Consider the following 55,755-nt stretch of genomic DNA (forward strand, 5'->3'; position numbering starts at 1 on the left):
ACCCCCGTCGAGCCGGTGCCCGACGAGGGCTTCTTCACCCGGACGGTGCGGCGGGTGCAGCGCCGGGCGATTCCGGTGGTGCTGGCCTGCGTCGCGCTGCTGATGGCGGCCGGCGCCCCCTTCCTCGGATCCGACTGGCGCAGCTCCGGCGCCGCCGTGCTGCCGGCCTCCTCGGCCGGCCGGCAGGTGGCCGAGACCGTCGAGCAGCGCTTCCCGACGCTGGCCCCCGCCCCGGTGACGCTGGTGGTGGAGGCCGACCGCGCCGCCGCCCAGCACTACGCCGACCAGGTGGTCTCCAAGCTCCCCGACGTCGCCGGGGTCCGGGCCGTGACCGCTGTCTCGCCGGGGGTCAGCAGCGTGGAGGTGCTGGTCCACGGCGATCCGCAGGGCGCCGGGGCCAAGCGGGTGGTGGACGAACTGCGGGACAAGCGCGACGGGATGACCACCTACGTGACCGGTGACGCCGCCTCGGTGGTGGACTTCCAGCACGAGATCGTCAGCCGGGGACCGTGGGCGCTGGGCCTGGTCGCGGTCGGGACGCTGGTGCTGCTCTTCCTGATGACCGGTTCGGTGGTGATGCCGGTCAAGGCCCTGCTGATGAACGTCCTCTCGCTCGGGGCCTCGCTCGGCGCGCTGACCCTGGTCTTCCAGCACGGCTACTTCAGCGGCCTGCTCGGCTTCACGCCGACGGGCGGGCTGGAGACCTTCATACCCGTGCTGGTCTTCGCCTTCGCCTTCGGGCTCTCGATGGACTACGAGGTCTTCCTGCTGGCCCGGATCAAGGAGCTCCGGGACCAGGGCTTCAGCTGCTCGCGCGCCGTGGAGCTCGGACTCCAGCGCAGCGGGAAGATCATCACCTCGGCCGCGCTGCTGATGGTGATCGTCTTCGCGGGCTTCGCGGCCGGGCAGATGCTGATGGTCAAGGAGATGGGGATCGCGCTCGCGGTGGCCGTGGCGGTGGACGCCACGCTGGTGCGCTGTCTGCTGGTGCCGGCCGCGATGACGCTGTTCGGCGAGTTCAACTGGTGGGCGCCGGCGCCGCTGCGGCGGCTGCACCGGCGGTTCGGGCTGACCGAGCACGTGGCGCTGCCGCCGCTGCCGCAGCCGGTCCTGCCGGCCCAGGCGCCGCCGGTGGCGGAGAAGCTTCCCGCCCCGGTCGGCTGACGGCGGGTCAGCACCGGTCGGCGAGGGTCAGCGCAGGGTGCAGGAGTTGCCGAAGTCGCCGCTGAGGGCGGCCAGTCCGCCGAGCGCGTCGCAGGCGGCGGCCGGGCCGGCGGTGAGCAGCAGGCCGCCGACGGTGGTGGCGAGCAGGAGCGCGAGCCGGGTGCGGGTGAGCTTCATGAGGGTTCCTCGGGGTTCCTTGCTCGGTGGGTGTGACGTGGTGCGTGCGGAGCGCCCTGCACAACGCCGGTGCGGCGGCGAGGGAATGGCGGCTCACCCGGGCGGCGGAGCGTACGCCGGGAAGCGGTAGCCTGGCCCGCATGCTGAGGATCGGACTGACGGGCGGGATCGGGGCGGGCAAGAGCGAGGTGTCCCGGCAGTTCGCCGCACAGGGTGCGGTGATCGTGGACTCCGATCTGATCGCCCGTGAGGTGGTGGAGCCCGGGACGGACGGGCTGCGCGCGGTGGTGGCCGAGTTCGGGGACGGGGTGCTGCGGGCGGACGGCACGCTGGACCGGCCGGCGCTCGGCGCGCTGGTGTTCGGCGACCCGGAGCGGCTGGCCGCGCTGAACGCGATCGTGCACCCGCTGGTGCGGACCCGCTCCGCGGAGCTGGAGGCGGCCGCCGGGGACGCCGACGTGGTGGTGCACGACGTCCCGCTGCTGGCCGAGAACGGCCTGGCTCCGCTGTACGACCTGGTGGTCGTGGTGGACGCCGAGGACGAGGTGCGGCTGGACCGGCTGGTGCGGCTGCGCGGGATGGCGCCGGAGGAGGCCAGGGCCCGGATGGCGGCCCAGGCGACCCGGAGCGCGCGGCTGGCGGTGGCCGATCTGGTGATCGACAACAGCGGGCCGCTGGCCGAACTGGCGCCGCAGGTACGGAAGGTCTGGGAGGACCTGCGCGAACGCCGCTGAGCTGCGGATTATCGCGTGCGGGTGGCCGCGGGGTTCGGCTAGGGTCGCGGAGATCTTGTCGAACACCTGCTCGCGACGTGCGCGGGCGCCCAGGGGGAGTAGCACCGCCGTGACCGAGAACAAGCCGTTCCCCGAGGCTCCGCCCAACCCGTACGCGTGGGCCGCGCCGCCGGCGGCGGCGCCCGCCCGGGGGAACCGTAAGGGGTGGATGATCGGGCTGACGGTCGCGGCCGTGATCGCGGGCAAGCTGGTCGTGGGGCTGTTCTACGCGTCGCTGGGCGACCGGCCCGGCGGTGCGCCCGGCGGTGGGCGGGACGTCTCGGGGCCGGTGCTGACCACCGGGGACTGCTACGTCGAGGGCTCGCGGACCGACCGGAAGGACTCGGTCATGGTCACCGGCCTGCGGAAGGTCGACTGCGCGGTCCGGCACGACGGGGAGGTGGCCGGGAAGGCCCAACTCCGCGACTCGCTCGGGAAGGCGCCGACCGACGCCCAGCTCTCGCACGAGGCGACGCTGCTCTGCGCGCCGTCCTGGGACGCGTACGCACCGGACGGCTGGGCGCTGCCGCGGAACGTGGGCGAGAACCACTTCTTTCCGTCGAGCCCTCAGTGGGCGCTCGGGAAGCGGGAGGTGACCTGCGTCTTCGACGGGGGCAAGGGCGGGTCCAGCGGCTCGGTGCGGGTCCGGCCGGGTTCGTTGAGCGACGTGCAGCTGGCGTACCTGCGCGCGGTCAACCCGTACAACCGCGTCTACGCGGAGCAGCCGGACGGCGAGGGCAAGCAGGCCGAGCCCGAACTCCGGTCCTGGGCCGGGCAGATGGCCGAGGCCTCGGAGCAGGAGGCGGAGCGGCTGCGGGCGGTGAAGTGGCCGGAGCCGGTGAAGGAGCCGATGCGGGCGATGCTGGCCGCCAAGGACGAGGAGACCGCGGCCTGGCGGGCGGCGGCCGGGGGCGGTGAGCTGGAGGACGCCATGGAGCTGGTGGACGAGATCTCCTCCGAGACGATGGAGCACGCGGCGGCGGTGCGCAAGGCGCTCGGGCTGGCCGCCGGTTCGGCGGGCTCCCCGTCGGCGGGGGCGGCGCCGGTGGGCGGCCTCCAGGTCTGAGCGGGCGACGGCCCCGGCCGGGTCTCCGGCCGGGGCCGCTTCTGTTGTCAACTCGCCCTGTTCACTGGCTCCTTGCCGCTCGGTCAGGTGCCGTGGGACGGCGCGCGGGGCGCCCGGGCGGCGGCCGGTCAGGCGGTCCAGCGCGGTGGCGGTGGCCTCGTCGGCGGGTAGATGGACGACCGGCCGCTGCTCGTCGTCGGCCGGGAGGTCGAGCGCCTCAGATTGGTGCCGCGGCCCCCGCCGGGAGTGCGTCTCCTTCCTCCGGCTTCCACGAACTCCTCGCGGCCGACGGCACGCCGCGCGCCCCCGAGGGGCTGGAGGCGGCCGCCGAGGCGATGCCCGACGAGCTTGCCTGGTGGGGCTCCGTCCGCCACGACGCCCGCCGCGACCGGCCGTTCGCGGCCTGAGGGCCGGGCCGGCGTCAGAACCGGTTCGGCGCTGCCCAGTACCAGGCCGGGGGCGGCGGGGTGGGGTGGGTCAGCTTCCAGAGCCGGGCGGCGCCGACCGTCAGGGTCGCGAGGGCGGCCAGCACGACGGCGGCCGGTGCCAGGAAGTGCGCTCCGAGGAGGGCCTTCCAGGCGGTCCCCTGGAGCGCGGCGGCCAGCAGGAGGAGCAGGGCCCGCGCGGGGACGCGCAGCCCGCCGCGGAGGGTGATCACGAACGCGAGGGTCACGGCGGGGATCACGACCGCGGCGCATCCCGCGGCGACGAAGAAGATCAGGACGAAGATCACGCTGCACGCTCCGGTTTCGAAGGACGGAGCAAGTCTGGCAGATAATTTGAACATGTTCAATGTTGGGTCGAGGTGTGCCGAATGCCCGGTGTTGGGCGGGAATTGGGAGGAGGGAAACGTCCGGGTCCTTGTGTACGGGGGCGGGTTGCGGGGAGACTGCCGGGCAATCGTTCGAGGGGAGGGTGGGACGGATGGCCGTACGTCGGTACTGGTACGTGCTCGCGCTGTTCGGGGTGCTGATCGGCTGTTCGCTCCCGCTGTACCGGGTGCCGGTGGAGGGCTGCCGGCAGGTGGTGCCCGACGGGTTCTGCGCGGGGACCGCCTTCCGCTCGCCCGGGGGGCTGCTCGGGACGCACGAGCTGGCCCGGCCCGGGTGGCTGGCGGTGTACTGGGCGGTCGCCCTGCTGCTCGCCTGCTGGCTGGTGCTGCGCCGCTACCGGCGGGCCGGGCGGCCGGTGCGGGCGGTGCCGGCGGTGCTGGTGATGGTGCTGCTGGGCGGGGCGGCCGCGGTGCTCACCGTGATCGGGTGGAACGGGATCAGGCAGCCCTCGGCCTGGGCCGCCTCCGCACACCTGCTGGTCTTCAACGGGGCCACCCCGCTGGTGGTCGCGGCCGGGGCGCTGCTGCTGCTCGGGGCGGGGGAGCGCAGCTGGGTGCTGCTGCTGCTCGCGCTCGGCTTCGCGGCGGTGGCGTACGGCTGCGCCACCTACGACCCGCTCCACCTCGCGGAGCGGCTGGGCTGGGTGGTCGAACTGCCGGAGGGCCTGGTGGAGTACCGACCCGCCGTGCACCTGGCGATCCCGGCCGCGGTGCTGCTGGCCGCGGCCGTGGCGGCCGGGCTGACGGGCCGTTTCACCCGGGGCAGCGGCGGCCGCCACGCCCGCGACGAGGAGTAGCGGCCGGGGGTCAGTTCAGGATCGTGGTGGTGAGTTCGGCCACCGCCGTGGCGAGCGGGGCGATCGGGACGGCGATGGCGGTGAGGCGGTCCAGGGCGCGGCGCAGCACGCCGGGCTGCGGGTCGTCCTCGGCCAGTTCCTCGCGCAGGCGCCGGAGTTCGGCCTGCGAGGTCTCGGGGTCGGCGAGTTCGGCGGCGTGGGTGGTGAGCAACTGCTCGATGACGCCGAGGAGTTCCTCGACCCGGCGGGACGGGGCGGCGGACTGGAAGGCGATCTGGTGGGCGACGGCCCGGGCGCCCGGGCCGACGGCCTGGTTGCCGACCTGGCTGTGGCCACCGGACTGCTGGACGCCGTAGTTGGCGCCGGGCTCGGAGTGGGTCAACTCTTGCTCCTCTGCTGCTGGTCGGGTGCGGGGGAGGGGGCGAAGACGGGCGCGGGTACGGCCGCGGTGGACTGCGCGAGGGCGCCGGGGCCGACGGCCTGGTTGCCGACGTGGCTGGTCCCGCCCTGCTGGATGACGCCGAAGTTCACCAGGTTGTTCTGCTGGGTCGTCAGCGTGCTGGTGTCCACGCCGTGTTCCTCCAGGAAGTCCCGGACGGCGGTCAGCGCGTGCTGGTGGAGGGCGAAGCCGGTCCGGTGGCCGTCGGTCTGCTGGTAGTAGTTGAGGTAGACCGGGCTGGCGGCGGCCTCCCGGACGCTGAAGTGGGCGCCGTGGTCGAAGGCCGGGTCGTGCGCGAGGGCGAGTGTCCCGCGGCGCAGCCGCTGGTCGTGGCGGCGCTCGTAGCCGGCCTGGTCCAGGTAGGCGGAGGGCGAGCGGCGCAGCACCGCGGAGGCCAGGCCGAGCGCCCGCAGCCGGAGCGTGTCCCGGCGGGCCGCCGAGAGGTCGCGCGGCAGCAGGTCCACCTCGTGGTAGTCGGCCCGCAGCGGTGGCAGCAGCTGGAGCGCGGGGTGGATGTGCAGGGACCGTCCGGTGACGGAGAGCCGGAGGAAGAGGCTGGGCACCACCTCGTCGCCCCAGAGCGGGAGGTGGGCGACCAGGTGGTGGCGGGCCCGGCCGTCCGGGTCGAGCGCGATCTCCCGGACCTGGTCCTCGTCGAGCCGGGTGACGGGGTGCAGCTGGTCGGCGGGGAGCAGCCGGCGGTCGTCGGCGGCCACCGTGCCGTGCACGGTGACCCGGTGCTCCAAGCGGAGACCGGCCAGGTTGGTCTCACCGGTGGCCGGGGGCTCGGTGGCGTGCCGGTCGGCGGTGTCCCGCAGCCGCCGGTGCACCGCGGTGATCAGCTCCCAGGTGTCGAACTCCCGTACCGGCCGCTGCGGTTGGCCGGGCAGGCCGCGCTCCGGCAGCAGCGGGACGACCAGCGGGGCGAGCTGGGCCAGGACCCCGCCGTAGCCGAGGAACGGCAGGTAGCTGCTGTGCACGGTGACGTTGCCGCGCTGGGCCCGGGCCACCGCGAGCAGCCGCTCGCCGGTCCAGTCCGGGCCGAGCGGCTCGACCGGCGCGTCCGGCCGGAAGGTCTCCCGGTGGAGCTGGCCGCGCAGCCGGGCGTCCACGTCCAGGACATGACGCAGCGTCAGCAGGTACGTGACGGTCAGCCCGCCGATCAGGGCCAGCACCCCCGGGACGCCGGCCAGGTAGCTGCCGGTCAGCCAGGCCAGGACCCCGCTGGGCTCGGCCAGGGCCAGCAGCAGCAGGGTGCCCGCCGGCAGGGCCGCCGCCACCGGGGCGATGAGCAGCAGCACCAGCAGGGCACGGGGCGGGACGCCCTCGCGGCGGCCGCGCCCGGGCTGCTCGGCCCCGGCCTGCCGGGCCGAGGCGCCGATCAGGGCCAGCACCAGGCCGGTGAGCAGCAGCCAGAGCGGGCTGACCAGCAGCACGGCCAGCGCCGTCACCAGCAGGGCGCCGTCCCGGCGTTGGCGCAGGGCCTGGGCGGCCAGCGCGTGCCGGGCGACCGGCACCAGGTCCACCGCCGGGGAGGCGGCCACCGCCCCGAGTTCGTCCGCGACCAGGTCCTCGGTGACCCGGCGGGCGAAGGCCTGGTCCAGGTAGGGGGCGGCACTCAGGTACCGGGTGACGTCGCCGGGCTCGCTGCCCAGCGGCACGCCGGCGGAGTACGGCACGGACATCGTGGAGCTCCGATCGGAGGACGGGGCGGCCGGGCGGGCACCTCGGCGCGGGCGCCGGGTGGCGGAGGCGGCGGACGGGGGCGCGGCGAGGCCGAGCAGGGCCACGGTGAGGGCGGCCCCCAGCACCAGGCCGAAGCCGGTGGCGAGCGGGATCGTCCCGTCCATCCGGGAGGAGGAGAGTGCGGGGCGGGAGAGGGTCACCACGACGGCGGCCCAGTGGGCCAGGGCGGCGAGCAGGCTGCAGAGCGAGGCCGTGCCCAGGCAGCCGGCCAGCAGCCGCCCGCGGCCCTGGCCGAGCGGCACCAGCCGGGGCACCGTCCAGAACAGGGCCGCCAGCAGGACGACGGTGGTGACGGAGCTGACCACCCGGTTCTCGTTCTGGCTCAACAGCAGGTACGGGTCCGTGCCGTCGTACTCGGCCAGCCAGGCCGGGAACTCGAGCTGGTGCAGCAGCCAGCGCAGCAGGGTGTCCCCGGGCTCGATCCGGAGCAGCTCCTGCTGGGCCGGGGGCAGGCCGATGGCCAGGACCACCGCGAAGAGGGCGTAGAGCCTGCGCCGGACCGACCTGCGGACGGTGCGCCCGGTGTCCATCAGCTCTTTGCCTGCTTCCCGGACGCCGGTGCGGGGACGGTCAGTTGGGCGCTGGACTGCTGGCCGACGGCCTGGTTCGCGACCACGCTGACACCGCCCTGCTGGATCACCCCGTAGTTGAGGATGGTCTGCTGCTGGGTGCTGAAGAGCGTGGTGTCCACGCCGTGGTCGTCGAGGAAGTCCCGGATGGCGGCCAGGGTGTGGCGGTAGAGGGTGGCCAGCGCGCGGTCGGCGTCCACCTCCTGGAAGTAGTTCTGGTAGACCTCGCTGGTGGCCAGCTCGCGGACGCTGAACCGGGCGCCGTAGTCGAAGGTCGGATCCTGGGCGATCGCGGCCAGTTCGTGCTTGCGCCGCCGGGCCCGCCGCCGCCCGTAGCGGGCCTGGACGACCACGGCCACCGGCGCCCGGAACAGCGCGCCGGCCGTCTCCCGCAGGGCGTTCAGCCGCAGGACGCTCCGGCGGGCGTCGGTGAGCCCCTCCGGCAGCAGGTCGACCTCGTGGTAGCGCGGGTGCACCGGCTGGAGCAGGTGCGACTCGGCCTGGATGTGCAGGGTCTTCCCGTTGGTGGACAGGTGGAGGAAGGTGCTGGGCACCACGTCGCCGCCCCAGAGCGGCAGGTGCGCGGCCAGGTAGTGCCGGGCCACGCCGTCCGGGTCCAGGGCGATCCGCTCCACCAGCTCCTCGTCGAGCGAGCCGGGGACGGTCCGGTCCCCGGCCAGGATCCGCCGGTCCCCGGCCAGGGCCGCGCCGTTGGCGAAGACCCGGCTCTCCAGCAGCAGGCCGGTCAGGTTGGTCTCGGCGCGCTCGGGCGGCTCGGCCGCGTGCCGCACGGAGGTGTCCAGGAGCCGCTCGCGGATCGCCGTCGTCACGTCCCGGGCGTCGAACTCCCGCAGCGGGCGGGCGGTCCGGGTGACCGGCTCGTGGGCGGCCAGCAGCGGGACGGCGATCTGCCAGTTGTTGTGGGCCTCGGCGAAGCCCATGAACGGCCGGTAGCCGCTGTACACGGTGAGGTTGCCGCGCTGCGCCGCGGCGATCGCGGCCAGCCGCGGCTCGGTCCACTTCGGGCCGGCCGGCTCGACCGGGGCGTCGGCCCGGAACACCGGGCGGCGCAGGTGGCGCCGTAACCGGGCGTCCACCTCCATGCGGTGACCGAGCGTCAGGCCGTAGGCGACCACGATCCCGGCCAGGGCGGTCAGGCTGGCGGGAGCCGAGCCGTAGTAGGTGCCCCAGAACCAGCTCCAGAACCCCTCCGGCTCCTCGGGGACCACCAGGGCCCGCAGCAGGAACATCACCGCGAGGGCGAGCGGCACGGCGAGGGCGAGCTTCCACGGGGTGGAGGCCGGGGCGGCGAGGCTCCGGCCGTGGCCGGGCCGGGGCGGCCGGTCGGCGTCCCGCCCCCGGCCGAACCAGCGCAGGACCGCGAGGGCGGCCAGGACGGAAAGCAGCCAGGACGGCCCGGTGAGCAGGACCGCGCCGGTCACCGCGCAGAGCGCCAAGTCCCTTTTCTGGCGCAGGGATTGGGCAGCCAGGCCGTGCCGCGCCACCGGGACGAGGTCCAGCCCGGGTGAGGTGGCCACGGCGCCGAAGTCGTCGGCGACCAGGTCCTCGGTGACCCGGCGGGCGAAGGCCGGGTCGGTGTAGCCGGCGGCGCACAGGTACCTGGTCACATCGCCCGGGGTACTGCCGAGCGGGGTGGCGGGGGCGGTCTTCGGCTCGGGCACGGCGGCGCTCCGTTCTCGCGTACGGACGGGCCGCCGGGTGGCCGGGGCGGCGAACCGGAACAGCAGCAGGGCGAGGACCAGGCCGACCAGGGCACCGAACTCGGTGGCGGCCTGGGGGGCGAAGCGGAGCGAGAGCTCCGCGTACTCCAGGTGGCCGGAGGCGGCCCAGGCCGCCAGCAGGTCGGTCAGCGAGCCGAGCAGGCCGGCCAGCACGCCGGTGCCCACGGCACCGGCCAGCAGGTGCCACCGGCCCCGGTCGACGGTCACCAGACGGGGCGTCAGCAGCACCAGGGCCGCCAGCAGGGCGGCGGTGCCGAGGGTGCTGGCCAGCTCGTTCGCGGCCGGGTCGAGCAGCCTGTACGGGTCGGTGCGGGCGTGCTCCGACGCCCAGCCGGGGTAGAGCAGTTGGGAGTCCAGCCAGCCCCCGAGGGAGGACTGGTCCGGGCGCCAGTCCTCGAGCAGCTCCCGGGCCGGCGGGGAGCCCAGCAGGGCCACCACCGTGACCAGCAGGTACAGCCGTGACCGGACCAACTGGCCCGTGGCGCCGTCCGGTTCCATCCGCCCCCCAGTGCGTCAGGTGGCAGAACTCTACGTTTCCGGACGGCGCCTGTCAGGACAACTGCCCAGTCGGGTCAGGCCTTGCGGGCCACGCCCGCCCAGATCGCGGTCTCGGCGTCGGTGGGCTTGGCGGCCTCGTCCGGGCGCCAGGTGGGGGCGGTGACCAGGCCGGGCTCCAGCAGCTCCAGGCCGTCGAAGAAGCGCAGCACGTCGGCCCGGGGGCGCATGGTGAGCTGGGCGGTGGCGGTCTTGTAGACGGCCGGGCCCTTGGAGGCCTGCTCGGGGGTGGAGAAGTCACCGGTGCCGTGCGAGATCGCGACGAAGCTGCCGGAGGGCAGGGCGTCCACCAGGGTGCGGACGACGGCCCACGGGTCGTCGGCGTCGTCGATGAAGTGCAGCACCGCGAAGAGCAGCAGGGCGACCGGCTGGTCGAAGTCGATCACCTTGCGGACCGCGGGGTCGTCCAGGATGGCCGCCGGGTCGCGCAGGTCGGCCTGGACCACCGTGGCGTTGCCCGCGCCGGCGGCGGCCAGCAGGGCGCGGCTGTGCACCAGGACGATCGGGTCGTTGTCCAGGTAGGCGACCTTGGCGTCGGGGTACACCTGCTGGGCGATCTCGTGGGTGTTGCCCGAGGTGGGGATGCCGGTGCCGATGTCCAGGAACTGCTTGATGCCGTGCTCGGTGGCGAGCTCGCGCACCGCGCGCTGGAGGAAGGCGCGGTTGGCCTGGGCGCTGATCCGCACCAGCGGGCTGAGCCCGAGCACCTTCTCGGCGGCCTCCCGGTCGGCCGGGAAGTTGTCCTTGCCGCCCAGGTAGTAGTCGTACATCCGGGCCGGGTGCGGCACCTCGGGGCGCAGGTCGGTGGGCGGCCGCAGTTCGTCCTGGTCGCCCGACATCCAGTCCAGCGAGACGTCCTGATGGTCGGTCATGTCTGTTCTCCCCCGTGGCTGTTCGAGACGGCCGGGTGCCGTGGTGCCGGGCTTGTGCCAGAGGCAGCATAGATGGCCTACGGCTGTTCGGGGGCGGGCTCCGGGGGTTGGGACGGATCGGCGGTGAGCAGGTAGCGGGCGCCGGGGCCGGTGGCGGCGGCGCGGTCGCCCGCGTTGTAGAGGGCGCAGCGGGAGAGGGAGAGGCAGCCACAGCCGATGCAGCCGGTGAGCTTCTGCTTGAGGCGCTCCAGCTCGGCGATCTGCTCGTCGATCCGGGACTGCCAGGACTCGGCGACCCGGCTCCACTCCCCGGCGTTCGGGGCGCGTTCGGCCGGGAGGCGGTCGAGCGCGGTGCGCGCCTCGTCCAGTGAGAGGCCGACCCGCTGGGCGGCCCGGACGAAGGCGACCCGGCGCAGGGTGGCCCGGGCGTAGCGGCGCTGGCCGCCGGCGGTGCGTTCGGCGTGGATCAGGCCGAGCTTCTCGTAGTAGCGCAGCGCGGAGGTGGCCAGGCCGCTGCGGGCGGCGAGTTCGCCGATGGTGAGGAGGTCGTGCCGGGAGAGCGCCATGGGCCGACCCTAACGGCCGTGGCGGGGCGTGGTCGGGAGGGGCTTGACTTGAAGTCGGCTTGAACTTGCAGGCTGTGCCCATGACCTCCGCAGCGACCACACCGCAGAGTTACGGACACCACGACCTGGCCTCCCTGATGGCCCTGATGACCGGCGCCGAGAAGCACGGCCCGGCCGCGACCTCCACCCTGGACGCGCTCTGGGTGCTCTACGACCGGGTGCTCCGGGTCTCCCCGGAGACCGTCGATGACCCCGGGCGGGACCGCTTCCTGCTCTCCAAGGGCCACGGCCCGATGGCCTACTACGCGGTGCTCGCCGCCAAGGGCTTCCTGGACCCGGCGGTGCTCTCCAGCTTCGGCGCCTACGACTCCCCGCTCGGCCACCACCCGGACCGCCTGCTGGTGCCGGGCGCCGAGATCGGCTCCGGCTCGCTCGGCCACGGCCTGCCGCTGGCGGTGGGCACCGCGTTGGGGCTGCGGGCCCAGGGGCTGACCGATCCGGCGGTCTGGGTGCTGGTCGGTGACGCCGAGTTCGACGAGGGCAGCAACCACGAGGCGGTGGCCTTCGCCGGGGCGGCCGGGCTGGACCGGCTGCACGCCGTGGTGATCGACAACTCCTCGGCCACGCACGGCTGGCGGGGCGGGATCGCCTCCCGCTTCGAGGCCGAGGGCTGGTCGGCGGTGACGGTGGACGGCCGGGACCACGAGGCGCTGCACCGGGCGTTCACCGCCCCGCGCGACGGGCGGCCGCACGCGGTGGTCGCCCGGGTCGAGCCCAAGAACTGACGGAACGGAACAGGGGAGAGATCGTGGAGACCACCGAGACCATGCGCGACCGTTTCATCGGCATCACCGGTGAACTGCTGGACCAGGACCCGAGGCTGGCCGTGGTGCTGGCCGACATCAGCGCCGGCAGCCTGCAGGCGGAGGCCGCGCGGCACCCGGACCGGGTGATCAACGTCGGCATCCGGGAGCAGCTGCTGATCGGTGTGACGGGCGGGCTGGCGCTGGCCGGACTGCGGCCGATCGCCCACACCTTCGCCAGCTTCCTGGTGGAACGGCCCTTCGAGCAGGTCAAGTTGGACCTCGGCCACCAGGGCGTCGGCGCGGTGCTGGTCAGCGCGGCCGGCTCCTACGACTGGCCGGCCGGCGGCCGCACCCACATGGCGCCGGGGGATGTCGCCCTGCTGGACACCCTGCCGGGCTGGACAGTGCACGTGCCGGGGCACCCGGACGAGGCGGAGCGGCTGCTGCGGCACGCGGCGGCCGACGGCGACGAGAAGGTGTACGTGCGCCTGTCGGAGCACGCGAACGCGGCGGCGATGCCGGTTGCGCCGGGGCGGTTCCTGACGGTGCGGCAGGGGCGGCGCGGGGTGGTGCTGGCGGTCGGCCCGATGCTGGGCGCGGTGCTCGCGGCCACCGAGGGGCTGGACGTGACGGTGCTCTACGCCGCGACGGTGCGGCCCTTCGACCGGGCGGCGCTCCGGTCGGCGGTCGGGGACGGGCCGGCGGACGTGGTGCTGGTCGAGCCGTACCTGGCGGGCACCTCGGTGGCCGAGGCCAGCGCGGCGCTGGCCGAACTGCCGCACCGGATCCTGGGGTTGGGCGTGCCGAAGGAGGAGCACCGGCACTACGGGACGATCCCGGAGCACCTGGCCGCGTACGGGCTGGACGCGGCGGGGCTGCGGGGGAGGATCACGCCGTTCCTGGGGTGAGCGGCTCCGCGGGGGTCAGTCGATCTCGAGGAGCACGGTGGAGTCCGGGCCGAGCAGCAGGCCGTCGGGGGTCTGTTCGGCCTTGCCGAAGGTGGCCAGGGGGGTGCCCGGGGGGACGGGGAGCAGGCGGTCCTCGGTGGCGAGGTTGACCGCGAGGCGGTGGGGGCCGCGGTGGACGACCAGCCAGTGGGCGGCCTCGTCGAAGTCGACCCGGACGGCCGCCAGGTCGGGGTCGGTGAGGGTGGGGTGGGTGCGCCGCAGGCGGATCAAGTGACGGTACCAGTCGAGGAGTTCGGCGTGGTGGCGGGCGCCCGGTTCGGTCCAGTCGAGGGTGGAGACCAGGACGGTGGCGGGGGACTGCGGGTCGGGGACGTCCTCGGCGGCCCAGCCGTGGGAGGTGAACTCGCGGCGGCGGCCCTGCCGGACGGCCTCGGCCAGCTCGGGGTCGGGGTGGCTGGTGAAGTACTGCCAGGGGGTCGAGGCGCCCCACTCCTCGCCCATGAAGAGCATCGGGGTGAACGGCGAGGTGAGCACCAGGGCCGCCCCGGCGGCCAGCCGCCCGGGGGAGAGGGTGGCGGAGAGCCGGTCGCCGAGCGCCCGGTTGCCGATCTGGTCGTGGGTCTGGGTGTAGCCGAGCAGCCGGTGGCCGAAGGCGGCGGGGAACGGGCGGCCGTGGCTGCGGTCCCGGAACGAGGACCGACTCCCGTCGTGGAAGAAGCCCTTGGTGAGGGTCTTGGCCACGGCGGCGAGCGGTGCGGTGGCGAAGTCGCCGTAGTACGCCTGGGATTCACCGGTGAGGGCGGCGTGCAGGGCGTGGTGGAAGTCGTCGCTCCACTGCGCCGTCAGGCCCAGGCCGCCGGCCTGCCGGGGGTTGGTGGTGCGCGGGTCGTTCAGGTCGGACTCGGCGACCAGGAACAGCGGCCGCCCGGTGGCGGCGCCCAACTTGTCCACCTCGACGGCGAGTTCCTCCAGGAACGGGTACGCCCGGTCGTCGGCCAGCGCGTGCACCGCGTCCAGCCGCAGCCCGTCGATCCGGTAGTCGCGGAGCCAGGCCAGTGCGCTGCCGAGCAGGTAGGCGCGGACCTCGTCGGAGCCGGGGGCGTCCAGGTTCACCGCCGCGCCCCAGGGGGTGTGGTGGCGGTCGGTGAAGTACGGGCCGAAGGCCGGGAGGTAGTTGCCGGACGGGCCGAGGTGGTTGTGGACCACGTCGAGGATCACCCCGATCCCCTTGCGGTGCGCCGCGTCCACGAAGCGCTTGAGCCCCTCCGGGCCGCCGTAGGGCTCGTGCACCGCCCAGAGCGAGACCCCGTCGTAGCCCCAGCCGTGCCGTCCGGGGAAGGGGCAGACGGGGAGCAACTCCACGAAGTCCACGCCGAGTTCGACCAGGTGGTCGAGGCGCTCGGCGGCCGAGGCGAAGGTGCCGCCGGGGGTGAAGGTGCCCACGTGCAGCTCGTACACCACGGCCCCGGGCAGCGCCCGGCCCTGCCACGGGGTGTCGGACCAGTGGAAGGCGGCGTGGTCCACCGGGCGGCTCGGGCCGTCCGGCCCGTGCGGCTGGCGGGGCGAGCGCGGGTCGGGCAGCGCGCGGCCGCCGTCCAGCCGGAAGCCGTAGTCGCCCTCCGGGGCCTCGGCCCGCCACCAGCCGGGGCGGCCCGGCCAGGGCGCCATCGGGTGGGCGGCGCCGTCCACCTCGACCTCGACCCGGGACGCCACCGGCGCCCAGACCTGGTACTGCGTCACTGGGCACTCCCTCGTGCTCGGGTAGTCGTCAAGTCTGGACCAGGAGGGCGACCGGGAGGGAGGTGAGGAGCTCCGCCACCGGTACTTGGCCGCCTTCGAACCGACGCTGCGTCAGCTCCTCGCGCCAGCCGCCCGGCGGCAGCTCCAGGGTGGTGGAGCGCCAGCCGCCGGCGCGCTCCAGCCCGTACGGCAGCCTGGTCACGGCGGTCACCGTGCGCTCTCCCCGGGCGAAGGCCAGCAGGTGGCCGTCGGCCGGGCCGGTGGCGGTCAGCGGGCGGTAGCGGCCCAGCTCGCCGGACCGGCGCAGGTGGAGGGCGGTGGTGGTGAGGTGGAGCTTCTCCCGGGCCGGGTCGCCCGGGCGGGGGGAGGCGGAGTCGGTCAGGCGCACCGCCAGCGCGTCCAGGTCGACCGGGGCCCGGTTGTCCGGGTCGACCAGGGTGTGCAGCGGCTCCTCGCTGCCCTGGTAGAGGTCGGGCACGCCGGGGCCGGTGAGGTGGAGCAGGGCGGCGGCCAGCGAGTTGCTGCGGGCGTAGGGGGCGATCGAGTCGACGAAGCCCTCGATCCGGGGGCGGAGCGAAGGGTCGGCGAGGGCGCCGTGCGCGTAGTCGAGCACGGCGCGCTCGTACCGCTCGTCGGGGTCGGTCCAGGAGGTGGACCGCTTGGCCTCACGGACGGACTTGAGCAGGGTGGCGCCGAGCCGCTCGGGGGTGATCGGCCAGGCGGCGACCAGGGTCTGCCAGAGCAGCCAGGCGGTCGAACGGTCCGGGCAGGGCCCGGCGGCGGTGGTCCAGGCGGCGCACTCGGCGGCCCAGCGCTCGGGCAGCTCGGCGAGCACGGTGAGGCGGGCCCGTGCGTCGGCGCTGCGCTTGGTGTCGTGGGTGGAGAGGGCGGTCATCGAGTGCGGCCGGTGCTCGTCCAAGTAGCCGTACCAGGCGTGGAACTCGGCCGGTCGCAGGCCGGGGTGGGCGGGGCTGCCGCCGACCTCGTTCAGGCTGAGCAGCGCGTTGAAGCGGTAGAAGGCGGTGTCCTCCACGCCCTTGGCGGCCACGGCGGCGGCGGTCTGGCCGAGCCGGGCGCAGAACTCGTCCTTGGCCGGGCTGCGGCCGTACTCGCCGAGGGCCAGCCCGCGGGCCAGCCCGGCGGCACCGCTCAGCCGCGGTGGCACCCCGGCCAGCGCGGCGGCCACGCCCTCGACGGCCCCGGGCGGCGCGGGCTCGCCGGGGACGACGTAGGGGCGGTAGACCGGATAGGCCGTCAGCAGCTCGGCCAGCACCGCCCGGACGGCCCAGGCGGGGTGGTCGGCGAGACCGGTCTCGGCGGCGCAGATCCGGCCGACGAGGCGGACCAGCCGGCTCAGCTCGGCGGACAACTCGCCGTCCGTGGTGAGCAGTTCGGCCCGGCCCCGGCGGATCTCGGTGAGCATGTCGTCGGTAGTGGCTCCGGCTCCGGCTCCGGCTTCGGCTTCGGTGCGGTGCCGCACGGGGCCCGCCGCCGAGCAGTCGATCCGGTAGGCGGTGGCCAGCCGCTCGGCGCCGAGGTGGTCGGTGAGCACGCCGTCGATCCGGCGCAGCGCGTCGTAGCCGGTGGTGCCGGCACAGGGCCAGTCGGCCGGGAGGCGCTCCTCGCCGGTGAGGATCTTCTCGACCACGGTGTAGGCGCCGCCGGTGGCCTCGGCCAGGCGGCGCAGGTAGCCGCGCGGGTCGGCCAGCCCGTCCGGATGGTCGATCCGGAAGCCGTCCAGGACGCCGTCGGCGTGCAGCCGCAGCAGCGTGCGGTGGGTGGCCTCGAAGACCTCGGGGACCTCGACCCGGACGGCGATCAGCTGGTTGACGGTGAAGAACCGACGGTAGTTCAGCTCGCTGTCCGCGACCCGCCACCAGGCCGGCCGGTACCACTGGTGCCGGACCAGCTCCGCGAGCGGCATCGACTCGGTGCCGGGCCGGATCGGCAGCGCGTGCTCGTGGTAGCGCAGCACCGTCCCGTCCACCGTCAGCTGGTCGAGCACCTCGCCGAGCCGCCCGCCGAGCAGCGGCAGCAGCACCCGCCCGCGCTCCGGGGCGTCGGCCGGCCCCCTCTGCGCGGCCCAGTCGATGTCGAACCAGGTCGCGTACGGGGAGTCCGGGCCGTCCCGGAGCACCTGCCAGAGCGGCTGGTTGAGCTGCTCGGGGACGGGCAGCGCCATGTGGTTGGGCACCACGTCGGCGATCAGCCGCAGGTCGTGGCGGTGCGCCTCCTCGGCCAGCGCGCGCAGCGCCGCCTCGCCGCCGAGCTGCTCGCTGATCCGGGTGTGGTCGACGGTGTCGTAGCCGTGGGTGGAGCCGGGAGCGGCCTCCAGCAGCGGGGAGAGGTGCAGGTGCGAGACGCCGAGGGCGGCCAGGTAGGGCACCGCCTCGCGGGCGTCGTGCAGGGTGAAGGCGGGCTGGAGCTGGAGGCGGTAGCTGGCGGTGGGCGGGCGCGGCTGCGCTGACGTCATGGGGTGATGGGTACCCGCCTGTCGGCCTCGTTATGGCGGTGTTGGTGCGAACGGCGTAGCCGTGTCAGGTCGTGACGTGCCGTCAGCCGGCCGCGGGGCGGGGCGCGACGCCGTGCAGCAGGGTGTCGACGATCCGGGCGGCCAGTGCTTCGGGGCCCGGGTCGCCGGGGAGGGCGGGCCCGTGCAGGGCCTCGCCGATCAGGGCGTAGAAGACCCGGCGCGCCCACTCCGGATCGACCTCGGCGGCGATCACGCCGTCGTCCCGCATCCGGGTGAGCAGGGCGGTGCAGCGTCGCGCGATCTCCTCGTGCCGCTGGGCGGCCCGCTCGCTGCCGGCCACCGCCGGGCCCAGCGCGAAGCCCCAGGCGCCCTTGATCCGCAGCACGTTGGCGGTGGCGCGGTGCAGGGCGACCAGCGGCGGGGCGGTCTCGGGGTGGCTGTCCTCGATGGCCTGCGCCAGTCTGTCGGCCGCCTGGGTGGCCAGTGCGTCGAGCAGTGCCTGCCGGTTGGCGAAGCGGCGGTGGACGGTGATCCGGGTGACCCCGGCAGCCTCCGCGATCTGCTCCATCGAGGCGGCCGGATGCTCCGTCAGCACCCGCTCCGCCGCCGCCAGGATCGCGCGGACGCTGCGTTCGGCGTCGGCGCGCAGCGGGCGTCCCGCGGTGGTGCTCATCCCTGCCTCCAGACCGGTCGTCGTCCCCGCAGACGTTACCGCGTGGTTTCTGATACTCGGCTGTTGCATTTCTCTGAACAACAGATACTCTCTTGTATCAGATGACGGAGCGTCAGCTCCCCAGTAGAAGGAGTCCACCTGTGCGCACCACTGCCCTGATCACCGGCGCGTCCTCCGGCCTCGGTGCGGAGTTCGCCGAGCAGCTCGCCGCCCGGGGGCACGACCTCGTCCTGCTCGCCCGCTCCGCCGACCGGCTGGCCGAGCTGGCCCGCCGCCTCGGCGAGACCCACGGGGTGACCGCCCACGTGCTGGTCCAGGACCTCGCCGAGCCGGACGCCGCCCGCCGGGTCGGGGCCGAACTGGCCGCGCGGGGGCTGGAGGTGGACCTGCTGGTCAACAACGCGGGCTTCGGCACCTGCGGCCGCTTCGAGGAGAACGACGCCCGCCGCGACCAGGAGCAGCTGATGGTCAACGTGGTGTCCCTGGTCGGCCTCACCCACGAACTGCTGCCCGGCATGCTGGCGCGCGGCGGGGGAGCGGTGGTGAACGTGGCCTCCACCGCCGCCTTCCAGCCGACCCCGTACTTCGCCGTCTACGGTGCGTCCAAGACCTTCGTGCTGGACTTCGGCCTGGCCCTGCACCAGGAGTACCGCAAGCGCGGCATCAAGGTGCTGACGCTCTGTCCGGGCCCGGTGGAGACCGGCTTCTTCGAGGTGATCGGCACCCGGAAGGCGGCCGTCACGGGGTCCTTCGCCCTGCCGGCGACGGTGGTGCGGGCGGCGCTGCGCGCACTGGACCGGGACCGGGCCTACGTCACCCCGGGGCTGTCCAACCTGGTCGGTGCCCACCTGGCGCCCCGGCGGCCGCGGACCCTGGTGGCGGCCGTGGCGGAGCGGATGTCGCGCGGGGCCCGGGACGCGGAGAAGACGCAGCCGCCCTCCCCGCGGGTCGCGGAGCGGGCGGCTGCGTAGGGCGTCGGCTCAGGCCGGGCGCTGGAGGACCATCAGCGAACGGTCCGTCAGCCAGAGCGTGTCCCCCGCCTTCACCCGGGTGCCGGTGCCACGGGGCGGGAGGGTGGCCAGGGTGGTGTCCACCACGACCTGCCACTCCTCGCCGTGGTCGGCCGGGACGGTGAACTCCAGCGGCTCGGAGTGGGCGTTGAAGAGCAGCAGGAAGGAGTCGTCCACGATCTTGCCGCCGCGCCGGTCCGGCTCCGAGATGGCGTGCCCGTTCAGGAAGACCGAGAGCGACTTGGCGTAGCAGGTCGACCAGTCCTCCTGGGTCATCTCCTCCCCGGCGGGGGTGAACCAGGCGATGTCGGTCAGGTCGTCGTGGGTGCCGGAGACCGGGCGGCCGTGGAAGAACCGGCGGCGGCGGAAGACCGGGTGGTCGCGCCGGAGCCAGATCATCCCCTGGGTGAACTCCAGCAGCGCGGCCTCCGGGCCGGGGCCCTCGGGCCAGTGCACCCAGGAGAGTTCGTTGTCCTGGCAGTAGGCGTTGTTGTTCCCCAGCTGGGTGCGGCCGAACTCGTCGCCGTGCGAGAGCATCGGCACGCCCTGGGAGAGGAACAGCGTGGCGATGAAGTTCCGCTGCTGACGGGCTCTCAGCGCCTCCACCTCGGCGTCCTCGCTGGGGCCCTCCGCGCCGCAGTTCCACGAGCGGTTGAAGGACTCGCCGTCGCGGCTGTCCTCGCCGTTGGCCTGGTTGTGCTTCTCGTTGTAGGAGACCAGGTCCCGCAGGGTGAAGCCGTCGTGGCAGGTGACGAAGTTGATCGAGGCGATCGGGCGGCGTCCGTCGTTCTGGTACAGGTCGGAGGAGCCGGTGAGCCGGGAGCCGAACTCGGCCAGCGTCGCGTTCTCCCCGCGCCAGAGGTCGCGGACGGTGTCCCGGTACATCCCGTTCCACTCCGTCCAGAGCGGCGGGAAGTTGCCGACCTGGTAGCCGCCCTCGCCCAAGTCCCAGGGCTCGGCGATCAGCTTGGCCTGGGAGACCACCGGGTCCTGCTGGCAGAGGTCGAAGAAGGAGGAGAGCCGGTCCACCTCGTGGAACTGGCGGGCCAGGGTGGCCGCCAGGTCGAAGCGGAAGCCGTCCACGTGCATCTCGGTGACCCAGTACCGCAGCGAGTCCATGATCAGCTGGAGCACGTGCGGGCTGCGCATCAGCAGGCTGTTCCCGGTGCCGGTGGTGTCCTCGTAGAAGCGCTGGTCCTTGGCCAGGCGGTAGTACGAGGCGTTGTCCAGGCCGCGGAAGGAGAGCGTCGGGCCCAGGTGGTTCCCCTCCGCGGTGTGGTTGTAGACCACGTCGAGGATCACCTCGATGCCGGCCGCGTGCAGCGCCTTCACCATCGACTTGAACTCCTGCACCTGCTGCCCGCGGTCGCCGCCGGAGGAGTAGGAGGAGTGCGGGGCGAAGAACCCGATGGTGTTGTAGCCCCAGTAGTTGGAGAGCCCGAGGTCGCGCAGCCGGTGGTCGCGGACGAACTGGTGCACCGGCATCAGCTCGATCGCCGTGACCCCGAGCTTGGCCAGGTGCTCGATCACCGCCGGATGGCCGATGCCGGCGTAGGTGCCCCGGATCTCGTCCGGGATGCCGGGGTGCAGCCTGGTCAGGCCCTTGACGTGCGCCTCGTAGAGCACCGTGCGGTGGTAGTCGGTGCGCGGCGGGCGGTCGTTCCCCCAGTCGAAGTAGGGGTTGATCACCACGGAGTGCATGGTGTGCGGGGCGGAGTCCAGGTCGTTCCGCCGCTCGGGGGCGCCGAAGTGGTAGCCGTAGACGGACTCGTCCCAGTCGATGTGGCCGCTCATCGCCTTGGCGTACGGGTCCAGCAGCAGCTTGGAGCTGTTGTGCCGCTGGCCCAGCCCGGGGTTGTGCGGGCCGTGCACCCGGAAGCCGTACCGCTGGCCGGGCTGGATCCCGGGCAGGTAGGCGTGCCGGACGAAGGCGTCCGTCTCGCGCAGCTCCACCGACTGCTCCGAGCCGTCCTCGCCGAGCAGACAGAGCTCGATCCGGTCGGCGCTCTCGGAGAACACCGCGAAGTTGGTACCGGCCCCGTCATAGGTGGCTCCGAGCGGGTACGGCTGCCCCGGCCAGATCTGCATCCTGCCTCAACTTCCCTGGCACATAGCGGAATTGACGCTTCAATCGAGATGCCCGGCATCCTGCCGGGGCATGCCCGTACGGCTCGTGCCGTGACGCACGGCACAGCTCGATGTTCCCCGGCCTCCGCTCCCCGGACGAGCGAATGGCCGTCGGTTCGCCCGAACGAGTGTCCGTCCCCGCAGCATTCCCGCGCACTTGACGGAGTGCGAGGCACTCGCCGGAGCGAGGGTTGTGCGGCCGGGCCGGTCCAAGGGGCTGCGCCCCCGTCGCTGCGGGCAGTACTCTTGATCGTCCGTCAGATCGCGGCCGGACCGATCGCGGCAGGGCCCGGCAGCGGGCCGAGAGGTGTGAGGTAGCGCATGGTGGTCCCCGCCGACGGCCCGGGCGGCTCCGGCCGGAGCGAGGCACCGACGGCCGTGCTGCGCGGCGGCCCGCCGAGGCGCTCCACCGTCCCGCCCCAGGGCGGCCCGGCCGAGAGCGTCCCGCTGGCCTGGACGGCGGGCCAGTGGGGGATGGCCGACCAGCGGGTACGGCTGGCCGGCCGGGCGTACGTCTGGCTCAACCTGGTCGAGCAGCGCCTGCGCTCCCTGGTGGACGAGGTGCTCCGCCCGGTCTACGCGCCCGCCCACGGCGAGGACTGGGTGACGGCCGCGGCCGGCCCGGCCGGCGAGGAGTGGGTGCACCGGGCCGGCGCGGTCCGCGAGGTCAGCCGCCGCAAGGGCTACCTGCTCGACCCGGCCGACGACGACCCGCTGGTCTTCCTCACCCTCCCGCAGCTGCGCGAGCTGATGGTGCAGCACTGGCCGTGCTTCGAACCGCACCTGATCGACCGCCGGGAGGTCGAGCTCGCCCTGGACGAGCTGGAGGTCGCCCGGCACGTGGTCTCCCGCAACCGCAGCCTCTCCACCACCGTGCTGGCCCAGACCGAGCGGGCCGCCGCCCGGCTGCTCGGCCTGCTGGACGGCGGGGGCGGCGGCGGGGTGCCCGGCGACGTGGTCGAGGAGCTGGTCGGCGGCCGCTTCGCCGACGTGGTCTCGGTGCACGCCGACCGGGTCCGGCTCCAGCGCGAGCTGCCGGTCGAGGACCTGCTGGACGGCGCCCGCCGGCTGGACGCCCTCGGCATCGGCCTCGGCATGCTCTGCCAGAACTACACCGGCAAGCGCCTGGTCCGGCTCGCCTCCGACGGCTGCCGGGTCCGGCTGCTCTTCCTCAACCCGGCCGGCAGCGCCGTCCGCCGCCGCGAGCGCGAACTCGGCCTCGGGCGCGGCGAACTGGCCCGCTCGATCGAGATGAACATCATGCACGTCCGCCGGGTCCGGGCCCACCTGCGGGACCAGGCCTCCTTCGAGATCCGGGTCTTCGACGAGACCCCGCGCTTCACCGCCTACCTGGTGGACGGCCCGCGCACCCCCGGGCGGCGGCGCTCCGGGGACATCGGCGTGGTCCAGCCCTACCTGCGGCGCACCCGGGGCATCGAGTCGCCCGCGCTGGTGCTGCGCGGCGGCGGCGCCGAGCCGGGGCTGCTGGAGGTCTACCGCGAGGAGTTCGAGGACAGCTGGGGAGACTCCCGGGCGGTTTCGTGAAAACCGCCCCGACGGGACCGACGACGGGACCCACGGCGGGACCCGGCGGCAGGGGATGTCACAGGGGCACGCGATGATGGGGTCCACAGCGACCGCACCGACGGAAGGACATCTCGGATGAGCTGGTGGAAGGAGCCCCTGGTCGGCTTCGATCTGGAGACCACGGGCACCGACCCGGCCATCTCCCGGATCGTCACCGCCGCACTGGTCGACACCACGGGCGGCCGCCCGGAGCGCGTGCTCAACTGGCTGCTCGACCCGGGCGTCCCCGTCCCGGCCGACGCCACCGCGATCCACGGCATCACCGACGAGCAGGCCCGCAGGGACGGCCGCCCGGCCGCGCTCGGGGTCGAGGAGATCGCCCACGCCCTGTGCGAGCGGCTGACCGCCGGCCGGCCGGTGGTGGCCTTCAACGCCCCGTTCGACCTCTCCCTGCTCGACGCCGAACTCGCCCGCCACGGCCGCCCCTCGCTGGCCGCCCGCCTCGGCGGCGAGGTCCTCCCGGTGATCGACGCCCTGGTCGTCGACCGCGCCGTCGACCGCTACCGGCGCGGCTCGCGCACCCTGCAGAACGTCTGCGAGGTCTACGGCGTAGAGCTCACCGACGCCCACGAGGCCGGCAGCGACGCCCTCGCCGCGGTCCGCGTCGCCGTCGCCCTCGGCGAGCGCTACCCCGCCGAGGTCGGCGCCCTGACGCCGGCCCAGCTGCACACCCGTCAGATCACTTGGCACCGCACCTGGGCGGCCGACCTCCAGGCCTGGCTGCGCCGCGAGAAGGACCCGGCCGCGGAGATAGACCCGGCCTGGCCGCTCCGCTAGGGCCTTCGGCCCCCAGGGGCGCGAGGAACTGCGCGGGCTGGAAAGGCAGCACGTGCAACTGGCTGACGGTGGTTCAGTTGCAGGTGAGCCGCTTCCGATTCGCGCAGTTCCTCGCGCCCCTGGGTCGCTGCAACTGAACGTCGCGCCCGCGGGGGACCGCTTACGTGGCGGGGAACGTCGGGGTGTAGCCGTTGGCCGCCAGCCAGGGGAGGAGTTTGGCGAGGGCGGCCACCGTCTGGGTGCGGTCGCCCCCCGCGTCGTGGAGGAGGACGACGCCGCCGGGGCGGAGGTCGTGTTGGACGCGGGCCAGGATGGTGTCGGCGCCGGGGCGGCTCCAGTCGCGGGGGTCGACGGACCAGCCGAGGGGGCGCAGCCCGTTCTGGGCGGCGACCGACCGGTTCTCGTCGGTGAAGGCGCCGCCGGGCGCGCGGAACCAGGGGATCTGGGTGCCCGGGCCGCCAGCCTGGATGATCATCGCCTTGGCGTTGACGATCTCGTTCACCATCCGCTGACGCGGCAGCCGGTCGAACGGCAGTGGGTGGCTCACGCTGTGGTCGCAGAGCCGGTGCCCCTCCGCGCGGATGCGCCGGACCAGCTCCGGGTGCGCGGCGGCGTTGTTCCCGGTGACGCAGAAGGTGGCCCGGACGCCGTACCGGGCGAGCAGGTCCAGGACCTGGCCGGTCGCCGCCCCGGGCCCGTCGTCGAAGGTCAGCGCGACGCCCTTGCCGGTCCCGGTGGAGGACACCACCTCGGTCGAAGTCCCTTGCGGGGGAGTCGGTTTGGGGGTGCTCGGCTTCGGTGGCGGCGGCTTGGACGGGGATGGGGACGGGGACGGCGGCTTCGGCGAGGGCGTGCGCGTCGGTGTCGGTGTTGGAGTCGGGGTCGGCGTCGGGCTGGGCGTAGGAGTGACCGTCGGCGTCGGCGTCGGCGTGGCCGTACGGCTGGGGGTCGGTGACGGAGCGTCGGAGGAGGCCGAGGAGGAGGGCGGTGCCGTCACCGACCCCGAGGCGACGGGGGCGGCGGAGCAGCCGGCCAGGAGGGCGGCGAGCAGGGCCGGCAGGGCGAGGCGTGACCGGTGGCGGGGTGTCCACATGGCGGGTGGCTCCTGGGGTCGCGGACCGGCGGGGAGGCACCAGCAAGGACGAGGCGAACACCTGCCCGGGTTCCACGAGGCGGAGTGCACCGGCGCGAACCGGCCAAGGTCAGAACGGGTACCAGCGCACCTCGGTGGCCCCCTCCCGGAGCGAGCGCACCCGCCGGGTGAACTCGGCCAGCGCCGCCGGGTTCCCGGCCGCCTGCTGCGCCACCCAGGAGGCGCTGGCGGTCTCCCGGGCACCGCGCAGCACCGCGAAGCCGGGCCAGTCGCGGACGTCCAGGCCGTAGGCCTCGGTGAAGGCGAGGTACTCCTCGGCCGGTACGCCGTAGCGGTCGTGGCTGAGGGCGAGGACGACCAGGTCGTGTTCGCGCAGGTCGCTGGAGACCGTCTCCAGGTCGAGCAGCACCGGCCCGTCCGCGCCGACGTGGACGTTGCGGGGGAGGGCGTCGCCGTGGATCACCCCCGGGGGCAGCGCCGGCACCAGCTCGGCGAGGGCGGCCTGGTGGTCGGCCCGGCGGGCGCGCAGGAAGGCGACGTCCTCGGGGGCGACCACCTCGGCGGCGGTGGCCAGCCAGCGGTCCACCGGGGCGAGCAGGTCGCGCGCGGGGAGGTCGAACGGCGCGGCGGGCAGCGCGTGCAGGGCGCGCAGCAGCGGGGCCAGGTCGGCCGGGCGGGCCGGGCGGACGGCCGGGGCGAGCCGGTGCCAGAAGGTGACGGGGTGTCCGTCCACCTCGAACGCGGTGGGCGCCCAGGGGCGGACCACCGGGAGGCCCTGCCCGTCCAGCCAGTCCGCGACGGCCAGTTCGCGTCCGGCCCGCCCGGCCACCTCCGGGCCCCGGCCCACCTTGGCGACCACGGCGGGGGAGCCGAGGTCGAAGACGGCGTTCTCCGCGAGCGTGAGCAGCTCGGCGCCCCGCGGCTCGGGGAGCCCGGCGGCGGCGCAGGCGCGGGCGAGCAGGGCGGTGGCACGGGGGGCGTCGAAGACGGTCATCCGAGCATCATCGCCCAGCGTCGCCTCCCCGCCGTTCCCGTGGTGTCCGACCCGAGGCCGGAACCGGGCCGGGCGGCCGGAACTGACGGCCCGTCGGATCCGTGGGGGTCGGTCTCAGGGTGGAACTCCACCTTGAGGGGGAGGCGTATCCGCCCGGAGCAGGAGGTGACGGCCGCCGTGGGCGGGTCAGGATGGAGCCCGGGCCGTTCCGCGGCCTCAAGGGGGGTGCACCGACCAGGGGCCGCCCGTCCGGTCGGGCGGGGGCTCTCGTAGGATGCTCACACTCACTTACCTGCCGACCGGCTAACAAACAGCCGGTCACTGCCGTCGCCCGTGTCCCGTCCCCCAAGGGCTGCGGTGAACCATGCCCAGGAGGCACAGCGAGCATGTTCCACCGGATCGGACAATTCGTCGTCAAGCGCGCATGGTGGGTGATCATCGCCTGGGTGGTCGCCGCCTTCGGGATCATCGCCACCGCGCCGCCGCTGACCGCGCAGACTGACCAGAGCAGCTTCCTGCCGCGCCACTACGAGTCCATCCGGGCCGCAGTGGTGCAGCAGGAGGCGTTCCCCGCCAGCTTCACGCCCTCCGCCTTCGTGCTCTTCGAGCGCGTCGACGGCGGCCCGCTCACCGAGGCCGACAAGGCGTCGATGGCCAAGATCGTCCAAGGCATCGACGACAAGAAGGTCAAGTTCGTCGAGCACGTCCTGCCGGTGAGCGACCAGTCCACCTCCAAGGACGGCAGGTACGCCCTGTCGCCGATCGGCATGGAGAAGGACAAGGCCTACACGCCCGAGGCCGCCGACTCCGCCAAGGAACTGCGCGAGACCGCCAAGCAGCTCGGCGAGGGCAGCACCCTCAAGGTGCAGCTGGGCGGCCAGGTCGCGCAGAACCTGGACCAGAAGGACTCCTCCGAGCTGGCCAACGCGCTGATCGGCCTCGGCACGATCGTGATCATCCTGCTCACGCTCGGCATCATCTTCCGCAGCCCGATCATCGCCTTCCTGCCGGTGGTCTCGGTCTTCGTCTACTCGATGGTCGCCAACGGCCTGATCGGGTACGCGGTGAAGGCCTTCGGCCTCAAGGCCGATAGCTCGGTCTCGGCGATCCTGATCATCGTGCTGTTCGGTGTCGGCACCGACTACTTCCTCTTCCTGATGTTCCGTTACCGCGAGCGCCTGCGCGCCGGTGACGACCGGAAGGAGGCCGTGGTCAACGCGGTCGGCCGGGTCGGCGAGGCCATCACCTCCGCCGCCGGTGCCGTGATCGTGGCGTTCAGCGTGCTGGTGATCTCCAGCCTCGGGATGTTCAAGGCCATGGGCCCCTCGCTGGCCATCGCGGTCGGCGTGACCGCGGTCGCCTCGGTCACCCTGGTGCCGGCCATCCTGTCGCTGATCCCGGAGAAGGTGCTGTTCTGGCCGTCCAAGGCCTGGCAGCGCGAGCCGAAGGGCGCCAAGTTCGCCGCCTTCGGCCGGATGGTGCAGCGCCGTCCGCTGGTGGTCGCGATCGCCTCCGGCGCCCTGCTGCTCGCCTTCTCGGCGGCCGCCCTCGGCTACAAGGGCACCTTCGACCTGGCGGCCGGCTCGATGCCCAAGACCAAGGAGTCGATGGTCGTCCAGGACACCATGATGAAGGCCTTCTCGGCCGGCGCCGCCGACCCGAGCCACGTCTTCGTCAAGGGCAAGGACGGCGCCAAGCTGGACGAGTCCACGTTCGCCGGGTACGCCGCCGAGCTGGGCAAGGTCCCCGGCGTGGCGTTGGTCGGCCCGAAGCCCGAGGTCAGCAAGGACGGCACGGTCGCCGACTTCACCGTCATGCTCAAGGACGGTCCGGCCACCAACGAGGCCATCGAGACGGTGACCGGTCTGCGCGAGACCGCCCACGCCAAGACCCCGACGGGCACCGACGCCCTGGTCGGCGGCGTGACCTCGATCTACAAGGACATCAACTCCGCGATGGCCCGCGACTACTCGCTGGTCTTCCCGATCGCGGCCGTCCTGATCATGCTGATCCTCGGCCTGCTGCTGCGCAGCGTGGTCGCCCCCTGGTACCTGATGGCGGCCGTCGGCCTCGGCTTCACCGCCACCATCGGCGCCACCAGCCTGATGTTCCAGCACGTCCAGGGCGAGACGGGCGTGATGTTCATGCTCCCGATGCTCATCTACCTGTTCGTGGTGGCCATCGGCACCGACTACAACATCCTGATGATCGCCCGTCTCCGGGAGGAGGCGGCCGAGGGCCACGACCCGCGCACCGCCGCCTCGCTGGCGATCCGTCACGGTGGCCCGACCATCGCGGCGGCCGGCTTCATCCTGGCGGCCACCTTCGGCACCATGCTGCTGGCGGGGAACATCTTCTTCAGCGAGATCGGCTTCTCGGTGGCCTTCGGCATCATCGTCTCGGCCTTCGTGATGTCGCTGTTCTTCACCCCGGCGCTGACCGCGCTGCTCGGCAAGTGGGCCTGGTGGCCGGGCCACGCCCAGCTGCCGGGCCACGGCACCGAGCCCGCCGCCGTGCGGAGCCCGGAGCCGGCCGGCCGCCACTGAGGCACTACTGAGGCACCGCAGGCAGCAGTACCCGCATCACCCCGGGGTGGCGGACCGTGCAGACGGCCCGCCGCCCCAGGGCGCGGAAAAAATCTCTGATCTTCTCGGGCCCACCCGTGCTACAGTCGAAGCAGTTGCAGTTTTGGTTCCCATGAACGTATGTGTGCGCCTGCTGGTACCAACCAACAGGCGCATTTGTTTTGTCCGGTGTTTTGTCTCCGGATGGGGATCGCGGCTACTTGGAGCCTACGAGGTGTGGGTTCCTTGCCCCAGTTTTTAGAGGAGACGGTTATGGCTACCGGCACCGTGAAGTGGTTCAACAGCGAAAAGGGCTTCGGCTTCATCGAGCAGCAGGGTGGCGGCCCGGACGTGTTCGCCCACTACTCGAACATCAGCGCCAATGGCTTCCGTGAGCTCGTCGAGGGCCAGCAGGTCGAGTTCGACGTGACGCAGGGCCAGAAGGGCCCGCAGGCCGAGAACATCCGCGTCATCGGCTGAAGCTGATCCACGCGAGAGCGAGGGCCCGTACCGCACGGTGCGGGCCCTCCCTCATGCCGCCGAACGGCCGGGGCGGCAAAACCCTCCTGACGGCCGATCACCAGGACGATCGCCACGCGCGCATCCACGTGCCCGCCGGTGGCCATCGGCCGTCCAGGATGGAGTACCACCCCGTATGAGCACCCCCGCACGCCCGCCGCGCGCTCGTCGAAGCCCGCAGCAGTCCACCGATCGCACCCAGTCCGCAGGCCGTGGCCAGTCCGGCGAGCGCAGCCAGCAGTCCCGCACCGGTGGCCGTGGTGGCCAGCAGCAGGGCGGCCGTGGCGGCCAGCAGGCCGGCGGCGCCCGTCGTGCCCCGCGGGCCCGTACCGCGCCGCCGGCCCCCGCCGACTTCACCGTGGTCGAGGGCACCCCGGCCCGGCCGCCGGCCGCCACCTTCGCCGAGCTGGAGATGCCCAAGGGCCTGCTCTCGGCGCTCGGCCAGCAGGGCGTGACCGAGCCCTTCCCGATCCAGTCCGCCACCCTGCCGGACGCGCTCGCCGGGCGCGACGTGCTCGGCCGCGGCCGCACCGGCTCCGGCAAGACGCTGGCCTTCGGCCTGTCGCTGCTGGCCCGCACCGCCGGCAAGCGCGCCTCCGCGCGCAGCCCGCTGGCCCTGGTGCTGGTGCCCACCCGTGAGCTGGCCCAGCAGGTCACCGACGCGCTCACCCCCTACGCCACCGCCGTGAACCTGCGGATCGCCACCGTGGTCGGCGGCATGTCGATCAACCGCCAGGCCAACGCGGTGCGCCGCGGGGCCGAGGTGCTGGTCGCCACCCCGGGCCGGCTGGACGACCTGATCAACCGTCAGGACGTGCAGCTCGGCGACGTGCAGATCACGGTGCTCGACGAGGCCGACCAGATGGCCGACATGGGCTTCCTGCCGCAGGTCACCAAGCTGCTGGAGCAGGTCGCCGAGGGCGGGCAGCGGATGCTGTTCTCCGCCACCCTGGACCGCAACGTCGACCGCCTGGTGCAGCGCTTCCTCACCGACCCGGTCACCCACTCGGTGGACCCCTCGGCCGGCGCCGTCACCACCATGGACCACCACCTGCTGCAGCTGGAGGCGGCCGACAAGGTCTCCGCCGCCGCGCACATCGCCTCCCGCGAGGGGCGCCTGATCATGTTCGTGCACACCAAGCACGGCGCCGACCGGCTGGCCAAGCAGCTGCTGGCCAGCGGCGTCCGGGCGGCCGCGCTGCACGGCGGCAAGTCCCAGCCCCAGCGCAACCGGGTGCTGGACCAGTTCCGGGACGGCCACGTCACCGCGCTGATCGCCACCAACGTGGCGGCCCGCGGCATCCACATCGACGGCCTCGACATGGTCGTCAACGTGGACCCGCCGATCGACCACAAGGACTACCTGCACCGCGGCGGCCGCACCGCCCGGGCCGGCGAGTCCGGCACCGTGGTCACCCTGGTGCTGCCCGAGCAGCGCCGCGAGGTCAGCCGCCTGATGACCACCGCCGGCATCCGGCCGACCGTCACCAAGGTGCGCCCCGGCGACGCCGAGCTGGCGAAGATCACCGGCGCCCGCACCCCGAGCGGCGTCGCCATCACGCTGGCCCCGCCGGTGGCGGCCACCCCGGCCGCCGAGTCCGCCAACTCGGGCCAGCCGCGCCGCCGCGCCCCCAAGCGCTCCGGTCTGCCCGCCGACGTGGACATGAACGGCAACGCCCGTCGCCCCCGCCCCAAGCAGCGGGTCGGCGCCGGTGGTTCCGGCTCCGGTTCCGGCGGCTCGGGCGGCGGCCGCACGGCGGCCGGCTTCATCGGCAAGTCCTCGGGCCGCAAGCCGGGCTCCGGCGCCAAGAGCGGCTCCAACTACGGCACCGGCCGCCAGCGCCGCAAGGCCGACTAGTCGTCACGACCGGGCTCTGACCGAGCGTCAGAACAGGCTCCCCACAGGGGCGGTGGACCATCGCGGTCCGCCGCCCCAGTGGCGTTCCCGGGCTCAGCGCGTGGCCGCGAGCCGGCCCAGGCGGGTGGTGGTCTCCTCGTCGCGCGGGGAGAAGACCACCAGCTGGAAGCCGTCGGGGGCCTGGAGGACCAGCTGGTCGATCCGCAGCAGGCCGACCGTCTCGTGGGCCAAGTCCTTGGCCGTGCCGGAGCGTTCGCTGATCTGGTGCTCGTCCAGCCAGCGGCCGGCCTCCGGGAAGTGGGCCCGCAGGCGGTCCAGGGTGACGGCCAGGGCCGGGCGGTCGCCGGCGGCGGCCCGGAGCTGGGCGACCAGGCGGCGGGCGTGGCGCTCCCAGTCCACGGTGCGGTCGCGGTTGGGGCGGTGGGCGAAGGCCAGCCAGGCGAGGTTGCGGTCGGCGGGGGCCTGGCGGGAGAACGTGAACAGGGCGTCGGCCTCCGGGTTCCAGGCCCGCACCTGCCAGTCGGCGTCCATCAGGAAGGCCGGGGCCGGGGACTGCGCGGTGGTCAACCGGGCCAGCGGGGCCGGGAGTTCGGACGGCGTCGGGGCCTCGGCGGCGGACGGGTCGGCGGCCAGCCGGAACAGGTAGTCGGTCTCCGCCCGGTCCAGCCGCAGGGTGCGGGCCAGACTGCCCAGCACCTCGGCCGAGGGGTTGATCCGCCGCCCCTGTTCCAGCCAGGTGTACCAGGTGACCCCGACCCCGGCGAGCAGCGCCAGCTCCTCCCGGCGCAGGCCCGGGGTGCGGCGGCGCACGCCCGGGGCCAGGCCGACCTGTTCGGGGGTCAGCCGGGCGCGGCGGGTGCGCAGGAAGTCGGACAGTTCGGTGCGCCGCTCGTCGCGCCGCAGTGCGGTGACGGCCATGTGGTTCCCCCTGGTCCTGGTAGCCGGACTACCAGTATCACCAGGCACTGCTGCGGTTCCGCACGGGGCGGGAGGGTGGAGTCATCGCAAGGACGCGGGACCGCCGCCGAGGCGGTACCGCTGGTGAAGGAGTACCGAGATGACGAACCGTCCGATCCGTGCCGCCGCCGTGGCCGTGGTGGCCGCCGCCCTGCTGGGCGGGGCCGTGGCCCCCGCCGTCGCTCAGCCCCGTCCGAGCGCCGCCGCGTCCGCGCCGGTGCTGGCCGGGCACGCCGACAGCCTGCACCCCGAGGACGCCGTCTGGGACGCCGGGCACGGCCGCTTCCTGGTCGGCTCGATCCGGCACGGCACCGTCTCCGTGGTCCGCCCCGACGGCTCGGTGCGCACCCTGGTGGACGACCCCGCCAAGCTGGTCTCGGTGATCGGCATCCAGATCGACCGGGCCCGCAACCGGGTCCTGGTGGCCAACGCCGACCCCGGCTTCGGTCTGCGCCACGACGCCGCCAAGGTGGTCGCGGGCATCGGTGCGTACGACCTGGAGACCGGGCGGCGGCTGTTCTACACCGACCTGGCGGCGGTGGCCGCCGACGGTGGGCGGCACTTCGCCAACGACATCGCGCTGGGCCCGGACGGCGAGGCGTACGTGACCGACTCCTTCGCCCCGGTGCTGTACCGGGTGCGGCCTGACGGCCGGGCCTCGGTGATCCTGCGGGACCAGCGGCTGGCCGCGCCGGTGGGCGGCTTCGGGCTGAACGGCATCGCGCGGCACGGGCGGACGCTGCTGATCGCCAAGTACGACGACGGCACGCTGTGGCGGGTGCCGGTCGACCGGCCCGCCGACGTCCGGCAGGTGCGGCTGACCGGCCCGAAGGCGATCGGCCTGGACGGCCTGTACAGCTCCTCCGAGGGCCGCCTGCTGGGCGTCACCAACACCCTGGGCGGCGCCGGGGCCGACACCCTGGTCGACATCCGCTCCACGGACGGCTGGCGCACCGCCGTCCTGACGGCCCGTCCGTCAGCCGACCCGGCGCCGACCGCGGTGGTGGCCGGGCCGCACGGCTCCGTCTACACGCTGTCCGGCCGGATGGACCTGCTGTTCGGCGGCACCACGGACGACCGGTTCACCCTGCGTAGGCTGTGACCCATGGAACTCGACGCGCAGCGCCTCGACGAGCAGAGTCTTGACGAGCAGAGCCTCGGCGAGCAGGAACGGTGCCTGGACGAGCTGCTCACCGCACTCGGCCTGGTCTGGGACGAGCCCGCCGACCCGCGCGTCGAGGCGCTGGCCGCGCGTCAGCCGCTCTACCCGCAGTACCACCGGGTCGGCCACAAGCGGCAGTTGCTCTTCCGCACGCTGGAGGCCGGGCCCCGGCAGCGGGTGCTGGAGCACTACCCGGCGGTGCTGCGGGCGGTGGCCGCCGACCGTGACCCGAACTCGCCGCGCTGGCTGGTCGCGGTGCTCGCCGGCGCGGTCGGCCCGCGCCGGGCCCGGGCGGACCTGGACGCGGCCGGGGCCTCGGTGGCGGCGCTGCGCTGGGCGCTGCCCGAGAGCTAGTGCCTCCCCCGGCAAGGTTTGCCCCGTCGCGCCGCCCGGCACGCACTCTCGCCGCCGAACGACGCTCCTCATGGGGCAAACCTTGCCGGGGGAGGCACTAGCGGACCACCTCGACGGCGGTGCGGACGTACGGCCGGTCGGTGGGAGCCAGGGACTCCGAGGGGCCGGCGGCGCGGAGCACCACGTCCAGGACGGCGTCCGGGTCGCAGGCGTAGCCGCCGCTGGCCCAGGCCGGGTTGGCCTCGACCACGGACCAGGTGCCGTCGGAGAGCTGCCCGACGTCGACCACCACGGCGCTGGGCAGGCCGCCGGAGGTGAGCACGTCGGCGGCGAAGTCCAGGGCGGCGGGCGGGACTTCGGGGGAGACGGCGAGGTCGCCGTCGACCGCGTAGCGGCTCGCGGTGCGGACGGTGCCGTCCAGGGCGAAGAGCCGGTACTCGGTGGTGAACGTGACCACGTCGCTGACCAGGACCGGGGTGTCGTCGCCCAGCGCGTCCGGGCCGGGCAGGCCGCTGCCGTCCGGGTAGGCGCGGGCCGGGAAGAGCTTGTCGCCGGGCGGCTTCAGGAAGGCGGGGCGGCGCAGCCGGCGGGCCTCGGCCAGGGTGGTGCACTCCACCTGACGGCCCAGCAGCTCCCGGGGCAGCGTGGTCAGCCAGCCGTCCGGCGGCTCCAGCGGTGCGACGCCGAGCACCTCGCCCACGACGTCGGCGAACAGTGGCCCGCCGTACAGGTGCGCGGGCCGCAGCGTGGCGAGCCACTCCGGGGCCTCCCAGCGCGTGGCGGTGTGGGCGGTGAGCCCTCGGAGCCGGGCGCGGGTGAGGAGTTGGAGCCCGGTCTCGTTGATCCGGGGCGCGAGCAGGAGGAGCGTCATGCGGCCCATGGTCGCCGACCGGCCCGGGCGGTGGCGATCGGATTCTCCCTGCCGCGATCGGAGATCCCATGATCAAATGGTGGTATGACGGTGACGCGGAAGTCCCTGGGCCCCCTGCACTTCGCCGGTGACCGCTGGGTGGTGGGCGATCCGGAACGGCAGGGCGGCGCCGCCTGGGTGGACTTCCTCTCGGACGGGATGCTCATCCACACCCGGGCCGGCGAGGAGGAACTGCTGCCCTGGGAGCGGGTGATGAACGGGATCTCCGTCACCATGGGCGCGAAGTACCCCGGGCGCGGCTCCGCGTTCTCGATCCGCGGCTGGCTGGCCGGAATGCCCGGACCGTTCCAGGGGCGGTTCGGCGGCTACCTGCACATGACGGTGCGTCATCCGTACGACGACCAGACGGTGTTCTTCGACCGACACCCGCACGGGTACAGCAACGGGGAGCTCCTCCTCCTCGACCTGGCCCTGTGTCACGTGGTCAACGGCGGTGACGCGCACCTGCTCGGTGACCAGGCCTGGCTGGCCGCGCTGGTGGAACGCCTGTACAACAGCACCCCCCGCGAGCGGCGGACCTGGAAGCGGCTGGAAGCCCTGGTGGAAGAGGCCCGGAAGGCGGCCGACGCGGCGGCGGGGGAGGCGGGGGAGACGGCCGAATGACGGACCGGGCACCGGCCGACCGGCTGGTCACCGACGCCGGGGAGCGGCCGCTGTCGACCGGGACGGGCGGCCGCTCCCGGACGTGCTGACCCGTCGTTCGGAGGGGGCCGTCCGGCTCCGGTTCGTGGTCGAATGGCGGGGACGGGACTTCGACGGCGGGCTCGGCAGGGGAGTGGCGACGGTGGGCGAACTGGACGGCAGGACCGCGCTGGTGACGGGTGGTTCGCGGGGGATCGGGCGGGCGGTCGCGCTGCGGCTGGCCGCTGACGGGGCGTTGGTCGCGGTCCACTACGGGGGCGACGGGGCGGCCGCCGCCGAGACGGTGGCGCTGATCGCGGAGGCGGGCGGTCGGTCGTTCGCGGTGCGCGCCCGGTTCGGTGAGGACGGGGCGGTGGACCGGCTGTTCGACGGGCTGGCCGCCGGGCTGGCGGATCACGGCGCGGACGGCCTGGACGTGCTGGTCAACAACGCCGGCATCCACGCGGCCGGGTCGGTCGGGCAGCTCACCGAGGAGGAGTTCGGGCGGCTGCTGGCGGTCAACGTGAGCGCACCGCTCTTCGTGGTGCAGCGGGCGCTTCCGCTGCTGCGGGACGGCGGACGGATCGTCAACGTGGGTTCGGCGGCGACCAGGATCGCCGACCCCCGGCAGATCGGCTACACCGTCAGCAAGGCGGCGCTGGCCGCGCTCGCCCCCTCCCTGGCCAACGAGCTGGGGCTGCGGGGGATCACCGTGAACACGGTCGAGCCCGGGGTGGTGCGGACCGACATGACGGCCGGCTGGACCGGCGTGCCCGAGGCGGTGGCCGGCCTGGCGTCGATCACCGCGCTCCGCCGGATCGGCGAGCCGGGCGACGTCGCGGACGTGGTGGGCTTCCTGGCCGGGCCGCAGGGCCGCTGGGTGACCGGCCAGACCATCGACGTCTCCGGTGGCACCTGGCTGGGGCCGGTCGCGGGATCCTGACGGATCGTCAGTCTGGCCTGACCTGGTCGCCTCGGCCGGACGCCCCCGCCGTCAGGCCGCCAGCAGGCCCGAGCGGCGGGCGGCCCGGTCGTAGCGGTGGAGGAGCAGCTCGGCGAGCTCGGGGCCCGCTCCGAGGACCGGGGCGACCAGGTCGACGCCGGCGGTGCGGGCGGCCTCGGTGATCCGGTCGGGGAGCAGGCCGGGGGCCAGCAGGTAGGGGGCGACGGCGAGTTGGCGCACGTCCGGGGTGGCGCGCAGGGCGGCGATGACGTCGACCGGGTGCGGTGGGACGGCGGAGGCGTGGGCGACCTCGACGGCGGCGAAGCCGCGGGTGCGGCGGTACTCCTCGGCGACCGCGCGGGTGGCGGCGTTGGCGGCCTGGTCGGAGGAGCCGGCGGCGGCCAGCACCAGCCCGGTGCGCGGGGCGTCGGCGAGGTCGAGGCCGGCCTCGGCGAGGCGGCGGTCCAGGGCGGCGAGCAGCAGCGGGGAGGGGCCGAGCACGTCGGCGACCGGGAGGGTGTGGGCCCCGGCCTCGCGGAGGGCGGCCGGGATGTCGCTGCGGGCGTGGAAGGCCCGGTTGAGCAGCAGCGGGACGGCGACGGCGTCGCGCAGCCGGGGCGCGACCTGGCCGAGCCGGGGCGCGCAGTGGTCCAGGTAGGCGGTGCTGGTCTCCAAGCCGGGCCGCAGCGAACGGACTTGGCGGGTCAGCGCGTCCACCGTGGCGGCGTGCCGGGGGTCCCGGCTGCCGTGGGCGATGAGCAGCAGGGCCGGCCCGCCCGCGCCACCGGTCTGGTGGCGGGGCGCGGGCGGACGGCCGGAGCGGAGCATCGGACCGGCCTTACCGGGTGCCGGCCAGCAGGCCGCGGTTGCGCAGCACGCGGCGCTCCAGCGGGCTGAAGACGAGGAGGTCGATGGCGACGCCCACCAGCAGGATCAGGATGATGCCGAGCAGGACGCCGGACATGTCGTTGAACTCGCGCTGGTTCTCCAGGTAGCGGCCGAGGCCGATGCCCAGGTCGGGGGAGGCGGCGATGAGTTCGGCGGCCATCAGGGAGCGCCAGGAGAACGCCCAGCCCTGCTTGAGCCCGGCGAGGTAGCCGGGGAGGGCGCCGGGGAGCAGGATGTGGCGGGCCTGGACCAGGCCGGTGGCGCCCATGGTGCGGCCGGCCCGGAGCAGGATCGGGGGCACCTGGTCGATGCCGGCCACCAGGCCGTTGGCGATCGAGGGGACGGCGCCGAGCAGGATGACGGCGTACATGGTCTGGTTGTTGATGCCGAGCCAGATGACGCAGGCGGGGACCCAGGCGACCGAGGGCAGTGACTGCAGGCCGGACAGGATCGGGCCGATCGCGGCGCGCACCGGCTTGACCTGGGAGACCAGCAGGCCGATGGGGGTGCCGATCAGGACCGAGAGGCCGAAGCCGGACAGGCCGCGCCAGAGGCTGGTCCAGATGTAGGAGAAGAGGGTGCCCTGGCCCCACAGGTCGGTGAGCGAGGCCCAGACCATGCCGGGGCTGGGGAGCTTGTACTCGTTGGTGAGTTCCAGGCTGAACGCGCCCTGCCAGACGGCCAGCACCAGGGCGATGGCGATCAGCGGCGGCAGGGCCTTCTGACGCAGCGTCACCAGCAGCGGGGTGCGGGTGGTGGTGACGGCGTCCAGGGCGTCCAGGCCGGCGCCGACGTCGGCGGTACTGGGGCTCGGGGTCTTGTCGAGCAGGGGGGTGGTGTCAGTGCTGGCCATGGCGGCGGATCTCCCCACGCAGCTCGTCGGTGATTTCGATGGACAGGTCGGCCACGCCGGGGGACTCGATCCGGCGGGGCTGCGGGAGGTCGATGCGCCACTCCTTGGCGACCCGGCCGGGCCGGGAGGAGAGCAGGACCACGCGCTGGGCGAGGCGGACGGCCTCGCGCACGTTGTGGGTGACGAACAGGACGGTGAGCTTCTGCTCGGCCCAGATCCGGGTGAGCTCGTCGTGCAGGACGTCGCGGGTGATGGCGTCGAGCGCGGCGAACGGCTCGTCCATCAGCAGGACGTCGCTGCCCTGGGCCAGCGCCCGGGCCAGCGCGACGCGTTGGCGCATGCCGCCGGAGAGCTCGTGCACCCGCTTGCCGTGCGCGCCGTGCAGGCGGACCAGCTCCAGCAGGCGCTCGGCCTCGGCGCGCCGCTCGGCCTTGGGGGTGCCGCCGAGCTGCAGGGCGAGCTCGATGTTCTTGCCGGCCGTCAGCCAGGGGAAGAGCGCGTGCTCCTGGAACATCAACGCCGGGCGGCGGCCCGCGAGTTCGATGTTCCCGGCGGAGGGCTTGTCCAGCCCGGCCACCAGGTTGAGCAGGGTGGACTTGCCACAGCCCGAGGCGCCGAGCAGGGTGACGAACTCACCCGGGGCGACGTCCAGGGTGATGTCGTCGAGCACGTGGGTGGCCGCGCCCGGGCGGCCGAAGGACTTGTGGACGTGCGAGATCCGGACGGCGGGGGCGCCGGTCGGGACCTCGGCGCTCTGCGCGCTCTTCGAGGTGGTCAGTGCCGTGGTCATCTCCGGGCACCTCCTGGGTGACTGGTCTGGCGGCTGGCGAGGGGAGTGGGAGCCGGGGTCCGGCCCCGCCCGGCCCGTTGACTGGGCATCGACCGGGCTGGGCGGGGGCACGGACCTCGGAGTTCGACGGCGCTGCTTACTTGGTGCCGAGGCCGGCGTCCGCGACGACGGGCTGGCTCTTCTCCTTGAGCACCTTGTTGAGCAGCGTCAGGTCGTAGATCCCGGCCAGGTTGGGCTTCTTGAGGAGGCCGGCGGTCACCGCGTTCTCGGCCTCCTTCTGGAGGGTGGAGGCCAGCGGGTCGTCGATGAAGTCGATGTCCGCCCAGGCCGGGTCGAGGATGGCGGGCTCCAGGGCGTTGCCGGCCGCGTCCTTGATGGCGGCGTTGGCGGCCTCCTTGGCCTTGGCCGGGTTCGCCTTGATGTAGGCGTTGGTGTTCACCGAGCCGCGCAGCACGGCCTCGACCACGTCCGGGTGCTCCTTGAGGAACTTCTGCGAGACGATGATGTTGGTGATCACGAACTTGTTGTCGGGCCACAGGGACTTCTCGTTGAGGAGTTCCTTGGCGCCCAGGGTGACCAGCTTCGAGGCGGTGGGCTCGGGGACCCAGGCGCCGTCGATGGAGCCGGACTTGTAGGCGTCGGGGGTGACCTTGTTGTCCGAGCGGACCACCGAGACGTCGCCGGCGCCGGAGTTGGCGTCGACCTTCCAGCCCTTGCCGTTCAGGAAGCTGAGCAGCGCGACGTCCTGGGTGTTGCCGATCTGCGGGGTGGCGATCTTCTTGCCCTTGAGGTCGTCCACCGACTTGATCTTGTCGGGGTTGACGACCAGCTTGACGCCGCCGGAGGCCGCACCACCGATGATCTTCAGGGACTCGCCGTTGGACTTGGTGAAGCCGTTGATGGCGGGCGAGGGGCCGATCCAGCCGATGTCGATGGAGCCCGCGTTGAGGGCCTCGATCTCGGCGGGGCCCGCGTTGAAGATCTGGGTCTTGACCTGGGTGGCGCCCAGCTCCTTCTGGATCAGGCCCTCCTTCAGGCCGACCAGCGGGGTGCCGTGGGTCAGGTTGGCGAAGTAGCCGATCTTCACCGTGTCGGCCGAGAGCTTCGCGGCGCCGGCCGAGGAGGAGGCCGGGGCGGCGGCGGGGGCCTTGTCGTCGCTCTTGGAGCCGTAGCCGCAGGCGGAGAGCAGGCCGATCGCGGTCAGGCCCGCAACGGTGGCGGTGGCGGTCCGTCTGAACCGGGTGGAGGTGCCGTGCTGCGCAGTCATTGCTTCGTCCTCTGGCAAGTTCATGGAAGAAAGAAAGAAAGTCGGGCGTGGGTGCCTGCGGATCCGGAACGACCGCCGCTGTGGGAAGCGGCCGCCCCGGTGACAGGGGCTCTCAGAGCCCCTGCCCGCCTGCACATCGCGTCAGCCCGCCCTGGCCACTGCCGAGGACGCCGCTGCCGATGCGGCCGCCTTCCTTGTCCATGCCGGAGAACGCCTCACTGGGCATCAGACCCAGTCCTCCTCGTCGGATCGCTGTGCTGCGGGGGTGGTGTCGAAGGCCTCGCCCGCCATGCCGGCGGTGAGGGTGGTGCCGTCGGCCGGGTCGATCAGCAGGAAGGACCCGGTGCGGCGGTTGTCGGCGTAGGGGTCGAGCGCGAGCGGCTCGGCGGTGCGGAGCACCACGTGGCCGATCTCGTTGACCGCCAACCCGCTTGCGCCGGAACGCTGTTCGAGACTGTCGATGTCGATGCGGTAGCTGATCTCCTTGACCAGCGCGCGCACCGTGCGGGTGGTGTGCTTGAGCAGCACCCGGGCGCCGACGGTCAGTGGGCGCTCGCTCAGGTGGCAGACGGTGGCCTCGACGTCCTTGGTGGGGACGGGAGCCGCACCGGCCGCGATCAGGTCGCCGCGGGAGATGTCGATGTCGTCGGCCAGCCGGACCGTCACGGACTGGGGGGCCCAGGCGATGTCGGTCTCGGTGCCGAGGGCGTCGATGCCGGCCACGGTGGTGGTGCGCCCGGCCGGCAGCACGGTGACGGCGTCACCGACGCGCAGCACGCCGGAGGCCAACTGGCCCGCGTAGCCGCGGTAGTCGGGCAGCTCGGCGGTCTGCGGACGGATCACGTACTGGACCGGGAAGCGGGCCGGCTGCTCGCTGGGGTCGGTGCCGACCGGCACGCTCTCCAGGTGCTCCAGCAGGGTGGGGCCGCCGTACCAGTCCATGTGGGCGGACGGCTCGACCACGTTGTCCCCGGCCAGTGCCGAGATCGGGATCGCGACGATGTCGGTGACGCCGAGCGAGGCCGCGTAGGTGGTGAACTCCTCGGCGATCCGCGCGAAGACGGTCTCGGCGTACTCGACCAGGTCCATCTTGTTGACTGCCAGCACCACGTGCGGCACCCGCAGCAGGGCGGCCACGGCCGCGTGCCGGCGGGTCTGCTCGACCACGCCGTTGCGGGCGTCGACCAGCACCACGGCCAGCTCGGCGGTGGAGGCGCCGGTGACCATGTTGCGGGTGTACTGCACGTGGCCGGGGGTGTCGGCGAGGATGAACCGGCGCCGGGCGGTGGCGAAGTAGCGGTACGCCACGTCGATGGTGATGCCCTGCTCGCGCTCGGCCCGCAGACCGTCCGTCAGCAGCGCCAGGTCCGGCGTCTCCTGACCGCGGCTCAGGGAGGCGCGCTCGACGGCCTCCAGCTGGTCGGCCAGCACGGACTTGGAGTCGTGCAGCAGGCGGCCGACCAGGGTGGACTTGCCGTCGTCGACGGAGCCGGCGGTGGCGAAGCGCAGCAGCGAGGTGGCGGTTGCTTCCTGGGTGGTGCTCATCTTTAGAAGTACCCTTCGCGCTTGCGGTCTTCCATCGCGGCCTCGGACAGCTTGTCGTCGGCGCGGGTGGCGCCGCGCTCGGTGAGGCGGCTGGCGGCGATCTCGGTGATGATCTCCGCATTGGTGGCGGCGTCGGAGTCGACCGCGCCGGTGCAGGACATGTCGCCGACGGTGCGGTAGCGGATCAGGCGGGTCACCACCTGCTCGCTCTCCTTGGGGCCGCCCCACTCACCGGCGGTCAGCCACATGCCGTCGCGCTTGAAGACCTCGCGCTCGTGGGCGTAGTAGATGCCCGGCAGCTCGATCTTCTCCCGCTCGATGTACTGCCAGACGTCCAGCTCGGTCCAGTTGGAGAGCGGGAAGACGCGCACGTGCTCGCCGGCGGCGTGGCGGCCGTTGTAGAGCGACCACAGCTCGGGGCGCTGGCGGCGCGGGTCCCAGGCGCCGAACTCGTCGCGCAGGGAGAAGACGCGCTCCTTGGCGCGGGCCTTCTCCTCGTCGCGGCGGCCGCCGCCGAAGACGGCGTCGAACTTGTGGGACTCGATGGCGTCCAGCAGCGGCACCGTCTGCAGCGGGTTGCGGGTGCCGTCGGGGCGCTCGCGCAGGCGGCCGTCGTCGATGAAGTCCTGGACGTTCGCGACGTACAGGCGCAGGTTGTGCTTGGCCGCGACCCGGTCCCGGTACTCGATGACCTCGGGGAAGTTGTGGCCGGTGTCCACGTGCAGCAGGGCGAAGGGGACCGGCGCGGGGGCGAAGGCCTTGAGCGCCAGGTGCAGCATGACGATGGAGTCCTTGCCGCCGGAGAACAGGATCACCGGCCGCTCGAACTCGCCCGCCACCTCGCGGAAGATGTGCACCGACTCCGCCTCGAGCGCGTCCAGGTGCGACAGCGCGAACGGCGACTCGGTCTCCAGCGGGCTGTGGGTCGCGGTGGTCATGCCAGGCCCCTCTCGGTCAGGAAGGCGTACAGCTCGGCGGCGGATTCCTCCACCAGGCGGCCCTGCGTCTGGAGCCTCAACTCCGGCTTCTCCGGGGCCTCGTAGGGGTCGTCCACGCCGGTCAGGCCGGAGATCTCACCGGCCGCCTGCTTGGCGTACAGGCCCTTGACGTCCCGCTCCGAGCAGAGCTCCACCGGCGTGGCCACGTGCACCTCGAGGAACTCGGTGCCGAGCGACGCGTGGCGCTCGCGGACGGCGGCCCGGGAGTCGGCGTACGGGGCGATCACCGGGGCCAGCACCTTCACGCCGTTGCGGGCCAGCTTCTCGGCGACGAAGCCGATCCGCGCCACGTTGGTGTGCCGGTCCTCCCTGCTGAACCCCAGCCCCTTGGAGAGGAATTCGCGGATCTCGTCACCGTCGAGGACCTCGACCTTGTGGCCCTCGGCGCGCAGCCGCTCGGCCAGCGCGAAGGCCAGCGTGGTCTTGCCCGCGCTCGGCAGCCCGGTCAGCCACACCGTGGCGCCGCGCTCGCAGGGGGCGGCCTGCGGGGCCGCCTCTGCGGCTCCGTCGGCGGCCAGGGTGTGGACTGTGCTCACGGGTCGTTCTCCTAGGGGTGGTTGACGGTCGGTCAGCTGGTCAGAGGTGGATGCCGCACTCGGTCTTGCCCGAGCCGGCCCAGCGGCCGGAGCGGCCCTCCTCGCCCTCGCCCGGCTTGGCGGTGCAGGAGAGCGGCGAGCAGCCGATCGAGGTGTAGCCCTCCCACAGCAGCGGGTTGAGCAGCACCCCGTTGGCGGCGACGTAGGCGTCCACGTCGTCCTGGGTCCAGCGGGCGATCGGGGCGATCTTCACCTTGCGGCGCTTGGCGTCCCAGGCCACCACCGGGGTGTTGGCCCGCGACGGCGACTCGTCCCGGCGCAGGCCGGTGGCCCAGGCGTCGTAGGCGGCCAGGCCGCGGTTGAGCGGCTCGACCTTGCGCAGGGCGCAGCACAGGTCGTTGTCCCGGTCGTGCAGGTTCGGCCCGTACTGGGCGTCCTGCTCGGCCACGGTCTGCAGCGGCTTGAGGGTGATGACGTTGACCGGCATCACCGCGGCCACCGCGTCCCGGGTGCCCAGGGTCTCGGCGAAGTGGTAGCCGGTGTCCAGGAAGACCACGTCCACTCCGGGGAAGACCGAGGAGGCGAGGTGGGCCACCACGGCGTCCTCCATCGAGGAGGTGACGCAGAACCGCGAGCCGAAGGTCTCGGCGGCCCAGCGCAGCACCTCCTGCGCCGGAGCCTCCTCCAGCTCGACGGCCGCCTTGGCGGCTATCGCCTCGTAGTCAGTCACGCTGCTCATGTGCCGTTCCCCCGTGGGTGGTTGACAGCAGGCCCAGGTACTTCAGCTGGAACGCCCGGCGGCAGGAGTGGCACTCCCAGGCGCCGTGGCCGGCCTCCGAGGGCCGCAGGTCCTCGTCGCCGCAGTACGGGCAGTGGAAGGGGGCGGCTCGCTCGCTCACGACAGCTGCTCCTCACTGGCCCGGGCCGTCCACTGGGCGAAGCGCTCGCCCTCGGTGCGGTCCTCCTGGTAGCGCGTCAGGACCCGCTCCACGTAGTCCGGCAGACCGTCCTTGGTGACCTTGAGGCCGCGGACCTTGCGGCCGAAGCCGGCCTCCAGGCCGAGCGCGCCGCCCAGGTGCACCTGGTAGCCCTCGACCTGCTCGCCGTTCTCGTCGGTCACCAGCTGGCCCTTGAGGCCGATGTCGGCGACCTGGATCCGGGCGCAGGCGTTCGGGCAGCCGTTGATGTTGATGGTCAGCGGCTCGGCGAACTCCGGGAGGCGGGCCTCCAGTTCGTCGATCAGGGTGCGGCCGCGCTCCTTGGTCTCGACGATCGCCAGCTTGCAGTACTCGATGCCGGTGCAGGCCATCGTGCCGCGGCGGAACGGCGAGGGGGTGACCCGCAGGTCCAGCGCCTCCAGGCCGGCCACCAGCGACTCGACCCGGTCCTCGGGGACGTCGAGGACCAGCATCTTCTGCTCGGCGGTGGTGCGCAGCCGGTCGGAGCCGTGCTCGGCGGCCAGCTCGGCGATCTGGCCGAGCAGCTTGCCGTTGACCCGGCCGACCCGCGGGGCGAAGCCGACGTAGTAGTTGCCGTCCTTCTGCCGGTGCACGCCGACGTGGTCGCGCCAGGTGCCGCTGGGCTCCTTCGGCGCCGGGCCGTCCACCAGCTTGTACTTGAGGTACTCGTCCTCCAGCACCTGGCGGAACTTCTCCGGGCCCCAGTCGGCGACCAGGAACTTCAACCGGGCGCGGTTGCGCAGGCGGCGGTAGCCGTAGTCGCGGAAGATGCCGATCACGCCGCCGTAGACGTCGGCCACCTCGTCCAGCGGGACCCAGGCGTTGAGCCGGACGCCCAGCTTGGGGTTGGTGGAGAGGCCGCCGCCGACCCAGAGGTCGAAGCCCGGGCCGTGCTCGGGGTGCTCCACGCCGACGAAGGCGATGTCGTTGATCTCGTGCGCCACGTCCAGCAGCGGCGAGCCGGAGATCGCCGACTTGAACTTGCGCGGCAGGTTGGAGAAGTCCTTGTTGCCGATGAACCGCTGCATGATCTCGTCGATGGCGGGCGTGCCGTCGATGATCTCGTCCTCGGCGATCCCGGCGACCGGGGAGCCCAGGATGACGCGCGGGGTGTCGCCGCAGGCCTCGGTGGTGGAGAGGCCGACCGCCTCCAGGGTCTGCCAGATCGCCGGGACGTCCTCGATCCGGATCCAGTGGTACTGGACGTTCTGGCGGTCGGTCAGGTCGGCGGTGCCGCGGCCGTACTTCTCCGAGACCTCGGCGATCGCCTTCAGCTGGGCCACCGTCAGGCGGCCGCCGTCGATCCGGACCCGGAGCATGAAGAACTCGGCGTCCAGCTCGTGCGGCTCCAGGATCGCGGTCTTGCCGCCGTCGATCCCCTCCTTGCGCTGGGTGTACAGACCCCACCAGCGCATCCGGCCGCGCAGGTCGGCCGGGTCGATGGACTCGAAGCCGCGCTGGGCGTAGATCGTCTCAATGCGCGTCCGCACGTTGAGACCGTCGTCGTCCTTCTTGAACTGCTCGTTCGGGTTCAGCGGGGTCCGGTGTCCAAGGCCCCACTGACCCTCGCCACGGTGGCGGGTCACCTTGCGGGCGGCCGCGGGGCGGCGCGCGGGGGCGCCGTCGGCCGGGGGCTCGACCGTTTCGGGGGTGCTGGCCATGGTGAAGTCCTTAAGGCAGTGGCTCTGGTGGCGGCTGCGGGGCTTCCGGGCACGGACCTGCTGTGACCTGCGGGTTCTCCGCGAGATACGGGGGAGCAGTGACCTTGCCAGGGGCCTCGCGCATCCGCAGCGGCGGGGACGGCGAAGAGGTTCGCGCCGGGTGCGGTGGAAGGCGGCGGGGTGGGCTCAGGTCACCGGACAGATGGCGCTGGACACGCGAAGGAGATCGACGTGAAGTCGACCTACTAGGGTGGTTCCGGCGCTCGGCATGGCAAGAGATTCGCACGCCGCACGACCCCCGGTCCACCAACGTCCGGATGGTGGACTCCTGAGTGTCGACTGATGAGACGCCGCCCGCTCCGCCGCAGCCCGGACGGTCGGTGAGACCTCGTCAGGTTGCTCGTGGGTCCGCCGCCCAGGGACCGATAGGTTAGGGGCGTGCAAGCAGCAGGGGAAACCAGCAGGACGGGGGCCGAGCGCCCCTCCCGGCGGCGCCGTCGCGGACGGCGCGCGCGGCGTTCGACGTGGCGTCAGACCGCCTGGACGCTGGTGAAGGACACCACCAACACCTGCGTCGAGTACCGGGTCACCGGACTCGCGGCGGAGGCGGCTTTCTTCACGCTGCTCTCCATCCCCCCGCTGCTGCTCTGCCTGGCCGGCACCCTCGGGTACCTGGACGACATCCTCGGCGCCGGCACCATCGAGAAGCTGGAGCAGGACATCCTGCAGGCCAGCGCCACCGTGCTGGCCCCCAGCTCGATCCAGCAGATCGTCCAGCCGCTGCTGAACGGCGTCTTCGACGAGGGCGGCCGGCCCGACCTGATCTCGATCGGCTTCCTGCTCTCGCTCTGGTCCGGATCACGGGCGCTCTACATCTTCATCGACACCATCACCGTGATGTACGGCCTGGACGGCAAGCGCGGCATCGTGAAGACCCGGCTGATGTCGCTCGCCCTCTACCTGGGCGCCCTGGTGATCGGCTCCCTGGTGCTGCCGCTGCTGCTGGCCGGGCCCGGGCTGGTGCGCAACGCGCTGCCCGACTCGGCCGGGGTGATCGACGCGCTCTACTGGCCGGTGGCGATCCTGCTGTTGGTGGTCTTCCTCACCACCCTCTACCACGTGGCCGTGCCGGTCTCCACGCCCTGGCGGGAGGACATCCCCGGCGCCCTGGTGGCCCTGGTGGTGCTGGTGGTGTGCAGCGTGCTGCTCCGGCTCTACCTGGTCAGCTCGATCGAGGGCCGCTCGCTGTACGGGCAGCTGGCCGCGCCGGTCGCGGTGCTGCTCTGGATCGGCGTGGTGGCCCTCGCGGTGCTGATCGGCGCCGCGATGAACGCCGCGCTGGACCGCCGCTGGCCCACCATCGAGACCGCCGACGCCCGCGCCGAGAACGAGCGCGCCAGCGAGGAGGCGGCCGCCGCCGTGGTCCGCGAGGCCACCGCCCGCCGGGCCGTGGAGCGGGCCCGGCTGGCCCGCGAGCTGGGCCTGGGAGAGGGCCACGAGGACGACCTGGACGAGGACGACGAGGGCGACCCGCCCTCCGAGTACCCGGAGCGCTGGGCCGACTTCCTGCCCCCGGGCAACCTGCGCGGCCGCCTCGGCAACGGAGGCGCGCACCGCCGCCGCCGTCCGCCGCCCCCGCCGGACAGCGACCGGCCGGGCGGGTCCTGGCAGGTCTGACGGGGTGGAAAAAAGGAGGTGCGTGGCCGGCCGGTGGTTCGCTAAGGTCGCCCGCGTCGGGAGCGAGCCGCTCCCGGGGAACAGCCGCTGAGCAAGAAGGAGGTGACGGCCGTGATGACTGTCGTCATGACGGACGCCGTCCGCGTCCCGCAGGTCCTCGTTCGTACCTCCGTGGTCTCCGGCTGACACCCCCTCAAGCTCCGCGCCGTGCGCGGACCGCCGGGGCCACCCCTTTGAAGGGTCACCCCGAAGTTGAATCTCTCCACCACCTCTGACCTCTCGCTGTCCGGCTACGGCTGGAACGACGAGTGGGCCTCCGAGTTCGCCCTCCACGCCGACGCCGGCCTGCGGCCCGGTCGCGTCACCCGGGTCGACCGGGGGATGTGCGACGTCTTCCTCGACGACGACGGCTCCGGCGCGCCCGGAACCGTCCGGGCCGACCTGCGCCCGGTCCGCATCTCGGACCCGGCCGAGTGGGTCTGCACCGGCGACTGGGTCGGCGTCGACCTGACGACCGCTCCGCTGCCCAGCGTCGCGGCCGTGCTGCCCAGGACCACCGCGATCATCCGCTCCACCGCGGGCAAGCGGTCCGAGGGCCAGGTGCTCGCGGCCAACGTGGACACCGTGATGATCGCCGTCTCGCTGGCGGCCGACCCGGACCTGGGCCGGATCGAGCGCTTCGTCGCGCTCGCCTGGGAGTCCGGCGCCGAGCCGCTGGTCGTGCTGACCAAGAGCGACCTGGTCGGCGACGCCGACTTCGTCAAGGACGACGTCGAGGGCGTGGCCCCCGGCGTCACCGTGCTCGCGGTGAGCGCCGAGACCGGCGAGGGCATCGACGTGCTGCGGGCCTGCCTGGGCACCACCAGCGCGCTGATCGGCCAGTCCGGCGCGGGCAAGTCCACCCTCACCAACGCGCTCAGCTCCTCCGAGGCGATGGTCGTCCAGTCCACCCGCTCGGTGGACGAGAAGGGCCGGCACACCACCACCACCCGCGAGATGATCCCGCTGCCCGGCGGCGGCGTGGTCATCGACACCCCGGGCCTGCGCGGCGCCGGCCTCTTCGGCGGCGAGGGCCTCGCGGTGGCCTTCGCCGAGATCGAGGAGCTGTCCGCCGACTGCCGCTTCCACGACTGCGGGCACGCCGGCGAGCCGGGCTGCGCGGTGCAGGCCGCGATGGAGGAGGGCACCCTCCCGGTGCGCCGCTGGGAGAGCTACCAGAAGCTCCAGCGGGAGAACGCCTGGATCGCCTCCCGGACCGACGCCCGGCTGGCGGCCGAGCGTCTCAAGAAGTGGAAGACCATCACCAAGTCGGTTCGTGCCAACGGCGGCTCGCCGAAGAAGTGACGCCGCCTCACACCTGAGGGCCGCACCCCGGACCGGGGCGCGGCCCTCGGCCGTCTCACGGGCGCGTCTCACGCCTCGGGCAGCCGCCCGGTGCGGATCACCTCGGCGTACCAGCGCGCGCTGTCCTTGGGCGTGCGGCGCTGGCTGGCGAAGTCCACGTGCACCATGCCGAAGCGCTTGCCGTAGCCGAAGGACCACTCGAAGTTGTCCAGCAGCGACCAGAGGAAGTACCCGCCCACCGGCACCCCGTCCGCCGCCGCCCGCCGCACCGCGTCCAGGTGCCCGTGCAGGTACGCCACCCGCTCCGGGTCGTGCACCGCGCCGCTCGGGTCGCTGTAGTCGTCGTAGGCGGCGCCGTTCTCGGTGACCAGCAGCGGCAGGCCGGGCAGCTCGTCCCGCAGGCGGGTGAGCAGCTCGTACAGGCCGTCGGCGTCCACCGGCCACCCCATCGCGGTCCGGCTGCCCTCGGCGGGCAGGAAGCGCACGCCCTCGTCGGCCGGCCAGGGGGAGACCTCCCCGGCGTGGCCGTCCTGGCGCGGTGCGGGGGCTGACGGGTCGTCGGCGCCGACCACGGTCGGGGTGTAGTAGTTGATGCCCAGCGAGTCGAGCGGGCGGGAGATCTCCGCCAGGTCGCCGTCGTGGACGAAACCCCAGTCGGTGACGTGCGCGGTGTCGGCCAGCACGTCGGCGGGGTAGCTGCCCTTGAACACCGGGTCGAGGAAGATCCGGTTGGCCAGGCCGTCGATCCGCCGCGCCGCGTCCAGGTCGGCGGGGGACTGGCTGACGGCGCGGACGGCGGCCAGGTTGAGGGTGAGCGAGACCTGGGCGGTGGCCGGCAGCTCGGCGCGGAGCGCCGCCGTGCCCAGACCGTGCGCCAGCAGCAGGTGGTGATGGGCCGTCAGCGCCTCCACCGGGCTGGTCCGGCCCGGGGCGTGCACGCCGGAGCCGTAGCCGAGGAAGGCCGAGCACCAGGGCTCGTTGAGCGTGGTCCAGGTCGGGATCCGGTCGCCGAGGCGGCGGGCCGCGACGGTGGCGTACTCGGCGAAGCGGTACGCGGTGTCGCGGTTGAGCCAGCCGCCGCCCGCGGCGGAGCCGCCCTTCGACGGAGTCTCGAGCTCCTGCGGGAGGTCCCAGTGGTAGAGCGTGACCACGGGCGTGATGCCCTTGTCCAGCAGCTCGTCCACCAGCCGGTCGTAGAAGTCCAGCCCGGCCTCGTTGGCCGGGCCGGTGCCGCCCGGCCGCACCCGCGGCCAGGAGAGCGAGAACCGGTAGGCGCCCAGGCCGAGTTCGGCCATCAGCGCGACGTCCTCGCGGTAGCGGTGGTAGTGGTCGCAGGCGATGTCGCCGGTGTCGCCGTTGCGGACCTTGCCGGGGGTACGGCTGAAGGTGTCCCAGATGGACGGGGAGCGCCCGCCCTCGGCGGCTGCGCCCTCGATCTGGTACGCGGCGGTGGCCGCGCCCCAGACGAAGCCGGTGGGGAAGTCGGTGGGACGGTCGGAGCGGACGGGGGCCGGTAGGGCTGCTACGGACATGTCGCCTTCCATGGGTGACTACGGTAGAGGGCTCAGCCCTTGACGGCGCCCTGCATGATGCCGCCGACTATCTGACGGCCCAGCAGGGCGAAGACCAGGAGCACGGGGAGGGTGCCGATCAGGGTGCCCGCCATCACGATCGACTGGTCCGGGACGTAGCCCTGGCCGAGCGATTTGAGGGCCACCTGCACGGTCGGGTTCTGCGAACTCAGCGCCACCACCGGCCAGAAGAAGTCGTTCCAGGTGGCCATGAAGGTGAGCATGGCGAGCACGGCCATGCCAGGGCGGGCCACCGGCAGCACGATCGAGCGGAAGATCCGCAGGGTGGAGGCGCCGTCCATCCGGCCGGCCTCGATCAGCTCGTCCGGCAGTGCCTGGAGCAGGAACTGGCGCATGAAGAAGACGCCGAAGGCGGAGACCAGCGAGGGCAGGATCACCGAGGGCAGCTTGTTCTGCAGGTCCAGCTTCACGATCACCATGAAGAGCGGGATCACCCCGAGCTGTGGCGGGATCATCATGGTGCCCACCGTGATCGCCAGCAGCAACCCCCGTCCCCGGAACCGGAGTTTGGCGAAGGCGAAGCCGGCCAGGGTGGAGGAGAGCACCACCCCGACGGTGACCGCCACCGAGACGATCAGCGAGTTGAGCAGCGCGGTGCCGATCGCGGCCTGCTCCAGCGCCTGGCCGATGTTGTGGAACAGGTTGGGGCCGGGGGTGAGCGCCGGAGTCGCCGAACTGAGCTCGGAGTTGGAGCGGCTGGCGGCCACCAGGGTCCAGTAGAAGGGGAAGACGAAGAGCAGGGTGGCCGCGATCAGCACCGCGTAGGCGAGCGGCCCGCCCTGGAGCGGGGAGCGCCGGCGGGTGGTCCGGCTGCCGGTGCGCTTGAGAGCAAGGGTCGTGGAGGCCAAGGGGGTTCACCGGTCCGTACGGTTGCGCCGGGCGGCGATCGCCGCGTTGGTCAGGGCCAGCAGCACGATCAGCAGGAACATCACCCAGGCCACGGCGGCGGCCCGGCCGAGGTGGAAGAAGGTCCAGCCCTGCTCGTAGAGGTAGAGCCCGAGGGTCTGGTACTGGTGCGAGATGCCGCCGCCGGAGTTCCCCTCGTAGAGCAGCGGCTCGCCGAACAGCTGGGTGGCGCCGATGGTGGAGACCACCACGGTGAAGACGATGGTCGGCCGCAGACCGGGCACGGTGATGTGCCGGAACTGCTGCCAGCGGGAGGCGCCGTCCACCGCCGCGGACTCGTAGAGCTCGTTCGGGATGGACTGCATGCCGGCCAGGTAGATCAGCGCGTTGTAGCCCGTCCAGCGCCAGGTGACGATCGCCGAGACGCCGAACTGCGAGGCCCAGGTGGAGGCCTGCCAGTCCACCGGGCTCAACCCCACCGACTGGAGCGCCCAGTTGATCAGCCCGTAGTCCCGTCCGAAGAGCTGGGCGAAGACCAGGGTGGCGGCGGCCACCGAGGTGGCGTAGGGCATCAGCATCGCGACCCGGAAGAAGGTGCGGCCGCGCAGCCGGTAGTTGAGCAGGTGCGCCAGCCCGAGCGCCATCAGCAGCTGCGGGACGGTGGAGAGCACGCCGATGGTGAAAGTGTTGCCGAGCGCGTTCCAGAAGAACGGGTCCTCGAACAGCCGGGTGTAGTTCTGGAATCCCAGCCAGTCCATCCGGTCCGAGGTCTGCAGCTCGACCCGGTGCAGCGAGACGTACGCGGTGTACAGCAGCGGGAAGAGGCCGAAGGCCGCGAACAGGACGAAGAACGGGGCGAGGAAGCCGTACGGGGCCAGCCGCCCGGCGAGCCGGCCCGGGGCGGGCCGAGCGGTGGGGCGGGAGGCGGTGAGCGTGGCCATGGGGGTCCTTTCCCCGGCCGGGGCCGCCGTGCGCGGCTGCCCCGGCCCGGGATGGTGGGTCGTCAGTTGCCGGAGGCCTTCTTGACGTTGTCGAGGGCGTGCTGCCAGGCGGTGGCCGGGGCGGTGCCGGTGCGCTCCACCTCGCCGAGCGCGTCGGTGAAGGCCTTGGTGACCACGCCGTCCTGGGCGCCGAGCACCTGGGCGGGCATGTTGGCGGCCGACTCGCTGAAGATCTCGCCGATCGGGGCGTCGTTGAAGTACGGGTCCTTGACCGACTTGATCGTCGCCTGGGCGGCGGTGGAGGACGGGAAGGAGCCCTGCTTGGCGAAGAGCGTGGCCTGCTGCTCCGGGGCGTTGAGCCACTTGACCAGCTCGGCCGCCTCCTTGGGGTGCTTGGCGGTCTTCGGGATCGCCAGGTAGGCGCCGCCCCAGTTGCCGGTCTTGCCCGGGCCGGGGGCGATGTCCCACTTGCCGGAGAAGGAGGTGCCGGCCTGCCCCTTGATGTAGCCGATCATCCAGGCCGGGCAGCTGAGGGTGGCGAACTTGCCGGTGGAGAAGGCCTTGTTCCACTCCGGGGTCCACTGCGGGAGCTTGGCCGAGAGGCCGTCCGCGACCAGCTTGGAGGCGTCCGCCCAGGCGGTCCGCACAGCCGGGTTGGTGTCGTGCACCGGCTTGCCGGACTCGTCGGCGTAGCGCACCTTCTGCTGGCCGACCTCGGCGGTGAACATCCCCGCGGCGCTGTCGGTCCAGGCGTTGCCGGGCTTGGCCTTGGCCACGTACTCCTTGCCGAGCTCCAGGTAGCCGGCCCAGGTCGACCACTTGGCGGCCAGCTCGGTGCGGTCGGTCGGCAGGCCGGCCTCCTTGAACAGGTCGGTGCGGAAGCAGACCGCCTCCGGGCCGATGTCGGTGCCCGCGGCCAGCACCTTGCCGTCGGCGGTCTTCACCGCGGCGCCCTTCCACGGGACCAGGCCGTCGTTGACCTCGGCCGCGCCCAGCGAGCGCAGGTCCTGGAACTTGTCGGCCTGCTTCTGCATCACGCTGGCGATCCGGCCGACCTCCAGGCCCTGCACGTCGGCCAGGCCGCCGCCCCCGGCCAGCTTGGTCTGCAGCGCCTGCCAGTACTGGGCCTCGTCCTGGGTGTCGCTCTGCTTCACGGTGATGTTCGGGTGCAGCTTCATGTACTCGTCGTAGAGCCCGGCCTCCTTGAACCCGAAGGTGCCGAACAGGTCGACGGTCAGCGTGACCTTGCCGTCGCCGCCGTCGGCCGAGCCGGTGGAGCCGGAGCCGCAGGCGGTCAGCAGCAGGGCGGCGGCGAGGGCGGCGCTGCCGAGGGTGGCGGCTCTGAACGGGCGCATGGGGGGTGCCTCCTGGTCGAGTTCTGAGAGCGCTCTCAAGTGCTGGGAGGAGCGTGCCGGGCGGTGTCCCGGGCCGTCAAGGGGTCGAAACCTGAACGTGATCTGGGGTGTTGGGCGAGTTGTGGTTTTACGCCTCGAAGTCAGGAAGGTTTCGCGCGAGCCGTTGACACCCCTCCGGAGCCGCCCCTACCGTCCGGGATCGAGAGCTTTCTGAGAGCGCTCTCACCTTCCCCCACTCCCACCCGAGGTGACTCATCGTGAAGCCGCCCCGTCCTTCAAGCCTTGGTGCCACCGGCCGCAGGAGGGCCGGGCGCCGCCCCGCCGCCGTCCTGACCGCCCTGGCCCTGGCCGCCGCCGCGCTCACCGCGACCGTCGGCGCGCCCACCGCCTCCGCCGCCACCGTCAAGGTCGGCCTCGGCGGGTACACCGACACCCGCCCGGCCGGCACCGTCGGCCCGAGCAACTCCGCCGGGGCACCGGTGACGCCCAAGGTCACCGCCCGGATGGCCGGCAAGGCCGTGCCCACCAACGACTGGTGGTCCTCGCTGGTCTTCCAGCGCTACGCGGGCACCCCGTACTCCGAGAACATGTACGCCCACCCGTTCACCTTCAAGGCCGTCAACTCCGGCCTGGAGGTGGGCTACCCGACCTCGCCCACCGTCACCTCCGACGGCCGCCAGTACGACTTCACCCACACCCGGGACCTCACCCTCGGCGTGGCCGGGCTCAACTCGCCGGACACCAAGGTGGACGGCTGGTCCGACTGGACCGTCACCCCCGCCTGGTCCGACGCCGGGCACAGCTTCGCCGCCACCATCGGCCACGGCCTGCCCTACGTCTACGCCCGGGCCACCGGCGGCGCCGCCCAGATCAGCGCAGCCGGCACCCCGACGGTCTTCGCCAACCAGGGCAACGTCCTCGGCATCACCGTGGCCGGCCACCACTACGGCCTGTTCGCCCCCACCGGCACCAGCTGGAACGTCAACGGCCCCACCCTGACGGCCGCGCTCGGCGCCAAGGACTACTACTCGGTGGCCGTCCTGCCCTCGCCCGGCGACCTGGCGCTCTACCGCACCTACGCGTACAGCTTCGTCACCGACACCAAGGTCTCCTGGGCCTACAACGGCGGTGCGCTGACCACGAGTTACACCGCCACCACGACCCCCGTCGAGGGCAGCCAGACCGGCACCCTGCTGGCCCTCTACCGCCACCAGTGGCTGGCCACCTCCGACCAACTCGCCGCGCTGGGCTACACCTCCCCGCGCGGCCAGATGAAGGTCCGTCAGGGCAGCGGCTTCACCACCGTGATGAAGGCCGACGCCATCCTGCCCTCGCTGCCCGACGTCGGCGGCGCCGACCGTGCCTCGCTCGGCGCGCTGGTCCGCGAGGCGGCCGACGCGGCGGACCCGTTCAGTGGTGCCACGGACACCTACTGGACCGGCAAGGCCCTTGGCCGCCTGGCCCAACTGGTGCCGATCGCCGACCAGTTGGGTGACGCCGCGAGCAGGGACAAGCTGCTCGGGCTGATGAAGGGCCGGCTCCAGCAGTGGTTCGCCGGGACCGGCTCCACCGTCTTCGCCTACGACGACGTCTGGAAGACCCTGATCGGCTACCCCGCCTCCTACGGCACCGACGGCGAGCTCAACGACCACCACTTCCACTACGGCTACTACATCCAGGCGGCCGCCACCGTGGCCCGCTACGACGCGGCCTGGGCCGCGGACTCCGCCTGGGGCGGCATGGTCAAGCTGCTCGCCAAGGACGCCGCCAACGCGGACCGGGCCGACGCCCGCTTCCCCTGGCTGCGCAGCTTCGACCCGTACGCGGGCATGGGCTGGGCCTCCGGCCACGCCGGGTTCGCGGCGGGCAACAACGAGGAGTCCTCCTCGGAGTCGCTCAACTTCAGCGCCGGGCTGATCCTCTACGGCTCCGCCACCGGTGACACCGCGCTGCGCGACCTCGGCATCTACCTCTACACCACCGAGTCGCGGGCCGTGGAGCAGTACTGGTTCAACGCCGACCAGGCCGTCTTCCCGTCCTCCTTCGGCCACCAGACGGTGGGCATGGTGTGGGGCAGCGGCGCCGCGTACTCCACCTGGTGGACCGCCAGCCCCGGCATGATCCACGGCATCAACTACCTGCCCATCACCGGTGGTTCGCTCTACCTGGCGCGCCGGCAGGACGACGTCCTGGCCAACCTGGCCGAGCACCGGGCCAACAACGGTGGTGTGCTGACCGACTGGCGGGACCTGGCCTGGGAGTTCCAGGCGCTCGCCGACCCGGCCGGGGCGAAGGCCAACTGGCAGGCGGGCAAGGACGCGTACACCCCCGAGGAGGGCGAGTCCAAGGCCCACGTCCAGCACTGGATCGGCAACCTCGCGGTGCTCGGCACCCTCGACCCGGCGGTCACCGCCGACCTGCCGACGGCGGCGGTCTTCGTCAACGGCTCCACCCGGACGCACGTCGCGCACAACTTCTCGACGGCGGCGCGGACGGTCCGCTTCTCGGACGGGGCGGTGCTGACCGTTCCGGCGCGGTCGACCGCGAGCGAGCGGGGCAGCTTCCAGGACGGCGGCTCGGGCGGGGTCACGCCCTCGCCCTCGCCTTCGCCTTCGCCCTCGCCTTCTCCGACGCCTTCGCCCACCGCTTCGCCGTCGGTGCCGCCGGTCGGCGGGAACACCTTCTACCTCCAGCCCGGCGGCAAGCTGACCACCGCGTACGGCGCCGGGGCCTCCTCCGACACCGTCGCCTCGGCGGGCGGCGGCAACCACGACGGCACGCCGTACCAGCCCGCCGTCTACGAGGTGCGCAACGTCAACGCGACCCTGCGGGCGGGCGCCGCGACGGAGTTCGACCTCTACCTGGACGCCGGCTCCGCCGTCGGCCTCGGCCAGCAGCTGCGGATCTCCTACGACCTGACGGGTGACGGCAGCTTCGACCGGACCGAGACCTACCGGTACTTCGCCACCGACCCGGTGACCGGCTGGGAGCGCTACTCGGCCACCGCCGGGCTGGCGGCCTCCACCGGCGCGCTCGGCAACCTGAGCAACGGCACCGTCCGGATCGAGGTCTGGTCGGCGATCGGCAACGCCGCGACGGCCCTGCGGG

49 protein-coding genes (1 of these 49 only partly in view) are annotated in these 55,755 nt (G+C 73.2%); 19 read left to right on the top strand and 30 right to left on the bottom strand.

Annotation, left to right across the window (positions count from 1 at the left end):
- A partial coding sequence (locus ACZ6ZR_RS07750; RefSeq protein ID WP_465640453.1) for an MMPL family transporter occupies window positions 1-1,164 on the top strand: 1,164 nt, incomplete at its 5' end.
- Between the two features lie 27 nt (window positions 1,165-1,191).
- On the opposite strand, the gene ACZ6ZR_RS07755 is transcribed toward ACZ6ZR_RS07750, so the two are convergent.
- Window positions 1,192-1,341, bottom strand: a complete 150-nt coding sequence (locus ACZ6ZR_RS07755; protein WP_396292152.1) for a hypothetical protein — start codon at window positions 1,339-1,341, stop codon at window positions 1,192-1,194.
- 140 nt (window positions 1,342-1,481) lie between these two features.
- Between ACZ6ZR_RS07755 and coaE the strand changes: the two genes are divergently transcribed.
- Window positions 1,482-2,075, top strand: a complete 594-nt coding sequence (gene coaE / locus ACZ6ZR_RS07760; RefSeq protein WP_465640455.1) for a dephospho-CoA kinase — start codon at window positions 1,482-1,484, stop codon at window positions 2,073-2,075.
- A gap of 109 nt (window positions 2,076-2,184) precedes the next feature.
- Complete coding sequence (locus ACZ6ZR_RS07765) at window positions 2,185-3,180, top strand: septum formation family protein (protein ID WP_465640457.1); 996 nt, start codon at window positions 2,185-2,187, stop codon at window positions 3,178-3,180.
- 421 nt (window positions 3,181-3,601) lie between these two features.
- Here ACZ6ZR_RS07765 and ACZ6ZR_RS07770 read toward each other — a convergent pair whose 3' ends face one another.
- Window positions 3,602-3,913, bottom strand: coding sequence for a hypothetical protein (locus ACZ6ZR_RS07770; RefSeq protein ID WP_465640459.1), 312 nt, complete (start codon window positions 3,911-3,913; stop codon window positions 3,602-3,604).
- A gap of 191 nt (window positions 3,914-4,104) precedes the next feature.
- On the opposite strand from ACZ6ZR_RS07770, the gene ACZ6ZR_RS07775 reads away from it, so the two are divergent.
- Entirely contained in the window at window positions 4,105-4,809 is a 705-nt protein-coding gene (locus ACZ6ZR_RS07775) for a hypothetical protein (protein WP_465640460.1), read from the top strand.
- 10 nt (window positions 4,810-4,819) lie between these two features.
- On the opposite strand, the gene ACZ6ZR_RS07780 is transcribed toward ACZ6ZR_RS07775, so the two are convergent.
- From ACZ6ZR_RS07780 to soxR, 5 genes are all read right to left on the bottom strand, one after another.
- A complete protein-coding gene (locus tag ACZ6ZR_RS07780) occupies window positions 4,820-5,191 on the bottom strand; it encodes a hypothetical protein (RefSeq protein WP_465640462.1) in 372 nt (123 codons plus the stop codon).
- The gene (locus tag ACZ6ZR_RS07785; protein WP_465640464.1) at window positions 5,188-7,524 is read right to left on the bottom strand and encodes a hypothetical protein; all 2,337 of its coding nucleotides are present in this window, start codon (window positions 7,522-7,524) and stop codon (window positions 5,188-5,190) included. The genes ACZ6ZR_RS07780 and ACZ6ZR_RS07785 overlap by 4 nt, the downstream gene beginning before the upstream one ends.
- Window positions 7,524-9,803, bottom strand: a complete 2,280-nt coding sequence (locus ACZ6ZR_RS07790; RefSeq protein ID WP_465640465.1) for a hypothetical protein — start codon at window positions 9,801-9,803, stop codon at window positions 7,524-7,526. The genes ACZ6ZR_RS07785 and ACZ6ZR_RS07790 overlap by 1 nt, the downstream gene beginning before the upstream one ends.
- 74 nt (window positions 9,804-9,877) lie before the next feature.
- On the bottom strand, window positions 9,878-10,732 hold the full coding sequence (locus ACZ6ZR_RS07795) for an SAM-dependent methyltransferase (protein ID WP_465640467.1): 855 nt from the start codon (window positions 10,730-10,732) through the stop codon (window positions 9,878-9,880).
- Between the two features lie 77 nt (window positions 10,733-10,809).
- Complete coding sequence (gene soxR, locus ACZ6ZR_RS07800) at window positions 10,810-11,298, bottom strand: redox-sensitive transcriptional activator SoxR (RefSeq protein WP_465640468.1); 489 nt, start codon at window positions 11,296-11,298, stop codon at window positions 10,810-10,812.
- Between the two features lie 80 nt (window positions 11,299-11,378).
- On the opposite strand from soxR, the gene ACZ6ZR_RS07805 reads away from it, so the two are divergent.
- Window positions 11,379-12,083: a transketolase gene (locus tag ACZ6ZR_RS07805; RefSeq protein WP_465640470.1), complete on the top strand. Its 705-nt coding sequence runs from the start codon at window positions 11,379-11,381 to the stop codon at window positions 12,081-12,083.
- A gap of 41 nt (window positions 12,084-12,124) precedes the next feature.
- The gene (locus ACZ6ZR_RS07810) at window positions 12,125-13,012 is read left to right on the top strand and encodes a transketolase family protein (protein ID WP_465640761.1); all 888 of its coding nucleotides are present in this window, start codon (window positions 12,125-12,127) and stop codon (window positions 13,010-13,012) included.
- 15 nt (window positions 13,013-13,027) lie between these two features.
- On the opposite strand, the gene treZ is transcribed toward ACZ6ZR_RS07810, so the two are convergent.
- The 3 genes from treZ to ACZ6ZR_RS07825 form a co-directional block, all read right to left on the bottom strand.
- Window positions 13,028-14,752 (bottom strand): malto-oligosyltrehalose trehalohydrolase, encoded by a 1,725-nt coding sequence (gene treZ / locus ACZ6ZR_RS07815; protein WP_465640472.1) that lies wholly within the window; start codon window positions 14,750-14,752, stop codon window positions 13,028-13,030.
- 28 nt (window positions 14,753-14,780) lie between these two features.
- Window positions 14,781-17,225, bottom strand: coding sequence for a malto-oligosyltrehalose synthase (gene treY / locus ACZ6ZR_RS07820; protein WP_465640474.1), 2,445 nt, complete (start codon window positions 17,223-17,225; stop codon window positions 14,781-14,783).
- Window positions 17,226-17,307: 82 nt separating this feature from the next.
- Window positions 17,308-17,898, bottom strand: a complete 591-nt coding sequence (locus tag ACZ6ZR_RS07825) for a TetR/AcrR family transcriptional regulator (RefSeq protein ID WP_465640476.1) — start codon at window positions 17,896-17,898, stop codon at window positions 17,308-17,310.
- Window positions 17,899-18,038: 140 nt separating this feature from the next.
- Here ACZ6ZR_RS07825 and ACZ6ZR_RS07830 point away from each other — a divergent pair, with 140 nt between their 5' ends.
- On the top strand, window positions 18,039-18,869 hold the full coding sequence (locus ACZ6ZR_RS07830) for an SDR family NAD(P)-dependent oxidoreductase (RefSeq protein WP_465640478.1): 831 nt from the start codon (window positions 18,039-18,041) through the stop codon (window positions 18,867-18,869).
- A 9-nt stretch (window positions 18,870-18,878) separates the two neighbouring features.
- On the opposite strand, the gene glgX is transcribed toward ACZ6ZR_RS07830, so the two are convergent.
- Complete coding sequence (glgX, locus tag ACZ6ZR_RS07835) at window positions 18,879-20,996, bottom strand: glycogen debranching protein GlgX (RefSeq protein ID WP_465640479.1); 2,118 nt, start codon at window positions 20,994-20,996, stop codon at window positions 18,879-18,881.
- A 360-nt stretch (window positions 20,997-21,356) separates the two neighbouring features.
- Between glgX and ACZ6ZR_RS07840 the strand changes: the two genes are divergently transcribed.
- Entirely contained in the window at window positions 21,357-22,580 is a 1,224-nt protein-coding gene (locus ACZ6ZR_RS07840) for an SAV2148 family HEPN domain-containing protein (RefSeq protein WP_465640481.1), read from the top strand.
- Between the two features lie 117 nt (window positions 22,581-22,697).
- Window positions 22,698-23,399: an exonuclease domain-containing protein gene (locus ACZ6ZR_RS07845; protein ID WP_465640483.1), complete on the top strand. Its 702-nt coding sequence runs from the start codon at window positions 22,698-22,700 to the stop codon at window positions 23,397-23,399.
- 160 nt (window positions 23,400-23,559) lie between these two features.
- On the opposite strand, the gene ACZ6ZR_RS07850 is transcribed toward ACZ6ZR_RS07845, so the two are convergent.
- The gene (locus ACZ6ZR_RS07850) at window positions 23,560-24,144 is read right to left on the bottom strand and encodes a polysaccharide deacetylase family protein (protein ID WP_465640485.1); all 585 of its coding nucleotides are present in this window, start codon (window positions 24,142-24,144) and stop codon (window positions 23,560-23,562) included.
- A 457-nt stretch (window positions 24,145-24,601) separates the two neighbouring features.
- A complete protein-coding gene (locus tag ACZ6ZR_RS07855) occupies window positions 24,602-25,486 on the bottom strand; it encodes a phosphotransferase enzyme family protein (RefSeq protein WP_465640487.1) in 885 nt (294 codons plus the stop codon).
- A gap of 386 nt (window positions 25,487-25,872) precedes the next feature.
- Between ACZ6ZR_RS07855 and ACZ6ZR_RS07860 the strand changes: the two genes are divergently transcribed.
- The 3 genes from ACZ6ZR_RS07860 (at window position 25,873) to ACZ6ZR_RS07870 (ending at window position 30,427) form a co-directional block, all read left to right on the top strand.
- Window positions 25,873-28,032 carry an MMPL family transporter gene (locus tag ACZ6ZR_RS07860; RefSeq protein ID WP_465640489.1) on the top strand — a complete coding sequence of 720 codons (2,160 nt, stop codon included), beginning with the start codon at window positions 25,873-25,875 and terminating at the stop codon, window positions 28,030-28,032.
- 291 nt (window positions 28,033-28,323) lie between these two features.
- Window positions 28,324-28,530, top strand: coding sequence for a cold-shock protein (locus ACZ6ZR_RS07865; protein ID WP_465640490.1), 207 nt, complete (start codon window positions 28,324-28,326; stop codon window positions 28,528-28,530).
- 175 nt (window positions 28,531-28,705) lie between these two features.
- Window positions 28,706-30,427, top strand: a complete 1,722-nt coding sequence (locus ACZ6ZR_RS07870; RefSeq protein ID WP_465640491.1) for a DEAD/DEAH box helicase — start codon at window positions 28,706-28,708, stop codon at window positions 30,425-30,427.
- A gap of 93 nt (window positions 30,428-30,520) precedes the next feature.
- On the opposite strand, the gene ACZ6ZR_RS07875 is transcribed toward ACZ6ZR_RS07870, so the two are convergent.
- The gene (locus ACZ6ZR_RS07875) at window positions 30,521-31,345 is read right to left on the bottom strand and encodes a helix-turn-helix domain-containing protein (protein ID WP_465640492.1); all 825 of its coding nucleotides are present in this window, start codon (window positions 31,343-31,345) and stop codon (window positions 30,521-30,523) included.
- 139 nt (window positions 31,346-31,484) lie between these two features.
- On the opposite strand from ACZ6ZR_RS07875, the gene ACZ6ZR_RS07880 reads away from it, so the two are divergent.
- Together ACZ6ZR_RS07880 and ACZ6ZR_RS07885 are read left to right on the top strand one after the other, a co-directional pair.
- A complete protein-coding gene (locus ACZ6ZR_RS07880) occupies window positions 31,485-32,486 on the top strand; it encodes a hypothetical protein (RefSeq protein ID WP_465640493.1) in 1,002 nt (333 codons plus the stop codon).
- Between the two features lie 3 nt (window positions 32,487-32,489).
- Entirely contained in the window at window positions 32,490-32,900 is a 411-nt protein-coding gene (locus tag ACZ6ZR_RS07885; RefSeq protein WP_465640495.1) for a hypothetical protein, read from the top strand.
- 97 nt (window positions 32,901-32,997) lie between these two features.
- On the opposite strand, the gene ACZ6ZR_RS07890 is transcribed toward ACZ6ZR_RS07885, so the two are convergent.
- On the bottom strand, window positions 32,998-33,771 hold the full coding sequence (locus ACZ6ZR_RS07890) for an ATP-grasp domain-containing protein (RefSeq protein WP_465640497.1): 774 nt from the start codon (window positions 33,769-33,771) through the stop codon (window positions 32,998-33,000).
- 84 nt (window positions 33,772-33,855) lie between these two features.
- Between ACZ6ZR_RS07890 and ACZ6ZR_RS07895 the strand changes: the two genes are divergently transcribed.
- Together ACZ6ZR_RS07895 and ACZ6ZR_RS07900 are read left to right on the top strand one after the other, a co-directional pair.
- Complete coding sequence (locus ACZ6ZR_RS07895) at window positions 33,856-34,434, top strand: hypothetical protein (protein WP_465640499.1); 579 nt, start codon at window positions 33,856-33,858, stop codon at window positions 34,432-34,434.
- Between the two features lie 181 nt (window positions 34,435-34,615).
- Window positions 34,616-35,395: an SDR family oxidoreductase gene (locus ACZ6ZR_RS07900; RefSeq protein WP_465640763.1), complete on the top strand. Its 780-nt coding sequence runs from the start codon at window positions 34,616-34,618 to the stop codon at window positions 35,393-35,395.
- 51 nt (window positions 35,396-35,446) lie between these two features.
- On the opposite strand, the gene ACZ6ZR_RS07905 is transcribed toward ACZ6ZR_RS07900, so the two are convergent.
- The 11 genes from ACZ6ZR_RS07905 to ACZ6ZR_RS07955 all read right to left on the bottom strand — a co-directional run bounded on the left by ACZ6ZR_RS07905 (window position 35,447) and on the right by ACZ6ZR_RS07955 (window position 45,162).
- Window positions 35,447-36,223 (bottom strand): sirohydrochlorin chelatase, encoded by a 777-nt coding sequence (locus ACZ6ZR_RS07905; protein ID WP_465640501.1) that lies wholly within the window; start codon window positions 36,221-36,223, stop codon window positions 35,447-35,449.
- 10 nt (window positions 36,224-36,233) lie between these two features.
- A complete protein-coding gene (locus ACZ6ZR_RS07910; protein WP_465640503.1) occupies window positions 36,234-37,136 on the bottom strand; it encodes an ABC transporter permease in 903 nt (300 codons plus the stop codon).
- Window positions 37,123-37,926: an ABC transporter ATP-binding protein gene (locus ACZ6ZR_RS07915; protein WP_465640505.1), complete on the bottom strand. Its 804-nt coding sequence runs from the start codon at window positions 37,924-37,926 to the stop codon at window positions 37,123-37,125. Before ACZ6ZR_RS07915 ends, ACZ6ZR_RS07910 begins: the two co-directional genes overlap by 14 nt.
- A 136-nt stretch (window positions 37,927-38,062) precedes the next feature.
- Entirely contained in the window at window positions 38,063-39,193 is a 1,131-nt protein-coding gene (locus ACZ6ZR_RS07920; RefSeq protein ID WP_465640507.1) for an aliphatic sulfonate ABC transporter substrate-binding protein, read from the bottom strand.
- Window positions 39,194-39,418: 225 nt separating this feature from the next.
- Complete coding sequence (locus ACZ6ZR_RS07925; RefSeq protein ID WP_465640509.1) at window positions 39,419-40,738, bottom strand: sulfate adenylyltransferase subunit 1; 1,320 nt, start codon at window positions 40,736-40,738, stop codon at window positions 39,419-39,421.
- Between the two features lie 2 nt (window positions 40,739-40,740).
- Complete coding sequence (gene cysD / locus ACZ6ZR_RS07930) at window positions 40,741-41,676, bottom strand: sulfate adenylyltransferase subunit CysD (protein ID WP_465640511.1); 936 nt, start codon at window positions 41,674-41,676, stop codon at window positions 40,741-40,743.
- Complete coding sequence (cysC, locus tag ACZ6ZR_RS07935; protein ID WP_465640764.1) at window positions 41,673-42,254, bottom strand: adenylyl-sulfate kinase; 582 nt, start codon at window positions 42,252-42,254, stop codon at window positions 41,673-41,675. Before cysC ends, cysD begins: the two co-directional genes overlap by 4 nt.
- Window positions 42,255-42,312: 58 nt before the next feature.
- The gene (locus ACZ6ZR_RS07940; protein ID WP_465640513.1) at window positions 42,313-43,011 is read right to left on the bottom strand and encodes a phosphoadenylyl-sulfate reductase; all 699 of its coding nucleotides are present in this window, start codon (window positions 43,009-43,011) and stop codon (window positions 42,313-42,315) included.
- Window positions 42,995-43,171 carry a hypothetical protein gene (locus ACZ6ZR_RS07945; RefSeq protein WP_396294860.1) on the bottom strand — a complete coding sequence of 59 codons (177 nt, stop codon included), beginning with the start codon at window positions 43,169-43,171 and terminating at the stop codon, window positions 42,995-42,997. The genes ACZ6ZR_RS07940 and ACZ6ZR_RS07945 overlap by 17 nt, the downstream gene beginning before the upstream one ends.
- Window positions 43,168-44,892, bottom strand: coding sequence for a nitrite/sulfite reductase (locus tag ACZ6ZR_RS07950; RefSeq protein ID WP_465640515.1), 1,725 nt, complete (start codon window positions 44,890-44,892; stop codon window positions 43,168-43,170). Before ACZ6ZR_RS07950 ends, ACZ6ZR_RS07945 begins: the two co-directional genes overlap by 4 nt.
- A gap of 186 nt (window positions 44,893-45,078) precedes the next feature.
- Window positions 45,079-45,162 (bottom strand): putative leader peptide, encoded by an 84-nt coding sequence (locus ACZ6ZR_RS07955; RefSeq protein WP_310593185.1) that lies wholly within the window; start codon window positions 45,160-45,162, stop codon window positions 45,079-45,081.
- A 168-nt stretch (window positions 45,163-45,330) separates the two neighbouring features.
- Here ACZ6ZR_RS07955 and ACZ6ZR_RS07960 point away from each other — a divergent pair, with 168 nt between their 5' ends.
- Together ACZ6ZR_RS07960 and rsgA are read left to right on the top strand one after the other, a co-directional pair.
- Window positions 45,331-46,569, top strand: coding sequence for a YihY/virulence factor BrkB family protein (locus tag ACZ6ZR_RS07960; protein WP_465640517.1), 1,239 nt, complete (start codon window positions 45,331-45,333; stop codon window positions 46,567-46,569).
- Between the two features lie 252 nt (window positions 46,570-46,821).
- Window positions 46,822-47,913 (top strand): ribosome small subunit-dependent GTPase A, encoded by a 1,092-nt coding sequence (gene rsgA, locus ACZ6ZR_RS07965; RefSeq protein ID WP_465640519.1) that lies wholly within the window; start codon window positions 46,822-46,824, stop codon window positions 47,911-47,913.
- Between the two features lie 68 nt (window positions 47,914-47,981).
- Here rsgA and ACZ6ZR_RS07970 read toward each other — a convergent pair whose 3' ends face one another.
- The 4 genes from ACZ6ZR_RS07970 to ACZ6ZR_RS07985 form a co-directional block, all read right to left on the bottom strand.
- Window positions 47,982-49,445: a GH1 family beta-glucosidase gene (locus ACZ6ZR_RS07970; RefSeq protein WP_465640521.1), complete on the bottom strand. Its 1,464-nt coding sequence runs from the start codon at window positions 49,443-49,445 to the stop codon at window positions 47,982-47,984.
- A gap of 32 nt (window positions 49,446-49,477) precedes the next feature.
- A complete protein-coding gene (locus tag ACZ6ZR_RS07975; protein ID WP_465640523.1) occupies window positions 49,478-50,353 on the bottom strand; it encodes a carbohydrate ABC transporter permease in 876 nt (291 codons plus the stop codon).
- Window positions 50,354-50,359: 6 nt separating this feature from the next.
- A complete protein-coding gene (locus ACZ6ZR_RS07980; RefSeq protein ID WP_465640525.1) occupies window positions 50,360-51,292 on the bottom strand; it encodes a carbohydrate ABC transporter permease in 933 nt (310 codons plus the stop codon).
- 62 nt (window positions 51,293-51,354) lie between these two features.
- Window positions 51,355-52,647, bottom strand: coding sequence for an ABC transporter substrate-binding protein (locus ACZ6ZR_RS07985; RefSeq protein WP_465640527.1), 1,293 nt, complete (start codon window positions 52,645-52,647; stop codon window positions 51,355-51,357).
- Window positions 52,648-52,904: 257 nt separating this feature from the next.
- Between ACZ6ZR_RS07985 and ACZ6ZR_RS07990 the strand changes: the two genes are divergently transcribed.
- Window positions 52,905-55,755 carry the 5' portion of a glycosyl hydrolase gene (locus tag ACZ6ZR_RS07990; RefSeq protein WP_465640529.1) on the top strand. The gene runs 56 nt beyond the window's last position, so 2,851 of the gene's 2,907 nt are visible here — the first part of the coding sequence; its start codon is at window positions 52,905-52,907; its stop codon lies off the right edge, out of view.

This window comes from Kitasatospora sp. NPDC088742, from assembly GCF_055584905.1.

What these genes read in the sequence shown, in the direction of transcription:
- glgX (WP_465640479.1), bottom strand. Translation starts at nt 20,996, where the DNA reads ATGCAGATCTGGCCGGGGCAGCCGTACCCGCTCGGAGCCACCTATGAC.
- ACZ6ZR_RS07920 (WP_465640507.1), bottom strand. Translation starts at nt 39,193, where the DNA reads ATGACTGCGCAGCACGGCACCTCCACCCGGTTCAGACGGACCGCCACC.
- ACZ6ZR_RS07870 (WP_465640491.1), top strand. Translation starts at nt 28,706, where the DNA reads ATGAGCACCCCCGCACGCCCGCCGCGCGCTCGTCGAAGCCCGCAGCAG.
- ACZ6ZR_RS07950 (WP_465640515.1), bottom strand. Translation starts at nt 44,892, where the DNA reads ATGGCCAGCACCCCCGAAACGGTCGAGCCCCCGGCCGACGGCGCCCCC.
- ACZ6ZR_RS07915 (WP_465640505.1), bottom strand. Translation starts at nt 37,926, where the DNA reads ATGACCACGGCACTGACCACCTCGAAGAGCGCGCAGAGCGCCGAGGTC.
- ACZ6ZR_RS07970 (WP_465640521.1), bottom strand. Translation starts at nt 49,445, where the DNA reads ATGTCCGTAGCAGCCCTACCGGCCCCCGTCCGCTCCGACCGTCCCACC.
- ACZ6ZR_RS07980 (WP_465640525.1), bottom strand. Translation starts at nt 51,292, where the DNA reads ATGGCCACGCTCACCGCCTCCCGCCCCACCGCTCGGCCCGCCCCGGGC.
- ACZ6ZR_RS07825 (WP_465640476.1), bottom strand. Translation starts at nt 17,898, where the DNA reads ATGAGCACCACCGCGGGACGCCCGCTGCGCGCCGACGCCGAACGCAGC.
- ACZ6ZR_RS07910 (WP_465640503.1), bottom strand. Translation starts at nt 37,136, where the DNA reads ATGGCCAGCACTGACACCACCCCCCTGCTCGACAAGACCCCGAGCCCC.
- ACZ6ZR_RS07855 (WP_465640487.1), bottom strand. Translation starts at nt 25,486, where the DNA reads ATGACCGTCTTCGACGCCCCCCGTGCCACCGCCCTGCTCGCCCGCGCC.
- ACZ6ZR_RS07940 (WP_465640513.1), bottom strand. Translation starts at nt 43,011, where the DNA reads ATGAGCAGCGTGACTGACTACGAGGCGATAGCCGCCAAGGCGGCCGTC.
- ACZ6ZR_RS07790 (WP_465640465.1), bottom strand. Translation starts at nt 9,803, where the DNA reads ATGGAACCGGACGGCGCCACGGGCCAGTTGGTCCGGTCACGGCTGTAC.
- ACZ6ZR_RS07895 (WP_465640499.1), top strand. Translation starts at nt 33,856, where the DNA reads ATGACGGTGACGCGGAAGTCCCTGGGCCCCCTGCACTTCGCCGGTGAC.
- ACZ6ZR_RS07875 (WP_465640492.1), bottom strand. Translation starts at nt 31,345, where the DNA reads ATGGCCGTCACCGCACTGCGGCGCGACGAGCGGCGCACCGAACTGTCC.
- cysD (WP_465640511.1), bottom strand. Translation starts at nt 41,676, where the DNA reads ATGACCACCGCGACCCACAGCCCGCTGGAGACCGAGTCGCCGTTCGCG.
- ACZ6ZR_RS07865 (WP_465640490.1), top strand. Translation starts at nt 28,324, where the DNA reads ATGGCTACCGGCACCGTGAAGTGGTTCAACAGCGAAAAGGGCTTCGGC.
- ACZ6ZR_RS07955 (WP_310593185.1), bottom strand. Translation starts at nt 45,162, where the DNA reads ATGCCGAGCGCCGGAACCACCCTAGTAGGTCGACTTCACGTCGATCTC.
- ACZ6ZR_RS07805 (WP_465640470.1), top strand. Translation starts at nt 11,379, where the DNA reads ATGACCTCCGCAGCGACCACACCGCAGAGTTACGGACACCACGACCTG.
- ACZ6ZR_RS07840 (WP_465640481.1), top strand. Translation starts at nt 21,357, where the DNA reads ATGGTGGTCCCCGCCGACGGCCCGGGCGGCTCCGGCCGGAGCGAGGCA.
- ACZ6ZR_RS07925 (WP_465640509.1), bottom strand. Translation starts at nt 40,738, where the DNA reads ATGAGCACCACCCAGGAAGCAACCGCCACCTCGCTGCTGCGCTTCGCC.
- ACZ6ZR_RS07880 (WP_465640493.1), top strand. Translation starts at nt 31,485, where the DNA reads ATGACGAACCGTCCGATCCGTGCCGCCGCCGTGGCCGTGGTGGCCGCC.
- ACZ6ZR_RS07845 (WP_465640483.1), top strand. Translation starts at nt 22,698, where the DNA reads ATGAGCTGGTGGAAGGAGCCCCTGGTCGGCTTCGATCTGGAGACCACG.
- ACZ6ZR_RS07755 (WP_396292152.1), bottom strand. Translation starts at nt 1,341, where the DNA reads ATGAAGCTCACCCGCACCCGGCTCGCGCTCCTGCTCGCCACCACCGTC.
- ACZ6ZR_RS07810 (WP_465640761.1), top strand. Translation starts at nt 12,125, where the DNA reads ATGCGCGACCGTTTCATCGGCATCACCGGTGAACTGCTGGACCAGGAC.
- soxR (WP_465640468.1), bottom strand. Translation starts at nt 11,298, where the DNA reads ATGGCGCTCTCCCGGCACGACCTCCTCACCATCGGCGAACTCGCCGCC.
- ACZ6ZR_RS07785 (WP_465640464.1), bottom strand. Translation starts at nt 7,524, where the DNA reads ATGGACACCGGGCGCACCGTCCGCAGGTCGGTCCGGCGCAGGCTCTAC.
- ACZ6ZR_RS07890 (WP_465640497.1), bottom strand. Translation starts at nt 33,771, where the DNA reads ATGACGCTCCTCCTGCTCGCGCCCCGGATCAACGAGACCGGGCTCCAA.
- ACZ6ZR_RS07775 (WP_465640460.1), top strand. Translation starts at nt 4,105, where the DNA reads ATGGCCGTACGTCGGTACTGGTACGTGCTCGCGCTGTTCGGGGTGCTG.
- ACZ6ZR_RS07795 (WP_465640467.1), bottom strand. Translation starts at nt 10,732, where the DNA reads ATGACCGACCATCAGGACGTCTCGCTGGACTGGATGTCGGGCGACCAG.
- treY (WP_465640474.1), bottom strand. Translation starts at nt 17,225, where the DNA reads ATGACGTCAGCGCAGCCGCGCCCGCCCACCGCCAGCTACCGCCTCCAG.
- ACZ6ZR_RS07885 (WP_465640495.1), top strand. Translation starts at nt 32,490, where the DNA reads ATGGAACTCGACGCGCAGCGCCTCGACGAGCAGAGTCTTGACGAGCAG.
- ACZ6ZR_RS07985 (WP_465640527.1), bottom strand. Translation starts at nt 52,647, where the DNA reads ATGCGCCCGTTCAGAGCCGCCACCCTCGGCAGCGCCGCCCTCGCCGCC.
- ACZ6ZR_RS07860 (WP_465640489.1), top strand. Translation starts at nt 25,873, where the DNA reads ATGTTCCACCGGATCGGACAATTCGTCGTCAAGCGCGCATGGTGGGTG.
- ACZ6ZR_RS07905 (WP_465640501.1), bottom strand. Translation starts at nt 36,223, where the DNA reads ATGCTCCGCTCCGGCCGTCCGCCCGCGCCCCGCCACCAGACCGGTGGC.
- coaE (WP_465640455.1), top strand. Translation starts at nt 1,482, where the DNA reads ATGCTGAGGATCGGACTGACGGGCGGGATCGGGGCGGGCAAGAGCGAG.